Source organism: Nakamurella leprariae, assembly GCF_016918035.1.
Classification (GTDB): Bacteria; Actinomycetota; Actinomycetes; order Mycobacteriales; family Nakamurellaceae; genus Nakamurella; species Nakamurella leprariae.
This window is the reverse complement of record NZ_JAERWK010000001.1, coordinates 171456-223203: the sequence shown is the minus strand read 5'-3', so window position 1 is coordinate 223203 and position 51748 is coordinate 171456. Positions and strand designations below refer to the sequence as shown.

Genomic DNA, 51748 nt, shown 5'->3' with positions numbered 1-51748 from the left:
GGGCGGCGGTGGCCTGGGCGGGGCCGCGCCCCCGGGGGGGGCGGGGGGGGGGGGGGGGGCCGCGGGGGGGGGGGGGGCGCCCCCCCCGCCCCCCCCGGGACCACACCCGCGGTCAGCTGATGCCGGCGTCCGCGCACTTGGCCGCGTAGGCCCCCGTGCAGAGCTCGGCCGCGGTGACCCCGCCGCCGTCGACGACGTCCTTGACGTTGTCGATGGTGACGGCCTCGGGCTCGAGCAGGATGGCCGGGACCTCACGGTCACCCTCGGGATCCTGGGCCACACCGGTGGTCTGGCCCTCCTCACCCGAGGCCAGCGCGATGGCCAGTTCGGACAGCGCCGCCGACTCCTTGAGCGCCGACTTGAACACCGTCATGCACTGGGTGCCGTCCATGATGTTCTGCAGGCCCTGTACCGACGCGTCCTGGCCGGTGACCGGGATGGTCAGGCCGTTCTTCTTCAGGATGGCGATGGCGGCCTGGCCCAGCGTGTCGTTGGCAGCCAGGACGCCGTCGATGGCGCCGGCCTGCTGGGTGAACATCTGTTCGAAGATCGTGCTCGCCTCGTCCGGATCCCATTCCGGCACGGACTGTTCCGCGACCTGGGTGTACTGCGTCAGCGGATCGAGGACGTTGTGGGCGCCCTCGGCGAACAGGGTGGCGTTCGAGTCCGTCGGCGATCCGTTCAGGAACACGATGTTGGCCGGCTCGTCGCCCAGACAGTCGGCCAGGCCCTGGCCCTGCAGCTCGCCGACCTTGGTGTTGTCGTACGAGACGTAGTAGTCCGCCACGCCGCCCAGGGTGAGGCGGTCGTAGTCGATGGTCTTGACGCCCTGCTGCGCGGCCTTGCGCTCGATCGCGGCACCGGACTCGTTGTCCAGGTTGACGATGGCCAGCACCGTGACGCCGCTGGTGATCATCTGGTCCGCGATGGTCTGCATCTGGCCCTTGTCGCCGCCGGCGTTCTGGATGTCGTACTCGACACCGGCTTCCTGGAAAGCCTTCTCGAGTGCAGGGCGGTCGGCCGCCTCCCAGCGGGGGGAGGACTTGGTGTCCGGCAGGATGACCCCGATCTTGCCTTCGACGGCTCCCCCGCCACCGGCGCCGGCCGCGGTCGAGCCACCGGCCGAGGACGATCCCGGCGACGAGGCGGCCGACGAGGTCGTTCCCGCCGCGCCGCCTCCAGAGTCACCGCCGCAGGCCGCCAGCCAGAGCGAGGCCACGGCGAGCAGACCAACGACAGCGGTGGTCTTGAGACGCATACGACTTCCCCTTCCAGGGTGGACGAGCCCCACTCGTGGCGAGGCCTCGGAGAGGCCGGTCGGTACCGAGGGTCTCGGAGACCGACCGGAGGACTTCCCGCGGATGACGGGAAGCGACGGAGGGACGGCACCGCGGGGGGCACCGTCGCAGGCAGGCAACGCTGGACGGGACGACCGGTCCCGTGGTGGCCGACACGATCGACGCCGATCGACACCGATCAGGTCGGTGGCGCGGCGCCGGCGACCGGGCAGGCGATGAGCAGGGACGCAGGTTGCCGCACGCCGACCGCCTCCGCCCGTCCGTCACCGAGAGGTGCACCCGACGACGGGCGAGGTGCCGGCTCGTCGTCGAGGCCATGCTGCGCGAGCACCCACGGTCCTCGCCCGACCTCGGAGCCGGACCAAGTCGATGATCCGGACCACAGTAGGTCAGTGACTGCACAAAGTATTGACCGCCCCAGGACGTGTCAATATGGTCTCTCGATGAATCCGTTCAGTGCCTGAACGATCGCGGGTCGGATCTCTGGCCTCCGTCCGGCCCCCGCCGACTCCACTCCTCCGACCGAACGGACGGGCGACATGACCGACCACCGCGGTGTCCGGTTCGAGCTCGGCACCGGCATGCTCACGGTGACCGTCTCGAGCCGAGGCGCCCGGATCTGCCGGATCCGGTGCCCGGACGCCGACGGGCTCGTCGCGGATGTGGCCGTCGGCGCCGAGGATCCCGCTTGGGCCGGTCAGCCCGGGTTCTTCGGGGCCGTCGTCGGCCGGTGGGCCGGACGGATCGGCGGCGGCGGCTTCGTGTTGGACGGGATCCGGCACCGGCTGCCGGCGGACGACGGCGGAGCGACGCTGCACGGCGGGCCGGGCGGGTTCTCCGAGCGTGAGTGGGTGGTGCGTCCCGTGCTCGACGGTAGGACCGACCAGTCGGTCGACCTCGCTCTGGTGAGTCCGGACGGCGAGATGGGCTTCCCCGGTCGGCTGTCGGTGCGGGTGCGGTACCGGGTCCGCGGGGACACCCTCGACGTGGCGTTCACCGCGACCACCGACGCGCCGACCGTGGTGAACCTGACCAGCCACCCGTACTTCAACCTGGACGGGCGGCCCGGCTCCGTCGCCGATCACCGGGTCGAACTGGCCGCCGACGCCGTCCTGCCGGTGGACGCGACCGGCATCCCGACCGGCGCGCCGATCCCGGTGGCCGGCACTCCGTTCGACTTCCGCACCCCCGTCGCCCTGGGCGCCCGGTGGCGGCAGGACGACGACCAGCTGCGTGCGGCCGGCGGGTACGACCACTGCTTCCGGCTGGACCCGGACCGCCCGGCCGGCGCTGTCGCCGCCCGAGTGCACGCCCCGGCCAGCGGCCGGACCCTGGAGATCGTCACCGACCAGCCGGGACTGCAGCTGTACAGCGGCAACCACCTGGACGGCACGCAGCGCTCACGCCTGGGCCTGCTGCGGCAGGGCGACGGGGTCTGCTTGGAGCCGCAACGGTTTCCGGACGCCCCCAACCACCCGGAGCTGGGGGCGTCGGTGTTGCGGCCCGGTGAGATCTACCGGCACCGCACGTCGTACCGGTTCTCGGTCAGCCGGTGACCGGCTCAGTGACCCGCGGGTGTCCGGTCCGCACCAGGGTGACCAGTTCCCCGGCCACTTCGGCGAGCGGCAGTTCCCGCCGTTCCCCGGTGGCCCGGTCCCGCAGCTCCACCACCCCGTCGGCCACACCGCGGCCGACCACCACGATGGTGGGGATGCCGATGAGCTCGGCGTCGGCGAACTTGACCCCGGGCGAGGCGTTGCGGTCGTCGAGCAGCACCCGGACCCCGAACCCGTCCAACGCCTCGGCCAGATCCTCGGCCGCACCGGAGATCTGCTCACCCTTGCCAGCGATCACCAGATGCACGTCGGCGGGGGCGACAGCGCGCGGCCAGATGAGACCTCGCTCGTCGTGGGAGTTCTCGGCGATCGCGGCGACGGCCCGGGAGACACCGACCCCGTAGGAGCCCATGGTCACGGTGACCAGCTTGCCGTTCTGGTCCAGCACCTTGAGATCGAGGGCCTCGGCGTACTTGCGGCCGAGCTGGAAGATGTGCCCCATCTCGATGCCGCGGGCCAGGCTGAGCGGGCCGGAGCCGTCGGGAGCCGGGTCACCCTCGCGGATCTCAGCCGCGTCGATGACGCCGTCCGGGGTGAAGTCCCGCCCGGCCACCAGGTCGAAGACGTGCCGGCCGGGCTGGTCGGCGCCGGTGAGCCACCGGGTGCCGGGAATGACCCGGGGGTCGACGAGGTACCGGATGCCGCTGGCGTTCTCGGTGCCGAGCACGCCAGGCCCGATGTAGCCCTTGACCAGCGTGGGGTGCTTGGCGAACTGGGCCTCGTCGAAGGCCTCCACCTCGGCCGGGGTCACCTGTGCCTCGAGCCGCTTGAGGTCGACCTCGCGGTCACCCGGCACCCCGACGGCCAGCGGCTCGGTGGAGCCGTCCGGGTGGCGCAGCAGCACCAGCACGTTCTTCAGGGTGTCGGCCGCGGTGAACGGCCGGCCCAGTGCTGCCTCCGCGTACCGGTCGTCGGCCCGTTGATTGGCGTGCGCGACCAGGGTGTCGATGGTCGGGGTGTCCGGCGTGTCCTCGACGTGCGCGGCCGGGATGGCGGCGATCACGTCGTCGGCGATCGGATCGGGCACCGGCACGGTGACCGCCTCGACGTTGGCCGCGTAGCCTCCCGGCGAGCGGACGTAGGTGTCCTCGCCGATCTCGCAGTCGGCCAGGAACTCCTCGGACGCGCTGCCGCCCATCGCGCCGGAGGTGGCGGCCACGATGACGTACCGCAGACCCAGGCGGTCGAAGATGCGGATGTAGGCGTCCCGGTGCCGCTGGTAGGCCGCCTGCAGTCCCACGTCGTCGACGTCGAAGGAGTAGGAGTCCTTCATGACGAACTCGCGGCCGCGCAGCAGGCCGGCCCGCGGTCGGGCCTCGTCGCGGTACTTGGTCTGGATCTGGTACAGCGAGAGCGGCAGGCCCTTGTAGGACGAGACGATGTCCTTGACCAGCAGGGTGAACATCTCCTCGTGGGTCGGCCCCAGGAGGTAGTCACCGTTCTTGCGGTCCTTGAGCCGGAACAGGTTCTCGCCGTACTCGGTCCAGCGGCCGGTCGCCTGGTAGGGCTCCCGTGGCAGCAGGGCCGGGAAGTGCACCTCCTGGGCGCCGATGGCGTCCATCTCCTCACGGACGATGGCCTCGACGTTGCGCAACACCGTCCAGCCCAGCGGCATCCAGCTGTAGATGCCCGGGGCGGCGCGCCGGACGTACCCGGCGCGCACCAGCAGCTTGTGGCTGGCCACCTCGGCGTCGGCCGGGTCCTCCCGCAGGGTCCGCAGGAACATCGTGGACAGCCGGGTGATCACGGATGGCACTCCAGGGCAGACGGCAGGGCGGGGCTGGACAGTCAGTGCACGGCGACCGGGGCTGATCGCCGCGGGTCAGCCTAGTCGGCCCGCTCGCCCCGGGACGTGCCGCCGCCGGCGGCCGGAGCCGGTCCAGCCGGCGGCGGGCGTCCGGGGTCCCGGCACCCTCGGGCCATCCGGGACTGGTGCCGCGGGACCGTCAGGCCGTGGCGGGCTGCGGCGCCCCGGCCAGTTCGAAGTCGAGCAGCGGCACCACGTCGCGGAACCGGTCCAGGCCCTCGCGGTAGTCGTCGAAGCTGACCAGGATGCCGCCGGTGCCCTCGACCGCCGCCAGCTCGTTGAGCGTCGCGGCGACGGTGGCCGGGGAGCCGGCGATGAGGCCGTTGGTGAGTGAGGCCGCGTTGGCTGCCAGCAGCTGCTCGGCGGCCGCCTGGGAGGAGGTGCCGGTGCTGTCCACCTGGTAGTTGCCGGCCATGTTGCCGGCGGCGACCCGGTCGGTGCCCGCGTTGTAGTGCTCGACCTTGGCCCGGGCGCCCGCGTCGGTGTCGTCCAGCACCAGTTGGCGCAGCACGATCGAGGACACCGACCGGCCGGTGACCGCGGCGGCGGCCGCCAGTTCCTCGTTCGCGGTACGCAGGCCGTCGGGTCCGGCGGCGTCGGTGAAGTTGAAATCGGCGTACTCGGCGGCGAAGCGCCGGCCGCGGGGCGAGGAGCCGGCCGCCACGATGTCGATGTGATGCGCGGGTGTCGGCCCGAGCCGGCAGTCCTCCAGCGTGAAGAAGTCACCGCGGTGGTCGCTCTGCCCGGTCTCCCACAGCTCGCGCATGATCGAGACGTACTCGCCGGCGTAGTCGTACCGCCGCTGGAAGTAGTCGTCCCCGGGCCACAGCCCCATCTGGGAGTACTCGCTGCGGTTCCAGCCGGACACGATGTTGATGCCGAACCGGCCGGGTGCGATGTCGTCGATGGTGGCGGCCATCCGGGCCACCACCGCCGGGTGCAGGGTGAGGACCGCGACCGAGCAGTACAGCTTGATCCGCTCGGTCACCGGCGCCAGCGCCGACATCAGCGTGAACGTCTCGAGGGTGGTGTCCCAGAACTTGATCTGGCCGCCGAAGCCGCGGAACTTGACCATGCACAGTGCGAAGTCGAAGCCCATCGCCTCGGCGCGCTCGACGACGCTGCGGTTGAGCTCGTAGGTGGGCTGGTACTGCGGGGAGGTGGTCGACGGGATCCAGCCGTTGTTGCCGGTCGGGATGAAGACGCCGAGCTTCATGGGTTCTCCAGAGAGGCCGTGCCGCGCCGGGCGCCGAGCAGTTCCTCGACGCTCCGGCACGGCCGCGGTGGGATGGACTCAGGGTCAGCTGGACGGCTCGAGCGTCCAGTAGCGGATGCCGATCTCGGGCGAGTACGAGATGCCGGTGATGCCGTCGGCGACCACCACGGTGCGGCCGGTGATGACCAGCGGCAGGAAGGACGCGTCCTCAGCGGCGGTGGCCTGCAGGCCCACGTACGCCTGCTCGCGCTCGGCGGACGGCTCGGCGAACTGCTGGGCGTCGGCCACGGCGTCGAGCTCGGCGTCGCTGAAGCGCGGGTAGTTCAGCGCTCCACCGGTGCGGGAGTAGAAGCTCACCGGCGACTTCGGGTCGTCCAGGTAGATGCTCAGGTTGAACATCGCCATGGCGCCCTCGCTGACCGGCTCGCCCTCCGGTGTGGTGGCCCGGGTCAGGATGGTGTCGAACATCGCCGCCGGGGTCTGCGGCTGCAGGGTGACCGTGATCCCGATCTGCGCCAGTGAGGTCTGGATGAGCAGCGCCATGTCCTCGTAGGCCGGCTCGGCGTTGCTGTAGAGCAGGGGGACGCTGATCGCCGGGTTCCCCGCCTCGGCCATGAGCGCCTTGGCCTGGTCCAGGTCGGTGCGGTACGTGCCCCAGGCCTCGTCGTACCCGGGAGCCTTGAGGTTCACGTAGGACAGCGACCGCTGGGCCCGGTCGAAGAAGATCGAGGACACGATCTGGTCGTACGGGATGGCGTACGCGACGGCCTGGCGCACCCGCTCGTCGGTGAACGGCCCGGAGTCCTCCGCCATCTGCAGGTGGATGAAGTCGGGGGTCGCCTGGTGGTCGACGGTCAGGCCCGCCTCGTCGAGGTCGTTGAGGTCCTTCTGCGTCAGTCCGAACAGCGCCGCGTTGACCTGCCCGCCGCGCACCAGCGACGCGATGTTGCCGTTGCCGACGATCCGCACCGTGACGGTGTCGTAGGCCGGCGCCTCGGACCAGGAGTCCGGCACCGCCTTGAGCACCATCTGCTGGCCCGGCGACCGGCTGTCGATGAAGTACGGCCCGGTGCCGGCGGCGTTGGTCTTGAGCCACTCGGTGGCGTACGGGTCGGCGTCGGTGGCGTGCTCCTTGACCGTGACCGAGTCGACGATGCCGTAGTTCGGCATGCGGACCGTGGCCAGGGTCGTCTCCGAGGCCGGCACCGGATTGCCGGCGACGTCGGTGACGCTCATCTTGACGGTGTGGTCGTCCACCACGGTGATCTGCTCGGGGTCCTGGATGCCGCCGTTGGACAGGTCGATGGCGCCCGCCCCGGCCATGGCCCGCTCGTAGCTGTAGCGCACGTCCTCGGCAGTCAGCGGGTTGCCGCTCGGATGGAAGGTCACGTCGTCCCGTAGATGGAAGATCATGTCGCTGCCCTGCAGCTCGTACGACTCGGCCAGCGAGGGCGCGGCGTCCAGGCCCTTCCAGACCAGCGAACCGCTGTCGGTGGTGTCGAAGTCGTACTCCAGGAGCCGCTGGTAGATGTTCATCGTCAGCTCCTTGTCCTGGTCGGTCGAGACGTTGCCGGGATCCAGGGTGGCGACGTCGGACGGCCAGGCCGTGACGATGCCGGTCGCCGTGGCGCCGGAGGCGGACGTCCCGCCACCGGATCCGGACGTGCCGCCGCCGCAGGCGGTCACGGCGGTGCCGATGGCCAGGGCGCTCGCCAGGGCGACCAGGCGGGTGCGCAATCGCGTCATGAGGTGCTCCTTGGGTGTGCCGGGGTGGCTGGGTGATCGAGCGAGTCCGGCTCGAGCAGGCCGCGCCGGGAGACCTCCGGCGGGCAGGCGACGAAGCGGGACCCGGGGACGGGCAGCAGGGCGGGGCGGTGCTCGGAGCAGTCCGGCTCGGACACCGGGCAGCGCCCGGCCAGCCGGCAACCGGGCGGGACCCGCAACGGACTGGGGATCTCGCCGGCGAGTTCGAACCGTTCGGTGGTGACGCCCCACTCGGCCACCGGGGCGGCCGAGATCAGGGCCTTGGTGTAGGGGTGCACCGGGTCGCTGAACACCCGCTCGGTGGGGCCCTCCTCGACGATGCCGCCGAGGTACATGACCAGCACGCGGTCGGCGATGGACCGCACCACCTGCAGGTCGTGGGTGATGAACAGGTAGGCGACGTTGCGCTCGGCCTGGATGCGGGCGAGCAGTTCCAGCACCTGGCCGCGCACCGAGACGTCCAGTGACGCCGTCGGTTCGTCCAGCACGACGACCTTGGGGTCGACCGCCAGGGCCCGGGCGATCCCGATGCGCTGCCGCTGGCCGCCGGAGAGCTGGTGCGGGCGCCGGTCGGCGAAGTCCGCGGGCAACCCCACCTCGGTGAGCAGTTCGGCCACCCGGGTCCCCCGCTGCGGCGCCGACAGCGAGCCGAGCAGCCGCAGCGGCTCCTCCAGCATGGCGCCGACCGTCATCCGCGGGTTCAGTGACGAGCGCGGGTCCTGGAACACCATCTGGATGTCCCGGTAGGCCCGGGACAACTGCCGCCCGGAGAGCTGGCCGAGCGAGAGTCCGTCCAGTTCCACCGATCCGGACGTCGGGTCGACGAGCCGGGTCACGCAGCGGGCCAGGGTCGACTTGCCCGAGCCGCTCTCGCCGACCAGGGCGACGGTCTCCCCCGGCGCGATGGCCAGGTCGACGTCGTCGACCGCGGTGAGCTCGGCCGTCCGGCCGCCGTCGCGCACCTTGAACTGCTTGCGCAGTCCCACCACGTTCAGCACGGGGTGGGAGACGACCGCGGTGCTCGGTGCGGCGGTGTTCACGGCGCTGGTCATCGGGCCTCCACGAGTCGGCTGGCGGCCAGCAGGTCCCGGGTGTACTCGTCCCGCGGCGCGGTGAAGAGCTCTTCGCAGGTGGCGATCTCGCGGACGGTGCCCGACCGCATCACCACGACGTCCTGGCAGGTCTGGGCGACCACGCCGAGATCGTGGGTGATGAGGCAGGCGGTGAGTCCGGAGGAGCTGATGAGCTCGACCAGCAGGTCCATGATGTCGGCCTGGATGGTGACGTCGAGGCCGGTGGTCGGCTCGTCCAGCACGAGCAGTTCCGGCTCGCTCACCAGAGCCATGGCCAGCATGACCCGCTGGGCCATGCCGCCCGAGAACTCGTGCGGGTACTGGCGCATCCGCCGGAGCGGGTCCGGGATGCGGACGCGCTCGAGCATGTCGAGCACGACCTGCTCGGCCTCCTTGCGGCCCAGCCGGCGGTGCGCCCGGCACACGTCGATCAGCTGGTGGCCGACGGTGAACACCGGGTTCAGCGCCGCCCGTGCGTCCTGGAAGACCAGGCTGATCCGGTTGCCGCGCACCCGCTCGAAACTGCGCGGGCCGCCGGCGAAGAGGTCCTCGCCATCGAACAGCATCCGGCCGCCGGTGCGGACGAAGCCGCGGGGCTGGACACCCAGCACGGACAGTGCGGTGAGTGACTTCCCGCTCCCGGTCTCCCCGACGACCGCGGTGAGGGTCGAGCGTCGCAGGCCGAACGACACTCCGGCCAGGACCTCGGTCACCTCCCCGTCCGGACCGCGGAACCCGCCCCGGTAGTCGACGACGTCCAGCAGATTGCCCTCGGCCAGTGCGACGCTCATCGCTGCTCCCCCGACTCGGTCAACCCGTCTCCGATCAGGTAGAAGGCGGCCGAGAGCACCAGGATGGCGATCCCGGGGAAGGTCGAGATCCACCACTCACCGGACAGGATCGAGTCCTGGCCGCGGGAGATCATCGAGCCCCACTCGGCACTGCCCGGTTCGATGCCCAGGCCGATGAACCCGAGGCTGGCCACGATCACCGCGACCCAGCTGGCGTTCACCGACGAGAACCCGATGACCGGGGTCATGCTGTTGGGCAGCAGATGGCGGAACAGCACCCGGGACCGGGAGTTGCCCACCATCCGGGCGGCCTCGGCGAACTGCCAGTGCTTCTTGGACAGGATCTCGGCGCGGACCAGCCGGACGTAGTTCGGGATGCCGACGATCGAGACCACGACGATGACGTTGAGCGTGCCCGGGCCCACGGCGGCGACCATGAGCATGGCCAGCAGCAGCGCCGGGAACGCCTGCAGGATCTCCATGAACCGCATCACCACGGTGTCCACCGCGCCGCCCACGAAGCCGGACACCGCGCCGACGACGGTGCCGACGACCAGGGCGATGAGCACGGCGGCGAGCGTGATGCCGACGTCGGTGGCGGCGGCAGCCATGGTGCGGCTGAAGACGTCCGCACCGACCCGGTCGGTCCCGAACCAGTGCTCGGCGCTGGGGGGCTGGTACGGCAGTCCCACGCCGCTCGCGTCGGGGTCGTAGGGCGTCCAGAACATCGAGCCGACGGCCACCACCAGCAGCACGGTGACGATGACCAGGCCCACCGCCATCGACCCGCGCCGCGGCAGCCGGGTCAGCCGGCGCCGACGCGGAGCGTTCGCCGCGGTGTCCGGGCTCGCCGCGCTCTTGTTCGGAGTCAGGGTGAGGTTCACAGTCGCACCCTCGGATCCACTCGGGCGTACAGGAGGTCCAGCAGCAGGTAGACGACGACGTAGAGCACAGCGGCGTACAGCACGAAGCCCTGGATGGCGGCGAAGTCGGACTGCTGGATGGCATCCAGCGCGTACTGGCCGATGCCCGGCCAGGCGAAGACCCCTTCGACGAGCACTGCACCGGAGAAGGCGAAACCGATGACACCGGCCAGCATGGTCAGCACCGGCAGCAGCACGTTCTTCAGCGCGTACCGGTAGTGGATGGTCCGCTGCGGGAGGCCCATCGCGGTCGCGGTGCGCACGTAGTCGGCGTCCAGCGCCTCCAGCATCGCCGTGCGGACCGTCCGGGCGATCGGCGCGAAGATGGCGAACGCCAGGGTGATCAGCGGAAGCGCCAGCTGCTGCAGGGCGGCGCCGGCGACGGCCCACTGGCCCGACAGCAGCGCGTCGATGACCACGAAGCCGGTGGTCTGCGGTGGGTCCACCAGGCCGACGGGCAGCCGGCCGACCGGTCCGGGCGCGATGCCCAACACCACGAAGAAGATCCACAGCAGCATCAGGCCGACGAAGAACTGCGGCAGCGCGAGACCGGCCACCGTGACGAAGCGACCGGTGTGGTCGAGGATCCCGCCGCGGCGGACCGCGCCGACGATCCCCACCACGACACCGACCAGCGTGCCGATGATCAGGCTGTAGGTGGCCAGCTCCAGCGTGGCGGGCAACCGGCTGAGCAGGTCGTCCCGCACCGGCTGGCCGGTGGAGAACGACGTCCCCAGGTCACCGCGGACCAGCTGGCCGAGGTAGGTGACGTACTGCTCGAGCACCGGCTTGTCCAGGCCCATCATCGCCCGGACCTGGTCACGGGTGGCCTGGTCGGCCTGCGGCGAGACGTAGAGATTGGTCGGGTCCGGTGAGACGACGCGGGCCAGGAAGAAGGTCAGCGTCACGACGCCCAGCACGACGACCAGGGCGCCCACCAGCCGGCTCAGCACACTGCGGCTCCGGCCGAACAGTGCGGACATCGCTCCCCACCTCCTCCCGGGTGCCGTCGTCGGGGTGGCCATGTCAGACCGCCTTGCCCAGGGCGACGGCCGGATCGAGCCGGCGCAGCAGCAGCTGACCGTGCGTGCCCTCGTCGACCATCACGCCGTCGCGGACCACCACCCGACCGCCGAGGACCGTGTGTGCGGGCCAGGCCTCGACCACCCGGTCGTTCCACGGGGTGTAGTCGCCCTCGTGCAGCTCGGCCGGGTCCAGCACGCGGCGGGCGGTCGGGTCCAGCACGGCGAAGTCGGCGTCCGAGCCGACCAGGATGGCGCCCTTGCGCGGGTACAGGCCGAAGATCTTGGCCGCGTTCTCGGCGGTCAATTCGACGAGCTTCTTCAGGCCCATCCCGCGGCGGTGCACCATCTCGGTGTAGAACAGGGCCAGCTTCGGCTCGACACCCGTGACGCCGCCGAAGGTCCCGTCGATGGTGCGGGCCCGGTTCTTCTCCTCCCACAGGCAGCAGACCCCGTCGGTGCCCGAGGTGTGGATGGTCCCGTCGGCCACGCCGTCCCAGATCGCCTCGACGTCCTCGTCGAACTTCAGCGACGGGTAGATGTGGTACTTGTGCCCGTCCGGCTCGGCGTAGCGGTCGGCGGTGGCCATGCTCAGCACCGCGAGGGTCTCGCCGTACGCGGCCACTCCCTTGGCCCGGAACCAGCGCAGCGCGTCGACGCCGAGCTTGGCCGTGACGTGGTGCAGGTACACCGCCGAGCCGGGGATGTGCGAGGCCATCCGGAGCACGTGGTGGAAGGCCAGGTCCTCGGAGATGGTGGTGTGCACGTCGGGCATGTACACGATGTCGGTCTTGCCGGCCTCGAAGTGCTTGCGGTACTGGTGCATCACGAGTTCGTCGTCCTCGGCGTGGATGTCGACGATCCCGCCGGCCTTCGCGGTGGCCGCCATGATCTCCCAGAGGGTGCCGCCCGAGGTGCGGAAGCCCGGCATGTCGGTGGGCGTGATGTCGGTGGTGAAGATCTTGAAGCTGGGGAAGCCCTGCTCCACGATCTCGCCGATCTCCGCGATGGCCGCGTCGTCGGACTGGTCCGAGAGCACCACGTGGAACCCGTAGTTCGTGTAGGAGGTGCCCTCCCACTGCTGGACCATGTCCTGCACGGTGGCCAGCGGGGACTTGATGCCGGGCCACACGAAGTCGATGAAGGTGGTCATGCCGCCGTAGAGCGCGGCCTTGCCGATGATGTCGCGGCCCAGCACGTTGGGCATGCCGTACGGCGCGTTGGTGTGCACGTGCGGATCGACACCACCGGGCAGCACGAGCTTGCCGGTGCAGTCCAGGGTCTCGGTCGCCTCGGGCAGGGTGCCGGGCGCCGAGAGCATGGCGATGCGGCCGTCGGCGACCCCGACGTCCAGCAGGGCTGGGCCTTCCGGGGTGACGACGGTGCCGCCGATGAGGGCGAGGTCGAGCATGGGGTCCTCCTCCAAGAGAGCGTGGGGCATCGGCGCCGGGCGACGACCGGAGGTGATCGGGGCAGCACTGGGCGCGGGCAGCGGTGAGCGGGCTGGGGATGTGCGGCGTCGGCGACGCCGGCTGCGGCGGCAGGGGACGTGGGGTCGCCGGCCGGTGATGGCCGGAGACGCTCCCGGTCGTCACGACGCGGGAACCAGGTGAGGCGGCGCCACGGACCGCGACGGTCTGCGACGAGCGGTGGTGCCGGTGGGTCGGTCTGGGCTACTGCAGTGGGAGGTTCCGGGTACTGGGGCGTTCCTTGGCGAAGACGGTCCGTTCCAGCTCGACGAGATGCGCGCGCATCGCCTGCTCGGCGCGCGGCCCGTCGCCCGCCTCGATGGCGTCGAGGACGGTGCGGTGCTGTTGGATCTGTTCGAGGCGCATCTCCGGGGTGCGTAATGCGTGGTCGTTGATGAGCGTCCACAACGGGTGTCGCTCGACGTCGACCAGTTGGGCCACCACCTCGCCGAGGAGCTGGTTGCCGCAACAGGCGGCGAGCCGGGAGTGGAAGGCGAAGCCGAACTCGCGGAACTGCAGGGCGTTGCTCTCGTGCACGGCGGCCTCGGCGCGGTCGATGAGCTCGCGCAACTCGACCAACTGCTCCGCCGAGATCCGTTCCGCCGTCAGTCGTGTCGTCACCGGCTCGAGGAGCCCGCGGCTCTCGATGAGATCGCGGGGCTCGCCGTTGAGGATGACGTCGTGCTCGTCGATGGCCATCGGCTTGGTGGAGACGTAGACACCGTCGCCGTGCCGGATGTCGATGGCACCGATCAGTTCCAGGACCAGCAACGCCTCCCGCGCCGTGGAGCGCGAGACACCCAACATCGTGGCCAGGTCCCGATCGGCGGGCAGTTTGGAACCGCGCAGGAACCGCCCGTCGGCGATGCCGGCCAGGATGGACTGGGCGACCTCAGCGAACCGGCGCTGCGGAGCGGATTGGTCTGACCTGTCCATGTCCAGAGGTTAGACCGGTGCTTCCGCCGGTGTCACGCGACGGGGCGTGTGCGGAACTCCACCGGGCGCTGACCTGCGACGACACCCTCGTCACCACCGTGCATCGACTCCGTAACGCGGCTGGAACATGCAGGCGTTATCGCACGCGCGAGCACGGATCGACAGGCCGACCGCCACCGGCCCGCCCTGGATCGCCACACGGACCGGAAGGGAGGACACCGGGCCGAGCCTCCGGTGGCGGCGACCATCGCGATGGACGTGGCCACCGCCGCGGCCGCGGGTGCTGGGACCGCCGGGGACCTGGCGGCGGGGCGAGGGGGTGGTGGGGTGCTGTGCACCGCGGTGGCCGCCGTGGCCACCGGGCTGGTCTCGAGCGCCTCGTCGACCCGGTGCACCCACAGCTCGCGGATGGCGATGCCGGGGGCGCCGAACCGCTCGCCGGGCGTGGGGTGTTCGGCGAGCAACGCATCGGTCGCCGCCTGCTCGCGGATCAGTGGAACCGGAACGCCGCGCACGAGGTGGCCTCGACCCGAGTGGATCGGTGCCCGCGTGGCGGTGTGCGTCGCCGCGTGGGCGGCTCAGCGATGCCGGCGGTGGGCCACAGCAGCCCGGGCACGTCCCCGTCGGCCGGGAAGTGGAGGGAAACGGTGGTCGGGTCCGGGTCCGGACGGCGTCCATCGGGCATGGGAACTCCGATCGGGATCGGCCAGTCGGGTGACGAGAGCCTGCGCGCTGACCGCACGGGGGCTCGGGCAGAACCCTCCTGGCACCGTACCCGGTGGGCGATCACCGCGCCGGGCACCGATCGCGGGGTCGGTGCGGGGTCGGTGCGGGTCGGTGTTCAGCGTCTGACGGCCGGGCGAGCACCCCCGAGATCAATCATCGCGCGCGACCGCGCAGGATGGCGTCCGCCATCGCGACGACAGGAGTTCCCCGGTGTCCACTGCAGGTCCCAGCCCGACGCTCACTCTCAACAACGGCGTGCCGATGCCCGCCCTGGGACTGGGCGTCTTCCAGAGCACAGCCGAGCAGACGGCGGACGTCGTCACCACCGCCATCGCCGCCGGTTACCGGCTGATCGACACCGCCGCGGCGTACTTCAACGAGGAGCAGGTCGGCGAGGGCATCCGCCGGTCCGGCATCGACCGTGAGGACGTCTTCGTCACGACCAAGCTGTGGATGACCGACCACGGCCGGGACCGCACCCGGAAGGCGTTCGACGCCAGCCTGCGGCGGCTCGGACTCGATCGCCTGGACCTGTACTTGATCCACTGGCCGGAGCCCGCCAGCTGGTCGCAGACCGTCGAGTCCTGGCTGGTGTTGGAGGAGCTGCTGGCCGAGGGCCGGGTCCGGGCCATCGGCGTGTGCAACCACCACCCCCACCACCTGCGGGACCTCATCGACGCCGGCTCGGTGGTGCCGGCAGTCAACCAGGTGGAGCTCCATCCGTTCTTCAACCAGCCACGCGTGCGCCCGTTCAACGCCGCGCACGGCGTCATCACCCAGTCCTGGGCGCCGATCGGCGGCGGCCGGGTCTACAACGCCGGCCGCCCGGACGCGCCGCACAGCCCGCTCGAGCATCCGACGATCACCGGCGTGGCCGAGCGCTTCGGCAAGTCCTCCGCCCAGGTCGTCATCCGCTGGCACCTGCAGCACGGCCTGTCGGTCATTCCGAAGTCGGCGGACCCGCAGCGGATCGCGGAGAACATCGACGTCTTCGACTTCGAGCTCAGCGCCGACGACGTGGCCGCCATCGACGCGCTCGGCACCGCCAACCGGGCCGGTGGTGATCCCGAGGTCGTCGACCGCCGGCTGCACTCGGTGACCATCGACAACGACTGAGTCGGCGGCCCTCCACTCGAGGACGAGTCGATCAGCGCAGCGCCACGCCCGGTTCCGGTCAGTGATCATCACGGCAGCGACGTGGGCAGCGCCGGTCGGTGTCTCGCGCCGCCCCGTCCACTGCTACTGTCCGATTTGTCGTGATCGACTGCTGGTCTCGAAGAGAGGGCCCGACGATGAGCCTGGCCGATCGCTCGCAGGATCCCGAGCACCGGGTCCGCGGGATGCGCCGCCGGCGATCGATCGTCTTCGGGATCGGCATGATCGTCGCGCTCGCCCCACTGATCACCCTGCCGGCGACGACCACCGCGTCCCAACGATGGTGGGCGGTGGGCGTCACCGCACTCGCGGCGCTGTCGTGGGCCGCCGTCCAGGCGATGACCGGCCGCGGCCCGATCGACCAGGACGCGGGCCGACGACTGCCCGGCGGCGCGCTGGGCGCCATCCTCGGCGCGGTCCTCGTCGCGACCCTCGCGCCGTCGGCGTTCCCGACTCCGCTGTGGATGGCAGCCATCTGGATCTTCGTCGCAGCCTTCGCCGGCAGTTCGCTGGTGACGGTGGTGACCATCGTCCTGCGTCGCCGCCTGCTCGCCCGCGGCTGACCTGCCGAAAGGGCGCCCTGTCCGGCGCCGCGCTGCCGGAGCGGCGCCGGCGGCATCGGTCGGACGCCGAAGCTGCGAGGAACCTGATCACCACTCACCCTCGGCTCGGTGCCGCCCATGTTCCACGTCAGTTCCGTCCGGAACCGCGCGTCGATCCAGCGCCACGGTCTCGACTGGACGCGCATGCTCGACGCGCCGGGCATCGCGGGCAGTCGAGAGCCGGAGGCCACCGGCGTGTACCTCGTCCCGGACCGGTTCACGGCCCAGTTCTTCGTCCGCCTGAACAACACCGGTGGCCCCGTCGACGTCTGGACGGTCGACGACGTCCCGGCTGACGACCTCGTCGTCGACGACTGCACCGGCTTCGGCTACGTCCCGTACCGCATCGGCCGAGACCGGTTGACCCTGCACGACCGTGACCTGCCACCCCCACCACCGCCACCGGTCGTCATCGACGCCGCCACCGGTTCTGGCCGGGTGGTGGGCGCCCTGACCATCACGTCGGCAGACGGCATCGCGACCGAGCAGCCTCTGTACCTGTACCCCCGAGGTTCCGATGGATGACGCCCGGGCTCCCTCGTGTCTGCGGCGGGGATCGTCGTCCCCGTGAGTCACGTGTTCGGCGGTGTCTGGACGGCCGGCGTCGTCGCGCTCATCGTGCTCCACTGGTACTGGTACGCCCGGACTCCCGAGTGCGAGCGGCCGGGACGCGGCCGGGACGCGGCCGGCTCTCGCCCCGGCACCAGCGGATCCACCAGCGGCTGATCATGGCGTGGATGGCGGTGGCGGCGCCGTTCGTGGTCGTCGAGCTCGTGCGATCGTTCGGTTGACCCGGTTCGGGCACCGACCCGGCACGGGCGAACACTGATCGATCGCGATCGTGGTGGTGCCCGATCCGCGCACGAGGACCGCTGACAGCCGGGAGGACGCGTGACGCAACCGGTCGGTGGACGCACCATCCGTTCCCTCGCCCTGCAAGTCGTCTGGTGGGGCGTCGCGCTGGTGCTGCTCGTCGCGGCCACGGTCCTGGTCTGGTCGGTCTGGTTCGGTCTGGAGGAGCAGTCGTACGCCGGGCCCCCGGCCTGGCAGGTCTGGGGATTCGCCGGAACCCTGCCGGTCATCGCCGTCGCGGCGTCACTGCTGCGCGTTCCGGCGCTGATCACGGTGCCGGCCCTGTCGTTCACCACCGCCGGGGTCACGATGTCGGTCCTGCCGCCCGACCAGACTGGACTCTCGATGGCCGGGGTGTTCTTCGTCTGGCTCGGCACCCTGGTGTGGACCGGGATCGTCGTGACGCCGTTCGAGGTCCGCCGGCTCCGGCGGGCTCGCGGAGCCCTCGAGACCCTCCGGGATCCACCGTGGCCGTCCTCGCACCCGAGCTGATCAGGCGCAGCATCCGTCCGGAAGCCGTCGACGATCGAGCTCGGCCGACGGCGCGATCCGCCGTGGCGCACCGATCACCCGGGTCAATGCCTCGGGCGGCATCGCCGGACGGGACTGGAGATCGATCCGGCGGAGGCCGCACTGGTCGCAGCGGACGTACCGCAGCAGACCGGCCGACGTCCGGTGCTGCGACTCCGTCACCCACGCGTGCTCGTGCCTGTCCGCGCTCGGACCTGGTGGAAGGGCTCCGGGGTGGGTGAGGTCGGGGCTCGTCATGGTCATGCCACGACCATGCTGTAATGGCCTTGTGCATCTCAACCCTTACGGCGAGTACGCCGTGCGGTTGGCCGCCTCGCTGGCCAACGACTGGCCGGCCGATCGGGCGGGCATCGAAGCCAGGACACGAGAGTTCGGCATGACGATGGACTTCCCGGTCGGACCGGGCGATCACGAGCAGACCCGTCGCGTGATCGACGACTGGTTGACGGTCGTGGACGCGTCCTCGCCGGATGCACGCGCGGTCGTGCTCAACGCACACATGGCGGCGGTCACCGCGTACCCGCGACTCACCGATCACGACGGCGAAGGGTGGCACCTGCACTACCGGGACGACGGCCAGACGCTGCCGGCCACGCTCCAGGCCGTGATCAGCGTCGGGACCGCCCTGCACCTCGTCACGCGCGGCGTGCACCGGCTGCGGCGGTGCGAGGCCGCCCCGTGCCGGGCCGTCGTCGTCGACGTGACCCGCAACGGCCGGCAGCGCTACTGCTCGGTGCGCTGCGCCAACCGGGCCGGCGTGCAGCGGCACCGGGCCCGTACCGGCACGGGCACTCCGGGGGCGCCGAGCTGACCGGACGTCCCTACTCGGGCCCGCCCGGCCGCGCGCACCGGGGAACGCGCGCGTCGTCCGGACGGTGTGGTCCGAGCGACCGAAGGAGGGTGTCGAGCTCGACCATCAGGTGCGACAACCGACTCCGTCCGGTCGGAGCCTCCGGGTACCGGCGGAGCACCGCCGCGACCACCGGCGAGGCGCGGTCGCCCGTCGATCGGAGAAGTGCCGTCGCCACAGCGGCGTCGCCACCGGCCCGGAGCTCCGCCACCCTGGCCGCGCACGCCGCCGACCGCAGGATGTGCCCGACCTGGGTCGCCCGCGCGATGGGGTGCAGGAACGCGGCGGCCGCGGCATCTCCGCACGCCCGAGCGGACAGGCGCGCGACCTCATCGGCGACCTCCCGCGCGGCCCGGTGGGCGTCCAGGGCGGTGACGCGCTGCAGGACGGACCGCGGCGCGCCGTCGGCGAACACCTGGGCGGCATCGAGCGCTGCCCGTGGGCGCCGGTCCTCAGGTGCCACCCGCGTCGCGACATGACCCTCCGTCCCAGTCGTCCCGACAGCCAGGACGCGCGGCGACACCGCCGACCGTGCAACCCGGTTGCCGCACAGGTGCGGGACGGTCGCCGGCCGAGTGGATGTCGACGGGACCGGACCAGCTCGTCATCGGGGCACGCCGGGCTCACCGGTGAACAGCGCCACCGTCTCGCCGGACGCGGTGCGCATCCGCAGCCGGGGCCGGTGGTGCCGCGACGAGCGGAACAGCACGGCCACGAACCCGTCCTCGCCGACCTCGCAACTCTGCACGTCCAGGTCGCTCTCCACCGTCAGCAGCCGCCCGTCCAGCGCGGCCTGCCCCATGAACACCGCCCAGACGGCGGCGGATGGCTGCTCGACGACGTCCGGCAGGTCGGAGGAATGCAGGCAGTCCCACATGAGCTTCGGCGGCACCGCCGAGCGGGGCTGCCGCGGCACCGCCGGCTGCGAGGTTCCGGACACGAGCGACGGCACCACCCATCGACCGTCGCGGGCGGTCACGATGACCGGGTAGCGGGCGCGGGACGTCTCGGCGACCACCGCCGCGACCGTGCCACGTCGCTGGAAGAACCGGACTGACAACGGCTGCCCGTCCGGCGCCAGGACCGCGCGCACCGCGGCAACAGCGGGATGCTCATCGCCGGGCCAGTCCATCGTCGCAGGCTCGGCGACGGTGCGGCGCCGCACCTGCCAGTTGATCGACCTCCTCGGCCGGTCGGTGTGGTGCTCACGTCGTGGCGGCGTCCTCGTCCGCGAACTCCGCCTGCTGCGGTCCGATGACCGGGCCCGGGCGCCGTGGTTCTCGGACCCCGGCACCGCCCTCGTCATCAGGGCCGAGGTCGACGTCGCTCGAGTGGTACGCCAGGGTGCGGGCTCCCTTCGTGCGCTTGGGACGGCGTCGCACCCCGCGACTCGTCGGCGAGTCCGGTTCGATCATGACCAACCTCCCGTCGCCGCGGCACCGCCCTGCGACGAGGCTCGCAGCCGTTCGTCCTGACTGCTTCGACGGTAGCGGTGATCGACTCGGTGCCTCTCCCGGCATCTGGGGTGACCACCGGATGATCCGGCCCGACGCGACACTGCCCGACGTGACGCGGATGATCACCGACCTCTAGCGTCCCGCGGAACTCCCCGTGATCAGCGTCCCGCGCCGGGGGCCGGCCCCCGAGGAGAACCCCGATGCCGAGTCGGTCGCGTCGCTGCCTGGTCTCGCTGGTGCTGCCCGCCCTGCCGGTCGCCGGCTGCGGGGGCGAGGCGGCGGCCTCGCCGAGGTCCACCGCGTCCGGTCCGGCGGTCGAACTCGACGCCGCGACCGAGGCCCGGCTGCAGGCCGCGTTCGAGCATGCCTTCGCCACCACCTTCGCCGACGGGATCCCCAACGGCGACACGATCACCATCCGGCAGCTGCTGTCGACATCGGCCGGCGTCCGGAGCGACACCGCGGGCACCGACCTGATCGCGCGGTTCCAGGCCCACCCGATGACCCCGTGGACGATCGACCAGACCATCGAGCTCATCCGGACGCAACCGGCCGATCACCCGCTCGGCACCAAGCACGTCTCCAGCGACTCCAACGACGTCCTGCTCGGCCGGACCTTGGAACTGGTCACCGGACGAGGAGTCAGCGAGGTCATCCGGACCGCGGTCATCGAGCCACTCGGGCTGACCAGCACCCGCATGCCGGCCGACGACCAACCCGGTGTTCCCGGACCCTCGCTGGACAGCTCCATGCCGGTGGACGGCCGGCTGGTGGCGGTGCCCGAGCTCAACCCCGACGTCGCCTGGGCCGCCGGTGCCGTGACGTCCACCGCCCCGGGCCCGGCCCGCTGCGCGGAGGAGCTCACCGCCGGCGCGCTGATCGGTCAGCTGTCCCCAGAGCAGCTGCCGAGTCGATGATCGACCGGTTCGGCGACCACTGGCGGGCGGTCCCCCGTGTCGCGAAGGTGAGCTGGGCGTCGCTCGTGGTGCTGCTCGTGCTGAGCCTGGTGATCGGCGCCGTGGCGTTCCCCGACGGCGGGCGGGGCTTCGCCTTCGCCCTGGTCCCGGTCGGCCTCGACCTGGTGCTGGTCGGCGTACTCACGCTGACCAACCACCGCGGCACCGCAAACGCACTCCTCGGGATGCAACGCGCCGTGGCGCGCCGCGTGCCGTCGCTGCTGCCACCCAGTCGCGGGCTCAACGCGGTCATCGCCACGCTCTTCGTCGTCCTGGGCCTGGTCATCGCGATCGGCGGCCCGATCCTGACCTGACAGGGCGAGACCCGCAGCAGCCAGCGCAATACCGTGATCCGATGCCCGACCCCGCCGCAACGCCCACCTGGACCGTCGACCTCCGCACCCGCTTCGACGACCTGCTGGACGAGTACCGGCAGGCGCTCCAGGATGCGCTCGCCGACCTGACCGAGGACGAGGCCCGCGCCCGACTGGTGCCGTCGAGGACGACGCTGCTCGGCCTGGTCAAGCATGTGACCTACGTCGAGGCGGTCTGGTTCGACCATGCGATCACCGGCCGGTCGCTGCGGGAGATCGGGGTGGGGAGCACGCCGGACTCGTCCTTCGTGCTGGCGGAGGACGACACCATCGCCTCGGTGACCCAGGCGCACCGCCGTACCTGGGCACGGTCCCGCGCGCAGCTCGCGCCGCTGCAGCTGGGCGACGTGGTGCACGGCGGCAAGGGCGAGCGCACCGTCTGGGCGCTCGTCGTGCAGGTGCTGCGCGAACTGGCGCAGCACGCCGGTCACGCCGACATCCTGCGCGAGCAGGTCCTCGCCGCCCGTGCACCCTCCGGGTGAGGCCCGGCCACCGATGGCTGCGCCGCGTCGTAGCCTGACCGGGTGCGCCATTTCGACCTGGTCATCATCGGTACCGGCTCGGCCAACAGCATCCCTGGCCCGGAGTTCGACGATTGGAGCATCGCCGTCGTCGAGGCCGACAAGTTCGGCGGGACCTGCCTGAACGTCGGCTGCATCCCGACCAAGATGTATGTCCACCCGGCCGACGTGCTCACCGCTCTGCGCGACGTGGCCGACCTCGGCGTCCACGCCACGGTGCAGGACGCCGACTGGACGGCCATCCGCGACCGGGTCTTCGGCCGCATCGACGCCATCGAGGCGGCCGGCCGGGCCTACCGCACGGGCGACGAGACGCCCAACATCACCGTCTTCGAGGGCTTCGGCGCGTTCACCGGTCACAAGCAGCTGGAGATCCAGTTGAACGACGGCGGCGTCGAGACCATCACCGGCGACCGGTTCGTCATCGGCGCCGGCTCCCGCGCCGTCGTCCCCGACTACCCCGGCCTGGACGACATGCCGCTGGACGTCGTGCACACCTCGGACACGATCATGCGGATCGAGCAGCTGCCCCGGTCGCTGGTCGTGGTCGGCGGCGGCTACATCGCGGCCGAGTTCGCGCACGTCTTCGACGCCTACGGCACCACGGTCACCCAGCTCGTCCGAGGTCCGCGGGTGCTCAAGCACCACGACATCGACGTCTCCACCGCGTTCACCGAGCTGGTCGGCAAGCGGTACGACCTGCGCCTGCAGACCGAGGTCACCTCGGTGGAGCCCGGCCCGGACGGCGGCGTGCTCGTCCACCTCGACGGGCCTGACGGGCCGGGCCAGGTGCAGGCCGACCTGCTGCTCATCGCCACCGGCCGGGTGTCCAACGCCGACCGGCTCAACGTGGACGCGACGGGCGTCCCGGTCGCCCACGGCCGGGTGGTGGTCGACGAGCACCAGCGCACCCCGGTGGACGGCATCTTCGCGCTCGGCGACGTCAGCTCGCCGTACGCGCTCAAGCACGTGGCCAACCATGAGGCGCGGGTGGTCAAGCACAACCTGGCCCACCCGGACGAGCTGATGGTGACCAACCACAAGGCAGTCCCGGCCGGCGTCTTCACCCATCCGCAGATCGCCTCGGTGGGGTGCACGGAGGCCGAGGCCAGGGACAGCTGTGAGGACCCGGCCATCGCCATCCAGCGCTACGGCGACACCGCCAACGGCTGGGCCCGGGAGGACACCACGGGGTTCGTCAAGCTCATCGGCGACAGGTCCACCGGCCTCATCATCGGCGCGCACGTCATGGGCCCGGAGGCCGCCACGGTGATCCAGCCGATCATCCAGGCGATGGCGTTCGACCTGCCCGCGCACCAGATGGCGCGTGGCCAGTACTGGATCCATCCCGCGCTGCCCGAGGTGGTGGAGAACGCGCTGCTCCAGTTGCCGGTGCCGCCGGTGCGGGTGCAGCCGGAACGGGTCGGGGCGGCCGGCTGGGCGGACATGGAGTGAGCTGGGGATCGCGGGGCCGGGTGCAGGCCCCGCACCCTCAGGGCAGCGTCAGGATCTCCACGCCGTCGCCGGTGACCAGCAGGGTGTGTTCGAACTGGGCCGTCCACGACCGGTCCCGCGTGGTGACGGTCCACCCGTCGTCCCACTGGTCCCACTCGGTGCCGCCCAGGGTGATCATCGGCTCGATGGTGAAGGTCATGCCCGGCTCCAGCACGGTGGTGACCTCAGGTGCGTCGTAGTGCAGCACCACCAGCCCGGAGTGGAAGGTGCGGCCGATGCCGTGGCCGGTGTAGTCGCGGACCACGCCGTAGCCGAACCGCTTGGCGTACGACTCGATCACCCGGCCGATGACGTTCAACGCGCGGCCCGGCCGCACCGCGCGGATCGCCCGGGCCAGCGACTCCTGCGTCCGTTCCACCAGCAGCCTGACCTCGGGGTCGATGTCGCCGGCCGGGAAGGTCGCGTTGGTGTCGCCGTGGACGCCGTGGACATAGGCGGTGACGTCGACGTTCACGATGTCGCCGTCCTCGATCACCGTGGTGTCCGGGATGCCGTGGCAGATCACCTCGTTCAGCGAGGTGCAGCACGACTTGGGGAAGCCGCGGTAGCCGAGGGTGGACGGGTAGGCGCCGTGGTCGAGCAGGAACTCGTGCACCACCGCGTCGATCCGATCGGTGGTGACGCCGGGACGGACCGCGCGGCCGCCCTCGGCCAGCGCCTGCGCGGCGATCCGCCCGGCCACCCGCATCCGCTCGATCACCTCAGGTGGCTGCACCCACGGGTCGTCGCTCGGCGCCGGAGCCGGCTGGCCGACGTACTCCGGCCGCGGGATCGACGCGGGCACCGATCGGGACGGAGTCGGGCGGCCGGGTCGCAGCGGCGGGCGGGGGTGGATCGTCGTCACGGCCGTCCAGCCTACGACCGCCGCACCGGAGGCATCAGTCGAGCGGGATCGACGCCAGGAAGTCGGCGATCAGCTGGTTGGTCCGACCGGAGAGCTGGCCGTCCTCGATGAAGGCGACCACGGCCAGGTCGTGCCGGTACGCCACGGTCCAGGCGTGGGCCCGGATGGTCCCGTCGGCGGCCTGGTACTCGGCCGTCCCGGTCTTCGCGTGTACGTCGCCGAAGGGCAGCAGCACGGCGGCCGTGCCGTCCAGTGAGGCGACCGCGGCCATGAACGATCGCACCGCCTCGGTCACCGCCGGCTCCTGGGCCGGGGCCGGCCGGTCCACCGTCGTGGTCGTCCCGCGGATGACCGTCGGCGTGGGCATCGTCCCGGTGGCCGCCGTCGCCGCCATCAGCACCGCCGAGAACGGGGTCATCAGGACCTGCCCCTGACCGAACCCGTTCTCGGCCCGCTGCACGGGCGAGTCGCTCGGCGGGACCGACCCGGTGAGGGTGGTGATGCCCGGCACCACGAAGTCCAGACCCACCCCGTAGTGCTGGGCGGCGGCGGTCAACGTGTCGGTGTCCATGGCCGAGGCCAGGTCGGCGAACGTCGTGTTGCAGGAACGGGCGAACGCCTCGGTCACCGGCACGGCGCCCAGCGCGAAGGTCTGGTTGTTGTCGATGGCCCGCCCATCGATCACCGTGGTGCCCGGGCAGTCGACGGTGCTGGTCGGGGTGATCCGGCCGTCGTCCAGGGCGGCCGACGCCGTGACGATCTTGAAGATCGACCCTGGTGGGAAGCGGCCGGTCAGGGCCAGCGCGCCCTGGGCGTCAGCGGCCGCGTTCTGCGCCGAGACCACGATCTCGCCGGTCGAGGGCTGCATGACCATGAACACGGCCGGTTCGGGAACCGGAGCGAGCACGGCCTCGGCGGCCAGCTGCAGGTCGATGTCCAGCCCGAGCGTGACCTGGGCGCCGTCGACCGCGGGGGTGTCGCCGAGCACCTCGACGACCGACCCGGTGGTGTCCGTGCTGACCACGCGCACGCCGGGCGTGCCGGCCATCATCGGGTCGGTCACCTGGGTGACCTCGGCCAGCAGCGTGCGGGCGAACGTCCTGCTCGGCGGCAGGTTCCGCACCTGGGAGGGGAAGGCCAGACCGGGCAGCGCGTCGAGCTGGGCGGCGATCGGCCGGAAGTCCGCGTCCCGCAGGTTGACCACGGTGTAGGCGACCGGATCGGCCGGCGGGGTGGACCCGGACGTCGCCGGGGTCGACCCGGTGGTCGCCGTTGCCTCGCCGGTCGCGGTGGCGGTGTCCTGCGCCGCCTCGGCCTGGGCCCGGGCCACCCCGGCCTGGATCGTCTCCGCGGTGATCGAGGAATCGATCGGGGCGAGCAGACCGGCCAGTTGCTGGGCGGTGGCGGGCAGGTCGGGCACCTGATCCGGGAACAGCACCACGGACGTGACGGTGACCGGCCCGGTGATCCGCTGGCCGGTCCGGTCCAGCAGGGTCCCCGGCTCTGCCGCGGTGGTCTGCACGACCACCCGCTGCCGCGGGCCGAGTTGCGGGTGCACCGCGGCCGGCGACCAGTCCAGCTTCCAGTCCCCACTGCTGCGGTCCCACTGCCACGGCACGTCGTAGGTCCACGCCGCGCCGTCGGGCAGCGCCCACTGCACATGCGCGGTCGTGGTCGCGGTGTCACCGGTCACCACGGCCGGGTCGGTGGTGACCGTGACGGACTCGGCGCCGGTGCTCTGCACCACCTCGTCGATGAGCTGCTCAGCCTCTCCTGGAGCGTCGGTCGCGGCGGCCAGCGCCGCGAGGTCGAGCTGCTCCCATGCCTGGTCGAACGCGGTGATCGTCGCGTCCGGGCCGGGCGGCGGGGCGGGATCCGAGGTGCACCCGGTGACCACGACGGCCGCGGCCACCACCACCGGCCACCACCGCGCGCATCGGTGCCGCCGGCCCGCTCGCCCGTTCGTCACCGTCATCGGCCCGTGCCCGCATCCACCGGTGCAGTATCCGTGGCCGACCGCACCGCCCTCGCTCGGCGCGCCCCGCGCGTCGCCGCCCCCCCACCGCGCCGGCCGGTTGATCTGGTCAAATGCTGATCAGTGCGGTCTACTGCACAGCGGTCCGTGTCGGGGTGACTCGGGCCGTTCTGGGGCCGGCGACACGTGGGGGCACGGGATGTCGAGAAGTACTGGGGTGGGTCCAGCCGATCAGGGGTCGGTCGGAGCACGACCGGAGGGCGGTGGTCAGTCGAAGTGGCTGGCCCTGCTGGCCATGCTGTTCGCGGTGTCGATGACGTTCATCGACCAGACCATCGTCTCCATCGCCTCACCGGACATCCAGTCCGAGCTGGGCCTGAGTCGCGACGGCTCGCAATGGGTGATCAACGGCTACCTGCTGGCGCTGGCCGCCGGGTTCGCCCTCGGTGGCCGCATGGCCGACGTGCTCGGCTCCAAGCGGATGGTGCTGGTCGGCATCATCGGCTTCGCGCTGTCGTCGGCGCTGTGCGGGCTCAGCCCCAAGGGCTCGCTCGCCGAGACCTGGATCATCGTCTTCCGCATCACCCAGGGCCTGTCCGCGGCGGTCATGATCCCGGCCGCGCTGGCCGTCGTGGTGGCGGCCTTCCCGATCACCGAACGCGGCAAGGCGCTCGCCATCTTCTTCGGCGTCAGCGGTGGCCTGACCGCGGTCGGCCCGATCGCCGGCGGCTACCTCACCCAGTGGACGTGGCGGGCCATCTTCTGGGTCAACCTGCCGATCGCGGTCATCGCCATCGTGCTGGCCGTGCTCGCGCACATCGACCAGCGCGGCAACAAGCAGCGCATCGATTGGCGGGGCGCGGTCATCATCGCCGCCGGCATGGCGCTGAGCGTCCTCGGGTTCGAGCAGGCCAACTCCTGGGGCTGGGACAGCGTCTGGACCTGGGTGTGCATCGCGGCCGGTCTGGTGCTGATCGTGGTGTTCGTGCTGGTGCAACTGCGGACGCCGGTGCCGCTGATGAAGGTGCGCATCTTCCGCGACCGCGCGTTCCTGGTCGACAACGGCGTCTTGTTCTTCTCGATGATGGCGTTCGTCCCGGTGTTCTTCTTCGCCAGCGTGTACTCCCAGGTCTCGCTCGGCTTCAACGCCACCAACGCCGGCCTGTACCTGCTCGTCTTCTTCGCCGGCTTCGCCCCGGCGGCGCAGATCTCCGGACGCATGCTGGACGCCCGCGGCGCCAAGCTGCCGATGATCATCGGCGGCGTGCTGGGCACCGTCGGCTTCGCGCTCTGGGCGGTCAAGGCCACCGACCTGAGCCTGGGTGCCCAGTGGTGGTCGATCGTGCTGGCCGGCGCGGGCATCGGGTTCATCCTCGGCCCGTCCAGTACGGACGCGGTGAACCGGGCCATCGACGCCTCCTACGGCGAGGTCACCGGCATCTCGCAGACCGTGAGGAACTACGGCTCCGCCCTCGGCATCGCGGTGCTGGGCACCCTGCTGGGCAACGTGCTGTCCAACCGGCTGACCACCTCGTTCGAGTCACTGGGCATGTCCCCGGCGGACGCCAGCGCGGCCGCGCACGAGGCAGCGAACACCGGCATGGGCGGTGGCGGCGCCCACGGCACCGACATGTCGCAGCTGCCCGCCCAGATGCAGCAGGGCATCGAGACCGCCGTGGCCGACGACTTCGCCGTCGCCACCCAGGCCGTGCTGTGGGGCATGGCCGTCGCCCTGGCCATCACCCTGGTGGTGGCGCTGCTGCACCCGGGCGGCAAGGTCACCGGGGCCGCACCCGGCGGCGGCGCCTGAACCCACGGCCGCGGTCACCCCGCCCTGCCGGGGGGACACCACCGGCGGCAGGATGACGGGATGGATCGCAGGCTCGGCGGCGGCATCGCGTTGCTCGCGGCGCTGTTCGCGGTGGTCGTGGTCTCCGCCGTGGCGCAGACCGGGGCCGGCCACGCGGTCGCCGAACCGGTTCGCCCGGTCCCCCAGGTCGGCGACTGCCGACTCATCGGGCCGGATGACGGGACGCCCGGGTCCGTCGACGGGACCGCCGGCCGACTCGTCCCCTGCGACGGCGCGCGCTCGGGCGAGGTGGTCGCGATCGTCACCGGGACCGGGCCGGAGGTACCACCGGGGGCCCTGCGCCGCGACGACGGCTGCCGGCGCGATGCCGCGGCCTGGATGGGATGGCAGTCCGCGGACGCCGGCATCGGGACCTGGTATCCGGTGGCCACCTTCGACGGGATGCTGGCCGGCCCGGACGCCCGGCAGCGTGCGTCCGGCCAGCGATGGACCGCGTGCGTGCTGATCGCCGCGTCGCCGCTCGGTGGCACCGGCCGGCTCGACGGATCGGCCCGAGGAGCGTTCGCGCAGTCCGGTGCTGCCGTCGCCCCGTTCGCACTGTGCCGGGACCAACCCGATGGCGTCCCGGTCAGCTGCCTGGATGCCCATCGCGTCGAGGTCTTCGCGTCCGTGGACATCGCCCCGGGATCCACCGACGACTGGCTGCAGCAGACCTGCCGTGACCAGGTCAGCACCGCCACCGGCATGACCGACCCGACCGCCGGCGGCGCCCTGGTGGTGGCCGCCCACATCCCGACAGTCGCCGTCCCGGACGACGCCGCCGCCAACTTCTCGGCGGAGTGTGCCGTCACTGTGACCGCGGGCTCCGACCGGGTCCTGGTGTCGACGTTGCGCAACCTCGGGACGGCGCCGGTGCCCTTCGACGAGTGATCGCCTGGAGATCAGGACGCCAGGTCGGGCCGTGGTGGGTTCTGCTCCCCCGCCGTCACCGCGATCGGCAGCCGGTTGCCCGGCACCGGGGCCGGGCAGGTGCCGTACGCGGTGAACGCGAACGGCATGTTCACCGCGCGGTTGAAGTCGACGACGATCCGCCCGTCGGCGTCGGGGGCCGCGACCGACAGCGCCCGCCACCGCGCCGTGCTCACGCCGTTGGTCTCGTCGGAGAACTGCAGGGTCAGACCGCCGTCCGCACCCCCGGCCACCTGCAGCCGTTGCGGTGCCTCGACACCGGGCAGGTCGACCTCGATCTCGCCGACCAGGGAGGTGTGTTGTCGCAGATCGTCACGGGCGGTGGTGACCTCGACCCGGCGCGGCTCCGGGTACGGCAGGAACCGGCCGGGCCGGACCCACGCGAGATCGACGGGGAAGGCCGGGATGCCGGTGAACCCGGTGCGGGTGACGGCCTGCGGATCACGGGCCCGCACCGCGTAGCTGCCGCCCCGCAGGACCAGCTCGATGATCACCTCGCCGGCCCGGAGCCACGGCAGCGACCCGGCTTCCGGCACCTCGGCGCGCTCGCTGCCCGTCACCGGTCGGCCGTCGACGATGGCGGTCAGGCCGTCAGCGGCGGTCGCCGTGACCACCGCCGCGCCTCCCTCGGTCGACCACGCACCGGGCAGCCCGTCCAGCGCGGCCGGGGCCTCGGGCAGCCACCAGAAGCCGGTGATGCTCAGCCAACCGTGCTCGGCGGTCAGGTCGTGGTGGCGGGCAGCGTGCCAGGACGTCCACTGCTGCTCGAGCGCCTCACGATCGAGGTCCGTCGTGGTGCGCTCATCGGTGGTGCTCATCGTTCCTCCGTGGTCGTGGCAGGCGCGGTCAGGCGACCGAGGCGGCGGGCGTCGGAGCGGCGGCGTCGAGGCGCGCGACCTCCTGTCGGACCAGCGGGATGACCTGCCGACCGAACGCGACCGCGTCCTCGAGCAGGTCGTACCCGCGCGCGGACAGCAGCCGGATGCCCAGGGCGTGGTAGTCGAGCAGCGCGGCGGCCACCGTCTCCGGGGTGCCGACCAACGCGGTGGAGTTGCCGCCGCCGCCGGTCAACGCGGTCGGCGCCGTCCACAGCGCGCGGTCGTGGCGCTCGGCGCTGCCGGCCACGGCCAGCAGCCGCTGCGAGCCGGCGTTCTCCGGGCCGCCGGACCGCAGCTGGATCGCGCGCCCGGCCGCGGCGGTCCGGGCCGCCTGGGCCTGCTGGGCGGAGACGATCCGGCTCAGCACGCGTTCCGCCCGCTCCCAGGCCTGCTCCTCGGTGTCACCCAGGATGGGCCGGAAGGCGATCTGCAGCTCGGGCCGGGACCGGCCGGCCTCGGCCGAGGCCGCCTCGATGGCCGCGATCTGCTCGCTGGTCTCCGCCAGCGGTTCCCCCCACAGCGCGTAGACGTCGGACTCGGCCGCGCCCACCCGGTAGGCCGCCGCGGACGAGCCCCCGAAGGAGATCCGGGGACGGGGCCGCTGCACGGGGCGGACGCCGGACACGAAGTTGCGCAGCTGGTAATGCTGACCGTCGAAGTCGAACGGCTCGTCCGAGGTCCAGGCCCGCTTGACGATCTGCAGGTACTCCCGGGTGCGGTCGTACCGGGAGTCCTTGTCCAGGTGGTCACCCTCGGCGGCCTGGTCTGCGGTCGACCCGCCGGTGATGAAGTGCACCTCGACCCGCCCGCGGGACAGGTGGTCGACGGTGGCGAACGTCTTGGCCGCGAACGTCGGCGCCGACACATTCGGGCGGTGGGCCAGCACCAGCCTGAGACGTTCGGTGCGGCCGGCGATGTGGGCCGCCACCACGGACGGGTCCGGCGAGCCGGAGTGGTAGGCGAACAGGATCCGGTCCCACCCCGAGTCCTCGTGGGCGCGGGCCAGCGCCGCGGTGTAGTCGAGGTCGAGGATGCCGCCGGGGCGCAGCGTCACCTCGCTCCCGGCGTTGGTCGCGGCGATGCCGAGAAACTCGACGGGCATGGGGCTCCTTCCAGGGTGGGTGGGACGAAGGGCTCGGCGGGACGGTCAGCGGGCGGCGGTCAGGTCGCGGCGCAGCGACGGCAGACCGAGGTTGTCGCGCAACGTGGAGCCCGTGTACTCGGCCCGCAGCGAGCCGCGCTCCTGCAGCAGCGGCACGACCTGGTCGACGAAGTCGTCGAGCCCCCAGGGCACCAGGTGAGAGCCGATGATGAACCCGTCCGAGCCGTCCTGCTGCACGAAGTCGTCGATCTGCTGGGCGATCTCGCTCGCCGTGCCGACCAGTGGCCCGCGCTCGAACTGATCGATGACCAGCTCGCGCAGGTTCAGCCGCTTCGCCTCGGCCACCTCTCGGAAGTGCGCCACCGTCTTGAACCGGTCCTGCTCGATGAGGGCCCGGCCCTGGATGAAGTCCGGCGCCGTGGGGTCCGGATCGATGTCCGGGAGCGGCCCCTCCGGGTCGTACTGCGACAGGTCCCGGTTCCACACCTGTTCCAGCAGGATGAGTGCGGTCTTGCCGTTGACCTGCTGGTTGCGCACCTCGTGGTACTTGTCCACGGCCTCGGCGTGGGTGTCGCCGATGACGAAGCTGCCGGATGGCAGGATCTTGAGCTCGTCGGGCGACCGGCCGAACCTCTCGGCCCGGGCCTTGACGTCGCGGTAGAACTCGCGGGCCGCGATGATCTCCCCGAACGGCGAGAAGATGGCGTCGGAGTTGGCCGCGGCGAAGTCCCGACCCTGCGGCGAGACACCGGCCTGCAGCAGCACCGGGCGGCCTTGCGGGCTCCGCGGGACGGTGAACCGGCCACGGATGTCGAACTGCGGTCCGCGGTGCTCGAACCGGCCGACGTCACCGCGCCGGACGAACTGCCCGCTCTGCTTGTCGGCGACCAGGTCGTCGTCGTCCCATGCGTCGAACAGCGCCCGGGTCGCGGCGATCATCTCGGCGGCCCGCTCGTAGCGCAGCTCGCGCGGCAGGAACCCGCCGCGGCGGAAGTTCTGGCCGGTGAAGGCGTCGAACGAGGTGACCAGGTTCCACGCCGCCCGGCCGCCGGACAGGGCGTCCAGCGAGGCGAACTGGCGGGCCAGCTCGTACGGCTCGTTGAAGGTGGCGTTGATGGTGCCGGCCAGGCCGAGGTGCTCGGTCACGCCTGCCAGCGCGGCCAGCACCGGCAGGGTGTCGGGCCGGCCGACGATGTCCTGGTCGAAGACCCGGCCGTTGCGCTCGCGCAGCGCGAGACCCTCGGCCAGGAAGAAGAAGTCGAACTTGCCGCGCTCGGCCGTGCGCGCGGTGTGCTCGAACGAGCTGAAGTCGATCTGGCTGCCGGCCCGTTCGTCCCACCAGGCGGTGTGGTGGTTCACGCCGCCGAGGTAGGCGCCGAGGATGACCTGCTTGCGCGGTGTGTGCCCCATGGTGGCTGTCCTTCTGGGAATGGTTCGGTCGAGGGCTGATCGAGTGGTGGGACGGGGCTCAGACCGCGGCGTACCGGTTCGGCACGGTGGTGGGCAGGCCCAGGTGACCGCGCAGGGTGGCCTCCCGGTACCCGGAGCGGACCAGCCCGCGCCGCTGCAGTTCCGGCGCCAGGTCATCGACGATCCGCGGCAGGTCGTCGGTGGCCACCGCCGGACGCAGCCGCACTCCGGCGTAGCCGAGCCGATGCCACGTCTCGATCTGGTCCGCCAACGCCGCCGCCGACCCCACGGCGACGGCGGCGTCAGAGGTCAGCGGGCTCCCGGCCCGTTCGTCCAGCCGGGCGAGGCGGTCCACGGCCGACTCCCCCGGGCCGTCCAGGAGCACCACCAGGTCGGCCCACACCTGCAACGGGGCACCATCCCGCCCGACGGCCGCCTCGGCGGCCCGCACGTCGGCGAGCACCCCGACCGCATCGGCACCCAGCGGGGGTGTCACGAACACGAGATCGCCGCTGCGAGCGGCCAGCTCGTAGGGGACGCGCTGGTGGGCCAGGACGGCCACCACCGGTTGTCCCTGCGGCGAGCGCGGCACGATGCCGGGGCCGCGGACGCTGAACCAGCGCCCCTGGAAGTCGATGGTGTGCACCTTGTCCCGGTCGATGAACCGGCGGGTCGCGACGTCGCGGATCTCGGCGTCGTCCTCCCAGCTGTCCCACAGCCGCCGGACGACCTCGACCGCGTCGACGGCCTCGTCGAAACGCTCGGCGACCGAGTCGGGCAGCGTGCCGGCCGTGATGGCGGCCAGGTCGATCGGCTCGAACTGCCGGCGCCCGAACAGCGCTGCCTCCGCCCCGTGCCCGCCGACCCGCACCTGCCAGCCGCCGCGGCCGTGCGAGACGTGGTCCAGGGTGGCCACCGCTTTGGCGACGTGGAACGGCTCGGTGTGGGTGGTGGTGACCACCGGCACCAGGCCGATGTGCTCGGTCGCCGTCGCCAGCCGGGATGCGACCAGCGACGCGTCGAGTCGGCCACGGACCTGGTCGGTGCGCTCATCGGGCCCGGCCGGATCGATCGGGGACGTGCTGGACTGCAGGGTCAGGGTGTCCTCGATGGTGATCAGGTCCAGCCCGCCGCGCTCGGCGGTGCGGGCCAGGTCCGCCCAGTACCGGGCGTCGAAGAGCTCGTCGGGGCGGGCGCTGGGCTCGCGCCAGGCGGCGGGATGCCATCCCGCACCGTCCAGGGCGACGCCGAGGTGCAGGGCCGGGTCGGCTGCGTCAGTCATGTGGTGCTCCAGGGGAGGTCGGCGGGCGTCGGGTCGGGCAGGTCACCGGGTCCGGGGAGCCGCGTGGCGGCTCCCCGGACGGCGGCCTCACTCGGCGATGAAGGCGTCGGTCAACTGCGAGAGCCGGGAGTCGGCGCCGAGCACCACACCGTGCACCGACGGATCGGCGCCCAGCACGGTGGTCAGCTCGTGCACCGGGATGGTGTGGCCGCGGGTGACCAGCAGTTCCTGCGCGGTGGCCTGGAACTCGGCCCGCTTGTCCGGGTCGGCGGTGCTGGCCTGGCCGACCAGGGCGGCCTCGAGCTCCGGGTCGTCGATCTTGTAGTAGTTCGACGACGCGGTCGAGTACTGGGTGCGCAGCACGTCACCGTCGGCGCGTGACAGGTTGCCCCAGGCCAGGTCGATCTTCCCGTCCTTGATGGCGGCCAGGTAGTCCGGCACGGTGCCGGTCCACAGCTCCGCCTCGATGCCGACGTCGCGCAACTGCTGCTGGATCAGTTCCAGGGCGCCCTGGTTCGGGCCGAAGTTGCTGATGTAGCCGATGACCAGGTGCAGTGGCTGCCCGTCCTTGGTGCGGACGTCGCCGTCACCGCCGGTCCAGCCGGCCTCGTCCAGCAACGACGCGGCCTGCTCGGGGTCGAAGGCCAGGTCGGCGGACAGGTCCACCCAGCCGGGCGTGTTGGCCGCCAGGGGCGACGTCGCCACGGCGAAGTGGTCGTCCAGCACGGCGTCCCGCACGTCGGTGGCGTTGATGGCCCGGGCGATGGCCAGCCGGACCTGCTCGTCGGCCACGATCGGCTGGGTCTCGACCGCTGTCAGGCCGAACGAGATGCCAGGATTGGCGCGGACGACCAGGTTGTGCCCGGCCGCCTCCAGGCCGGCGTTGTCCTGCGGCGCGACCCCGCCGATGACCTGCACCTGACCGGAGTCGAGACTGCCGGTGCGGACTCCGGACTCGGGCACGATCTTGAACACGACCTCGTCGAGGTGGGCAGCGCCGGTGTTCTCGCGATCCCCCGGGCCCCAGTCGTAGTCGTCACGCTTGGTCAGCACGACCTCGGTGTTCTTCGTGTAGTGGTCGAGGACGAACGGTCCGGTGCCGATGACCCCCTCGCCGGTGGCCCGCTGGTCGAACGGGATGGCGAGCGTCGACGCGGCCACCGGAGCCAACGCGACCGACGACACGCCCTGCAGGAAGGAGCCGTTCGGCGCGGTGAAGTGGACGGTGAAGGTGCGGTCGTCGGTGACCTCGGTGCGGTCGTAGGCACCCAGGAACTGGGCTCCGGCCTGCGCGTTGGCCCCGGCCGCCTTGATGTCGTCGAAGGTGGCCTTGACCGACTCGGCGGTCAGCGGGGTGCCGTCGGAGAAGGTGACACCCTCGCGCAGCGTGAAGGTGAAGGAGGTCGCGTCGTCGGAAGCCCCGAAGGTCTCGGCCAGCCACGGAATGATCTCGCCCGTCTCCGGGTCCTGCTCGGTGAGCGAGTCGAACAACTGGCGGGTGACGTAGAGGGTGTCGTTGCCGCTGCCGATGCCGCTGGGATTCAGGCTGATCGGATCGTTGGCCACTGCGAAGCTGAGGCTGCCGCCCTCGGTCGGGGTGGCGTCGGCGGAGCTGGTCGCCGAGTTGGTCACGGCGCCGCCCGAACGGGTGCCGGCGGCGTCGCCGGAGTCGGCGGCATCGGATGATCCGCAGGCGGAGGTGAGCAGGACCAGCGCGAGAGCAGGGGCGGCGAGCAGGGCGCGTCGTCGCAGGTTCATGGGAGGGCTCCTGGAGGAGGGATGCGGACTCGTGGAGTCGGGTGGAGGTTCGGTCAGGCGGGTCGGGACGGTCCGTGGGGCCGACATCGGCGCCGACCGGGCGCGCCGGGCGCCACCATGTCCGGCATCAGACCCGCCCCCGTCCGGGGATGGCCTCGAGCAGCGTGCGGGTGTACGCGTGGTGCGGATCGGTGAAGACGGCTTCGGTGGACCCGGTCTCGACCACCCGGCCGCCGCGGAGCACGGCCACGTCGTCGGAGATCTGCCGGATGACGGCCAAGTCGTGCGAGATGAACAGATAGGCGACGCCCAGTTCGTCCTGCAGATCGACCAGCAGCTGCAGGATCTGCGCCTGCACCCGCACGTCCAGGGCCGAGACGGGCTCGTCGAGCACGACCACGTCGGGACGCAACGCCAAGGCACGCGCGATGGCGATGCGCTGCCGCTGCCCGCCGGACAGTTCGGCCGGGCGGCGGTGCTCGAAGTCTGTGGGCAGTCCCACCAGGTCCAGCAGCTCGACCGCGCGTTCCCGCGCCACCGTGGCCGACTCGCCGTACGAGCGGAGCGGCTCGCCGATCAGCTGGGCCACCGACCAGCGGGGGTTCAGCGAGGCGTACGGGTTCTGCTGCACCAATTGGAACCGGCGCCGCACCACCCGCAACCGGCCGGCGGACAGACCGGTGATGTCCTGCCCGTCGAACCGCACGGTGCCGCCGGTGGGCTCGACCAGCCGGAGCGCCAGCCGGGCCGAGGTCGACTTGCCGGAGCCGGACTCGCCGACCAGGCCCAGGGTGCGACCGGGGTGCAGCGCGAACGACACGTCGTCCACGGCCCGGATCCCGTGGTGCCCGACGCCCGGAGCCGGGAACGACTTGACCAGGTGCTCGGCGTGCAGGATCGGCGCGGTCGTGCTCGATCCGACGCGGCGTCGGATGGACCCGATCCCGCTGGTGCGCAGGCTGGGCGCCGCCTCCAGCAGCGACCGGGTGTACGGGTGCTCCGGCCGGGACAGGATCTGCCCGGTCGGACCCTGCTCGACGATGCGCCCGCCGGTCATCACCACCACCCGGTCGGCCCGGTCGGCGGCGACCCCGAGGTCGTGCGTCACCAGCAGCATGCCGGTGTGGTGCTCGGTGATGAGGTCGCTGATGCTGTCGAGGATCTGGCGTTGGACGGTGACGTCGAGGGCGCTGGTCGGCTCGTCGGCCACCAGCAGGGCCGGACGACCGACCAGGGCGATCGCGATGAGCACGCGCTGTCGCATGCCGCCCGAGAGCTCGTGCGGGAACTGCCGGGCGCGGACCTCGGGGTGGTCGATCCCGGCCGATCGCAGCGCCTCGACCGCGATCTCCCGCGCCTCGGCCTTGCGGGCGACCTTGTGGATGAGCAGCACCTCGGCGACCTGGTCGCCGATCCGCTTGACCGGGTTGAGCGAGACGGTCGGGTCCTGTGGCACCAGCCCGATCCCGATGCCGGAGACGGCCCGCCGGGCGCGGCGTCCCAGGGCCAGCAGGTCCTGCCCCTGCCAGTGGATGCTGCCCGCGGTGATCTCCGCGGTGGTGGCCAGCAGACCGGTCACCGCCAGTGCGGTGGTCGTCTTCCCGGATCCCGACTCGCCCACCAGCGCGACGGTCTCCCCCGCGGCGATGTCCAGGTCGACGTCCTGGATGGCCGGCACCGGACCACGGCGGGTCCGGTACTGCACGGTCAGGCCGCGGATCCGCAGCACCGGTCCGGAGGGACGGTCGCCGCTGCCGTCCACCGCCGGTGCGGTGGTGAGGTTCCTGGAAGCAGCCGTCGACGTCATCGCCGCACTCCGTCCTGACCGCCCAGCGCCCGGGACAGCCGTCCCGCCGCCAGCACGGTGATCGCGATGGTCAGACCCGGCATGGTGGTGAGCCACCATGCGGTGCTCAGGAAATCGCGGCCCTGCGCCACCAGCGAGCCCCATTCCGGCGCGGGTGGCACAGCGCCGTAACCGAGGAAGCTCAGCGCCGACACGGCCAGGATGGCGGTGCCGAACTCCAGGGTGGCCAGCACCAGCACCGGCCCAGCCGCGTTGGGCAGCACGTGCCGGAAGAGGATCCGGCTCCACCGCGCACCGCCGGCGCGGGCCGCCTCGATGTAGGCGCTCTCGCGCACCCGCAGCACCTCCGAGCGCATCACCCGGGCGCAGGCGGCGACGCTGGTGATGCCGACCGCGATGGCCACCTTCACGGTGCCGAAGCCGAGGGCGGTGACCAGGGCCAGCGACAGCAACAGCGCTGGGATGGCCAGCAGCACGTCGACGATGCGCATGAGCACCTCGTCGAACACGCCGCGCACGAAGCCGGCGACCAGGCCCAGCAGCGAGCCGACCACGATGCCGACCAGCACCGCGAGCAGCGCGGAGCCCAGCGACAGGGCGGCGCCGTGCACGACCCGGGCGAACAGGTCCCGGCCCAGCTGGTCGGTGCCGAACAGGTGCGCCCAGGACGGCTCCAGCAGCTTCTGCCGCGGCACCGCGCGCAGCGGGTCCACCGAGGTGAGCAGGGTCGGGATGAGCGCGGCCAGCACGACGATCACCAGCCAGACGACCGACAGCACCAGACCGGGCCGGCGGACCACCCCGCCCAGCCACTCGCCGAGGCCGGCGCGGCGCGACGGGCGAGGCGACCGGGTCGGGGTCACCGGGCCGTTCGGTCGTCGGTCGGTCGGCTCCTGGGTGTTCGTCGCCGCTTCGAGCAGCGGCACCTCGATCGTCATGTCAGCTCACCTCCACCGGCGCGGGCCGGGCCACGCGACGGGTCGAGCGCTGCAGGGTCCGGCGATCCAGCAGCGGGTACAGCAGGTCGACGGCCAGGTTGGTCAGGACGAAGACCAGGGCACCGAAGAGCACCAGCCCCTGCACCACCGGGGTGTCCTGGGCCGACACCGAGGTCGCGGTCAGCCGGCCCAGTCCGGTGCGGGAGAACACGGTCTCGGCGACCACGGCTCCGGACAGCAGCTGGCCCACCAGCAGGCCGGTGATGGTCAGCGTGGGCAGGGCGGCGTTGCGCAGGGCGTGCCGGAACAGCACCCGGACCGAACCGGCGCCCTTGGCCCGGGCGGTGTCCGACCAGGGCTCCCCCAGCGACGAGTGCAGGCTCTTGGCCAGGATCTGCGCGATGACCGCCGAGGTGGGGATGGCCAGGGTGATGGCCGGCAGCACCAGCGAGCTGAAGCCGTCGTTGCCGATGGCTGGGAAGAGCTCGATGCGGAACGAGAACAGCTGCAACAGCATCAGTCCGACCCAGAAGCCGGGCACGGCCACGCCGAGGGCGGGCAGGTTCAGCAGCGCCCGGGACAGCCAGCGGAAGCGCACGCCGTTGGCCAGCACGGCCAGCCCGCCGCCGAAGACCACCGCCAGGATCAGGGCCAGCCCGGCCAGCGCCGCGGTCGCCGGCAGGTTCTCCAGCAGCAGCGAGGTCACCGACTGGCCGTTCTCGAACGACCGGCCCAGGTCCCCGGTCAGCGCGTGGCCGAGCTGGGTGAGGTACTGCGTGAACCACGGCTGGTCCAACCCGTAGTCGGCCTGCAGCGCGGCGATCTGCTCGGGCGTAATGTCGCTGGCGGCCGCCCCGAGCCGCACCTCGACGGCGTCGCCGGGCAGCGCGTAGAGGATGACGAACGAGACGGTCCAGGCCGCCCACAGCACCAGGACGGCCTGGCCGAGGCGACCCAGCACGTAGCGCCCCATCACGCCCGCCAGGCCTGGGCCAGCAGCTGGTAGCTGCGAACCCGGTCGGCGTGCCCGGCGGTGATGGTGGTGATGAGCAGCTCGTCCGCCCCGGTCGCGACCTGCAGGGCCTGCAGCTGGGTGACCACGCTGTCCGGCGCCCCGACCAGCTGGGTGCGGACCCGATCGTCGACCAGGGCCAGCGCGGCCTCGTCCAGCGGTGCGGCCGATGCCTGCTCCGGGGTCGGGAACACGATCGCCCCGGCGCCGGAGCGGATGCTGTGCACCCAGTGCCCGTAGCCCGCGGCCAGCTCCCGGGCGGCCGCGTCCGTCTCACCCACGACCACGTCCGCGGACACCACCACGTACGGCTGTGCCAGGTCGGCCGACGGGCGGAACGCCGCGCGGTAGGCGGCGATCGAGTCCAGCACCCCGGCCGGGGCGACGTGGTAGTTGGCGGCGAACGGCAGGCCGTGGCGACCGGCCAGGTTGGCCGACGTCCCGGCGCTCGAGCCGAGCAGCCAGACCTCTGGCCCGGTGGCCGGCACCGGGCCTGGGACGTCGAAGGTGACGCCCTCGGCGTCGGTGTACTTGCCGGCCAGCACGGCCAGGATGGTGTCGACCTGGATCTCGAAGTCGGCCGGATCGGCACCCGGGAATTCCAGCAGGCGCCGGATGCCCGCGAAGCGCGGCGCGGCCAGCAGCGCACCCCAGCCGGTGAAGGGCGCCGGGATGAGCAGCCCCTCGGGCGTGATGCGTTCGGTCGGGTCGGACGGAGGTGGCGGCAGCGCCGGGCGGCCTCCGGACCGGCCCAGCCCGAGGTCGATCCGGCCCGGGTGGGCCAGGGCCAGCAGGGCGAACTCCTCGGCCACCGACAGCGCGGTGCGGTGCCCGAGTTGGACGGCGCCGGACCCGAGCCGGATCCGGCTGCTCACCGAAGCGGCCAGCGCGATGAGCACGGCCGGCGACGACCCGAGCACGCCCGGGTTGAGGTGGTGCTCGGCGAACCAGTAGCGGCGGTAGCCGGCAGCCTCGGTCGCGCGGACCAGGTCGAGACTCTGCTGGAGGGCCTGCTCCGGGCGGTCGGTGCCGGTGATCGGCACCAGGTCCAGCACGGACAGCGGAACCCGTGGCACGGCAGGAGCACTCATCGGAAGGCCTTCCGGTGCTGGATGTCCACGACCGGGGCCGGCCACGGCGGATCGGGGATGGTGCGGCGCAGCTCGGGTGCGACGCCGGCCTGGAACAGCTCGAGGCTGGCCCGGTGCTGGACCGGGGTGAGCCCGGCTGTGTCGGCCTGCACGTGCAGCGTGGTGTGGCCGAGCCGCTCGTGGTAGCGGCCGACCTTGTCGACGACCTCCTGCGGGCTGCCGATCAGCGCCGAGCTGCGCGCCAGATAGTCGTCGAAGTCGGCGAACGGCGACTCGATCCCGAACCGCGCGAACTGGGCGGACTGGGCCTGGAAGATCGGCCGGTACACCTCCCGGGCCTGCTGGGAGGTCGGCGCGGTGTAGTGCCCGGCGCTGCCGGCGCCCACCACGACGGCCTGCGGGTCACGGCCGTGGTGCACCCACCGCTCGCGGTAGTGGTCGATCAGTGCGGCGTACGGCTCGACCGGGTTGGTGACGTTGGCTGAGAACACCGGGTCGCCGTACTCCGCGGCCAGCTCCACCGACGCCTGCGAGGTGGCGCTGCCGTGCCAGATCCGGATCGGCTGCTGCAACGGCTTCGGCCACACGGTCGCGTCGGTCAGCGGCACCTGGCGGATGCCGTGTGCCGACGGCGTCCAGGTCACCCGCTGCTCGGTCCACAGCCGGCGCAGCAGCCGGAAGTTCTCGGTGATGGTGTCCCACTGCTGGTCACGGGTGATGCCGAACAGCTCCGCCTGCTCGGGTCCGTTGCCCTTGCCGATGATCAGCTCGAGCCGTCCGCCGGACAGGTGGTCCAGCGTGGCGTAGTCCTCGGCCACCCGGACCGGGTCCAGCACTGACAGCAGCGTGACCGCGGTGAACAGCCGGATCCTCGCGGTGACCGCCGCGATGTGGCTGAGCACCACCGGCGGCGCGGTGGAGATGAACGGCTCGTGGTGCCGCTCCCCCACCCCGAACCCGTCGAAGCCGAGTTCCTCGAACAGCACGGCGGTGTCGACGACGTCGGCCAGCCGTTCGGTCACCGACGGCAGGTGGCCGGTGAGTGGGTCCGGGGTGTGGTTGATGAGGGTGATGCCGATGAACTTCACGTCGGGCTCCAGGACTGGGCACGCGGACCCGGGCCACGACGGGCGGAGGGGTCGCACGGGGACGCCGGCGGACGCAGCCGGGAACGGCTGCGGGACGGGACCACTCGGAGCGTCCGCCAGGCGCGGACGGCTCAGGTCGAGCGGTCGGTCAGGCCGGACAGGCCGCGGTGCAGACCAGGGCGAGATCGATGTGCCGGCGGCGCACCAGCGCCGGGGCGGACGCCAGGTCGCGCACCCCTCGGGACTCCGTCATCGATGTCACTCCTGCTGGAGGGCCACTCCGGCGGGAGTGGCGAGTGCTTGCGGGGAGGGTCCTCCACGCCTGGTCTTCACCTGGGGCACCCCGCCACTGTGTGAGGGTTGCCGTCCGACGAGCCAGGGCTTGACGTCGGAACTCATGACCGCAGATCGGAAAGTAGTTCATGGGCGGAACGGAAGTCAACGGTCCCGGCCGCGGTGTGGCGCACACCGCAGCTCTGGGACACGGCCGGACCCGATGCCGCACAACGACTCTGACGGATCCGGCACGACGGTCAAACGGTGGTGACCAGCTCGGCCGGCTCGACGTCGGGCTCGTCGTCCAGGCAGGCGGAGGCGCCGGAGGCGAGGTCGCGCAGCACGCTGCCGCCCAGGAACGCCGGCAGCGTCCGGGTCTCCGGGAACGGGACGACCGCGCCGTCGGCGGTCGCGTACGTCCAGCGGGGACCGTCCGTCAGCAGCGCGGCCAGCGCGCCCAGCAGCCGGTCGATCGCCCGCTCGTCGGTGTCCAGCCCGACGCTCGCCCGGATGGCCGTGGCCGCCCCGGTCAGCCGGCGCAGCAACGGGTGGGCGCAGAACCGCCCGTCCCGCACCCCGATGCCGTGCTCGGCCGACAGGTAGGTCGCGACCTCCTCGGCCGTCCAGCCGGGCACCGTGAAGGTGACGATGGCGACGGTGTCCTCGGTCTCGCCGGCGGCTCCTCCTGTCTCGTCGTCCTCCTGCCCCCAGATGCGCAGCGGCTCGATGCCCAGCTCGGCCAGTCCGGTGCGCAGTCGTTGCAGCAGCGCCGCCTCGCGGGCCTCCTGCTGCGCCTCCGGCAGCGCGCCCAGCACCTGGCAGGCCTTGGCCAGCGCGGCCGCCCCGATCAGGTTCGGGCTGCCCGCCTCGTGCCTGGCCGGGGAGTCGGTCCAGGTCGCGCCGTCGACCGTCACCGCGCGGACGGCCCCGCCGCCGGCCAGGTGGGGCTCGGCGGCGTCCAGCCAGTCGCGGCGGCCGATGAGCGCTCCGGCCCCGTAGGGCGCGTAGAGCTTGTGCCCGGACACGGCCAGGTAGTCGATCCCGGTCGCCGCCAGGTCGACCCGGCGGTGCGGCAGCAGCTGGGCGCCGTCGACGGCCAGCCGGGCGCCGTGCCGGTGGGCGATCTCGGCCACCCGGCGCAACGGCAGCGACTCGCCGGTGACGTTCGATGCCCCGGTGACCGCGACCAGCGCGGCCGTCGTCCGCCGCAGCTCCGCCTCCAGCGCCGCGAGCGTCGCGCCGACGGTCGGCTCCGCGACAACCGTTCGCCCACCCCCAGTTCCGAGCCACGGCAGGAAGTTGGCGTGGTGCTCGATGTCGAGCACCACGGTATCGCCGGGCACCGACCGGGCCAGCAGGTTCAACGAGTCGGTGGTGTTGCGGGTGAAGATGACGACGTCGTCCGCACGGGCGCCGACGAACGCCGCGACGGTCGTCCGCGCCGCCTCGTACACCTCGGTGCAGACCTGGGACAGGTAGCCGGCGCCGCGGTGGATGCTCGAGTACAGCGGGAGCAGCGCCGCCACGTGCTCGGCGACCTCACGCAGCGCCGGGGCACTCGCGGCGTAGTCGAGGTTGACGTAGTCGGTGGAACCGCCCTGCACCAGGGGCACCTCGGTGCCGGTGCCGACGAGCAGTGACTGCGCAGCGTGCTGAGTTGAGACCTGGGACATGGAACGCCCTTCCGAACCAGGGCTCTCGTGCCGGGAGCCCGCGCTTGCCGCTGCGGGATCGCAGCCGGCCGTGTCCTCACCCGGGGCACCCCGCCGCGGTGGGAGGGTTGCCGGCCAGCAAGCCGGGGCTGTGCGCTGGCACTCGTGACAGCGGCGAAGCTAGCACAGGCGATGGGCCGCGAGCACGCACCGGACCCGGACGCGAAGTGCGCCCGGGGCTGGTCGACGGTTGCCCACTCGGGTTGGAAGGACACGGCAGCGCGTCAGAGCACCGGCTTCCCGCCGGTCACGCCGAGCGTCTCGCCGGTGACGTAGCTCGCCTCCTGGGAGGCGAAGAAGACGTAGGCGGGCGCGACCTCGGCGGGCTGCCCGGCCCGGCCCAGCGGGGTCGATTCGCCGTGCGACGCCGCCTTGTCCGACGGCATGGTGGCCGGAATCAGCGGTGTCCAGATCGGTCCCGGGGCAACGACATTCACCCGGATGCCCCGGTCGGCCAGGCCCCCGGCCAGTGCCTTGCTGAAGTTGACGATGGCCGCCTTGGTGGTGGCGTAGTCGAGCAGCTCCGGCGACGGCTCGGTCGCCTGGATGGACGCGGTGTTGATGATGGACGACCCCGGCTGCAGGTTCGGCACCGCCTTCTTGCACAGCCAGAACATCGCGGTCAGGTTGGTCGTCAGCACCCGGTTCCACTGCTCGGTGGTGATGTCCTCGATGCCGCCTGGCTGGACCATCTGGTACGCCGCGTTGTTGACCAGGATGTCGATGCCGCCGAGTTCGCGGACGGCGGTGTCGATGATCAGCTGGCAGTGCTCCTCGTCGCGGATGTCACCGGGGACGAGCACGGCGGAGCGGCCGGCCTCGCGGACCAGCCGGGCCGTCTCCTGGCCGTCCTGCTCCTCCTCGGGCAGGTAGGAGATCAGCACGTCCGCGCCTTCCCGGGCGAAGGCGATGGCCACCGCGCGGCCGATCCCGGAGTCGCCACCGGTGATGACCGCCCGCCGCCCGGTGAGCTTGCCGCTCCCTCGGTAGGTGTCCTCGCCGTGGTCGGGCCGGTCCGACATCTCGTCGGTCAGCCCGGGATGCGGGATGTTCCGGCCGTCGTCGGTGTCGGGCTGCGGGTACTGCTCGGTGGGATCGGCGGGAGTGTGCTGATCGTCGGCCACGGTCGCCTCCTGGTGTGCGCGGGGGGCGACGTCCGCGAGCGGACGCCCGCCGCCCCCCGATCGGTTGCAAGGGTCGAGCTGGTCAGTGCCCGATCCGGCTCGCCTCGAATCGACGGGTCGGGCCGACGGGCGCGCGCTGTCCTCAGCCGGAACCGTCCGCTGTCCGGCCCCGAGGCAGCGACGGGACGGACCGTCGATCTCCACACTGCGCCGGAGGCCTCCCGGCGTTCGATGGTGGCGATGCACTCGGCGCCCGCATCGGTGTCGTCCATGGCGTGGTCGTCCATGGCGTGGTCGTCCATGGCGTGGTCCGGCTGGCTCAACCGGCCGGCGCCGCTTCCCCGGTCGACCCGCTGGTCGTCCGGGCGGCGGGCGGAACGCGCGAGCGGACCACCAGCCCGAAGGCCAGCGCGATGAAGAACATCACGACGCCGTACACGCCACCGGGCAGCGACATCTCGACGCTGCCGATGACGGCCTGCGCGATGACCACGGCCAGAGTCGCGTTGTGGATGCCGATCTCGAATCCGCTGGCGATGGCCTGCCGCTGACCGATCCGCATCGTCCGCGGCACCAGGTAGCCCAGCGCCAGGCTGATCACGCAGAACAGGGCGGTGATGCCGGACAGCCGGCCGAAGTGCTCGGCCAGGATCTCACGGTTGGCGACCAGCGAGCCCCCGACCACCGCGACCAGGATGACCAGCGACAGGACGCGGACCGGCCGGTCCATCCGGTGGGCGAACGCGGGACGCAGGTGCCGGACCAGCATCCCCAGCAGCACCGGCAGCAGCACGATGGCGAAGACCTCGAGCGACTTGGTGAACTGCAGCCCGATGCCGGCCTCCCCGGGCAGGAACCGATTCATCGACAGGTTCACGATGACCGGCAGCGTGATGACGGCGATCACCGAATTGGCCGCCGTGAGGGTCACGTTGAGGGCGACGTCCCCGCGGAACAGATGGCTGTACAGGTTGGCCGTGGTCCCGCCGGGCGATGCCGCGAGCAGCATCATGCCGACGGCGAGCACCGGCGGCAGGTCGAAGGCCAGCACCAGCCCGAAACAGATCAGGGGTAGCAACACCACCTGGCAGAGCAACGCGACAGCGACCGCGGCGGGGCGGTGGGCGACCCGCCGGAAGTCGGCCACGGTCAGCGTCAGGCCCAGGCCGAGCATCACGATGCCCAGCGCCACAGGCAGTCCCACGGTGGTCAGCGTCGACCCCATGACCTGGGAGTGTGCTCCCCCGGTGGCGGGTCGGCCACCGGTGCCGGGGACCTGCGGAGCAGGACCGTCTAGAAGAGCACGGAGGCGAATGTGCCGACCTGGTGGAACCCGGCCCGCCGGTACGCCGCCCGGGCGGGCGCGTTGTGGTCGTTGACGTACAGCGAGGCCAACCGGCCGAAGTCGCGCTGCACGGCCCGGACGACCGCGGCGGTGCCCGCCGCGGCCAGACCCTTGCCGCGCCACTGCGGGTCGACCCAGACGCCCTGGATGAGGGCGACCGACCGGGACAGCGCGCCGATCTCGGCCTTGTACACCACCTTGCCCTCGTGGAACCGGGCGAAGGCACGACGCTGCCGGATCAGTTCGGCCACCCGCTCGCGGTAGGCATGGCCACCGTCGCCGGCCCGCGGGTCCACGCCGACCTCCTCGGTGAACATGGCCACCGCGGCCGGGAAGTATGGATCCAGCCGGTCGAGGTCGACCACCTCGACGAGCGGATCGGGGTCGACCAGCGGCGGGTCCGGGCACACCAGCAACGGCTGGTCGGCGCGCACCTCGCGGGCCGGGCCCCAGCGGGACTCGAGCCGTTCCCAGATCGGCAGCACCAGGGCGGCCGGGCCCAGGATGGTCGCGCAGCGCCGGCCGCGACGGCCGGCCATGGTGGCGAACGCCCGGAGCGCGGCGGCGTCGCCGGCGAGCGGCACCATGGTGCTGCCGGCGTAGCAGAGCCCGTCCCGGCCGCCGGCGATGCCCCAGAACTGACCGCCGAGGGCGACCGGGTCCATGCCGGCGATCTCGTACCGCGCGGCCACCAGGCACGCCGACACCGGGTCGGCCCGCAGCACCCGTGCGACCTGCTCGGCGTGCTGCGGACCCAGCACCCGTGGAACCCCGGTGGTCAGCACCGTTGCCTCGCCCCGGAGTTCAGACCAGCTGCACGGACGGTTCGCCGGAGGGCGTGCCCGCGGCGCGCATGTCCTCGGCCAGCCGCATCGCCTCGTCGATGAGGGTCTCGACGATCTGCGACTCGGGCACGGTGCGGATGACCTCGCCCTTGACGAAGATCTGCCCCTTGCCGTTGCCGGACGCCACCCCGAGGTCGGCCTCGCGGGCCTCTCCCGGGCCGTTCACCACGCACCCCATCACGGCCACCCGCAGCGGCACGTCGAGCCCTTCGAGCCCGGCGGTCACCTCGTTGGCCAGGCGGTACACGTCGACCTGGGCGCGACCGCAGGACGGGCACGACACGATCTCCAGGCCGCGTTCCCGCAGGTTCAGGGACTCCAGGATCTGCAGGCCGACCTTGACCTCCTCGGCCGGCGGCGCGGACAGCGACACCCGGATCGTGTCGCCGATGCCCTGGCTCAGCAGCGCGCCGAACGCGACGGCCGACTTGATGGTGCCCTGGAACGACGGGCCGGCCTCGGTCACGCCCAGGTGCAGGGGGTAGTCGCACTGCTGGGCCAGCAGCTCGTACGCCCGCACCATGACCACCGGGTCGTTGTGCTTCACCGAGATCTTGATGTCCCGGTAGTCGTGCTCCTCGAACAACGAGCACTCCCACAGGGCCGACTCGACGAGGGCCTCGGGGGTGGCCTTGCCGTACTTCTCCAGCAGCCGCTTGTCCAGGCTGCCGGCGTTGACGCCGATCCGGATGGGGATGCCGGCGTCCTTGGCCGCCTTGGCGATCTCGCCGACCTTGTCGTCGAACTTGCGGATGTTGCCCGGGTTGACCCGGACGGCGGCACAGCCCGCGTCGATGGCCGCGAACACGTACCGCGGCTGGAAGTGGATGTCGGCGATCACCGGGATCTGCGCCTTCCTGGCGATGATCGGCAGCGCCTCCGCGTCGTCGGTGTCCGGGACGGCGACGCGCACGATCTGACACCCGGAGGCGGTCAGCTCGGCGATCTGTTGCAGCGTCGCGTTGATGTCCGCGGTCTTGGTCGTCGTCATCGACTGCACGGACACCGGCGAGTCACTGCCGACGCCGACCCCGCCGACATCGAGCTGCCGGGTCTTGCGGCGCCGGGCCAGCACCGGCACCTCGCGCTGGGCCGGGGTGGTCGGCATCCCCAGCCCGACCGACGGGCGGCCCGGAGCTCCCGGACCGGACATGGAGATGGTGGTCGGTGCCATGAGCAGGTCTCGATCCTTCGTCAGCGGGAGATCGCACGGGCAAGGTGTCTGGAGGTGGAGCCGGTCAGCCGAACAACCGCACCGGATTGACGACGTCGGCCACGAACGTCAACGCGAAGAGCCCGATGAACAACAATGCCACCACGTACGCCACCGGCATGAGTTTGGCCACGTCGAACGGACCGGGGTCGGCCTTGCGGCGCACCCTGGCCCAGCCGCGGCGGATCCACTCGATGACCGCACCCAGGATGTGACCGCCGTCCAGGGGCAGCAGCGGCAGCAGGTTGAGCAGGAACAGGCTCATGTTGAACCCGGCGACCAGCTGCAGGAACAGCAATGCCGTGTCCTTGACCGGAAGTCCCTCGGCCAGGATCTCACCGCCGATGCGCCCGGCGCCGACGATGCCGATCGGGCTGTCCTGCCCGCGCTCCTCGCCCGAGAAGATCGACGCCCACAGCGGCGGGATGCGAGCCGGGAGGTTGACCACCGCCTCGGCCGCACGGCCGATGTAGTCGCCGGTCGCGCCCAGCGCCGCCCCGAAACTCTGCGGCTCGTAGTCGAAGACCGGGCTGAGTCCGAGGAAGCCGACCGTCTCGGTGCCGACGACCGTGCCGTCGTCATCGGTCGTCGCGACCTGGTTGGGCACCGGGGTGACCGCCAGGGACAGCGGCCGGCCGTCCCGGACGATCTCCAGGGGCACCGTGCGGTCGCTGGTCACCCGGATCAGCTCGCGGACCTGGTCCCAGTCCTGCACCGACACGCCGTCGTAGGCGACGAGTACGTCACCGGGCTGCAGCCCGGCGGCGGCGGCCGGAGACGCCGGCCGGCCGGCACACGGGTCGCTGCCCGACGCGGACGCCGGATCGGTGGCCGACACCACGCACTCGCTCACCGAGCCGACGGTGGTCGTCGGCGCCGAGACGCCGATGCCCATCAGCACGATCAGGAACACTCCGAACGCGATGAGCAGGTTCATGAACGGCCCGGCGAACATGATGACGATCCGCTTCGCCGGGTGCAGCTGGTAGAACTGCCGGCCGTCGTCGGTGGGCAGCACCTGCTCGCGGTCGTTCTTGCGGGTGTCCTCGACGATCTGTCGGAAGAAGCCGACCGGGCCCATCGCCGTGCTGGTGATGCGCTGCCGGCCGTGCTTGTCCGGCGGCACCATGCCGACCATCCGGATGTATCCACCGGCCGGGAGCAGCTTGAGCCCGTACTCGGTCTCGCCGCGGCGGCGGGACCAGATGGTCCGGCCGAAGCCGACCATGTACTGGGTGACCCGGACGCCGAAGAGCTTGGCGAACGTCAGGTGGCCGAGCTCGTGCAGCGCGACCGACAGCAGCAGGGCGATGGCGAAGAGCACCGCGCCCACCGCGTACCAGATCCAGGTCATGCTCGTCGATCGTCCTGCCTGCCGGGCCGCTGCCGGCCTGTGTCGTGGAAGTGCGTCGTGCCGGTCGGCCGGAAACGGCCGGTCAGCGGCGGGCGACCAGCTCGCGGGCCCGCGCCCGCGCCCATCGCTCGGTCTCCAGGACGTCGTCGAGGTCGCGCGGGTTGCCGGTCCATCGGTCGGCCTCGTCCAGGATGCCTGCCAGCACCTGCGGAATGCCGGTGAACGGCAGTGAACCGCAGGTGAACGCGGTCACCGCCTCCTCGTTGGCCGCGTTCCAGGCGGCCGGGACGGTGCCGCCGGCCGTGCCGGCCGCCCGGGCCAGCTGCAACGCCGGGAACGCCTCGTGGTCGACCGGCTCGAAGGTCCAGGCCGCGGCGGTGCCGAAGTCGCAGGCGGGCGCGACCCGGTCGAGCCGCTCCGGCCAGCTCAGACCGAGGGCGATGGGCAGGGCCATGTCCGGTGGGCTGGCCTGGGCCAGCGTCGACCCGTCGTGGAAGGTGACCATCGAGTGGATCACCGACTGCGGGTGCACCACCACCTGGATCCGCTCGTACGGCACTCCGAACAGCAGGTGCGCCTCGATGAGCTCCAGGCCCTTGTTGACCAGGGTGGCCGAGTTGATCGTCACGACCGGACCCATCGCCCAGGTGGGATGGGCCAACGCCTCGGCCACCGTGACGTCGGCCAACTGCTGCCGGGTGTGCCCGCGGAACGGTCCCCCGGAGGCGGTCAGCACCAACGCCGCGACCTCGGACCTCCGCCCACCACGCAGGCACTGAGCCAGCGCGCTGTGCTCGGAGTCGACCGGCACGATCTGCCCGGGCGCGGCCAGCCCGGTCACCAGCGACCCACCCGCGACCAGCGACTCCTTGTTGGCCAGGGCCAGGGTCCGGCCGGCGCGCAGCGCGGCGATGGTGGGCGCCAGACCCACCGAGCCGGTGATGCCGTTGAGCACCACGTCGGCCTCGACGATGCTCACCAGCTCGGCGGCCGCGCCCGGCCCGCGCAGCACGGTGCGGCCGGGCAGGTCGACCGGTTCGCCGCCGGAGACAGCGATCACGGCGTCCGGGTGCTCGGCCGCCTGTGCCTGCAGCAGGTCCGGTCGGCCGCCGCCCGCGGCCAGTCCGACGACCTGGAACCGGTCGGGATGGCGGGCGATCACCGCCAGGGCCTGGGTGCCGATCGATCCGGTGCTGCCCAGCAGCACGACCCGGCGGCGGGTCCCGGGAGCACGGTCGGCAGGGGTGGCGGGCGGCTCGGTGGACACGTCCAGGAGTCTGCCGCACCGGCCGGCCGCGGTCGTCGTGCGACGGGACGACGGTGCCGGGCGCCGGGCCGGCGGACGATACTGGCCACGTGGCGACCCTCGGCAGCGTGAGCCCCCGATGGGTGTGGATCGGGATCGTCGTCGCACTGGTGGCCTCGGTCGGCGTGGCCGTCGCCCTGGTCCACGTCACCGGGACCGGCGGGGCCGCAGACCCGGTGACCAGCACCACGTCCGGTGCGGCGGCGCCGTCGCCGGAGCCGTCGGGTCCGATCGCGCCCGACCCGGGCACGACGCCCCCGCCGAGCACCACCGGCGGATCCAGCACCGACGCCGGCGGCCCGCCCGACCCGACGGGCGCCGGCCCGACGACCGAGCCGGCCGTCACGTTGCCCGGATCCGACGTCGAGTTGCCGGCGCAGTACCGGGGCCGCGCCGATGTCACGGTCACCGTCCTCGGCGCCTGCGCCGACACCGGCGGCACCTCGACGTACTCGCTGCCGGTCGACCTGGCCCTGGACCGGCCGGCCCGGTGGGGATCCGAGCGGCCCATCGATCAGCTGCGGTTCAGTCTGGGCATCAATCCCACCGGAGTGCCCAACGTGGCGGCGTACTCGGTGGTGCCGGACGGCACGGGAGCCCCGCAGCGGTCCTGGTCCATCACCGTGGCGCCCGGTGACGCCGGCCGGACGACGCTGGACGGGCGGGTCTTCACCAACCGCCCGGTCGACGGCGTCATCCCCAACCTGCTCATCGACGCCGAGACGGACCTGCTGCCATGCGATGACGGGTCGGCGGTCAGGGCGCCGCGGGCGCTCGCGCCGGGCGCGACGGTGACCGGTTGGGTGGACGCCGGACGCGCCGAGCTCACCCTGCAGGCCGATACCGTGGACGGCGCCCGCCGGCTCACCGCGGTGATCCTGGCGGACCGGGTGCCGTTGGCCGAACCGACCGGCGCCGCGCAGGCCGGCTGACGGGGCCGGCCTGAGGACACCCGGTGGGACCTGTCCCGGCCCGGTCACCGGTCCGTGAGAACATGGGCGCCGTCTGTCGCGCCCGCGCGTGACGACGTCCGAGTACGGCATGCGAATCAGAAGAGGTGCCCGTGGCCAACACAGTCGAGCAGCCCACCGGCGGCGAAGAGGGTGCCGCCACGCACGTGGCCGGCAGCACGCTGGAGATCCCCGAGCACCCCGC

The 51748-nt window shown here is 72.1% G+C and carries 46 protein-coding genes, 1 pseudogene and 2 riboswitches (1 of these 49 running past the window's edge); of the genes and pseudogenes, 15 read left to right on the top strand and 32 right to left on the bottom strand.

All coding sequences use genetic code 11. The annotated features are described in order from the left end of the window. Window positions 1-112: 112 nt before the first annotated feature. Window positions 113-1258, bottom strand: a complete 1146-nt coding sequence (locus JL106_RS01070) for a sugar ABC transporter substrate-binding protein (RefSeq protein ID WP_205258810.1) — start codon at window positions 1256-1258, stop codon at window positions 113-115. Between the two features lie 579 nt (window positions 1259-1837). On the opposite strand from JL106_RS01070, the gene JL106_RS01065 reads away from it, so the two are divergent. Beyond that, window positions 1838-2854, top strand: coding sequence for an aldose epimerase family protein (locus JL106_RS01065; protein WP_205258809.1), 1017 nt, complete (start codon window positions 1838-1840; stop codon window positions 2852-2854). On the opposite strand, the gene JL106_RS01060 is transcribed toward JL106_RS01065, so the two are convergent. From JL106_RS01060 to JL106_RS01020, 9 genes are all read right to left on the bottom strand, one after another. Continuing rightward, on the bottom strand, window positions 2844-4661 hold the full coding sequence (locus JL106_RS01060; protein WP_205258808.1) for a proline--tRNA ligase: 1818 nt from the start codon (window positions 4659-4661) through the stop codon (window positions 2844-2846). The two genes, JL106_RS01065 and JL106_RS01060, sit on opposite strands and share 11 nt — an antisense overlap. Window positions 4662-4860: 199 nt before the next feature. Further along, entirely contained in the window at window positions 4861-5937 is a 1077-nt protein-coding gene (locus tag JL106_RS01055; protein ID WP_205258807.1) for an LLM class flavin-dependent oxidoreductase, read from the bottom strand. Between the two features lie 84 nt (window positions 5938-6021). Continuing rightward, on the bottom strand, window positions 6022-7683 hold the full coding sequence (locus JL106_RS01050) for an ABC transporter substrate-binding protein (RefSeq protein WP_205258806.1): 1662 nt from the start codon (window positions 7681-7683) through the stop codon (window positions 6022-6024). After that, window positions 7680-8753, bottom strand: a complete 1074-nt coding sequence (locus tag JL106_RS01045) for an ABC transporter ATP-binding protein (RefSeq protein ID WP_205258805.1) — start codon at window positions 8751-8753, stop codon at window positions 7680-7682. The genes JL106_RS01050 and JL106_RS01045 overlap by 4 nt, the downstream gene beginning before the upstream one ends. Beyond that, the gene (locus tag JL106_RS01040) at window positions 8750-9565 is read right to left on the bottom strand and encodes an ABC transporter ATP-binding protein (RefSeq protein ID WP_205258804.1); all 816 of its coding nucleotides are present in this window, start codon (window positions 9563-9565) and stop codon (window positions 8750-8752) included. Before JL106_RS01040 ends, JL106_RS01045 begins: the two co-directional genes overlap by 4 nt. Then, complete coding sequence (locus tag JL106_RS20515) at window positions 9562-10449, bottom strand: ABC transporter permease (RefSeq protein WP_205258803.1); 888 nt, start codon at window positions 10447-10449, stop codon at window positions 9562-9564. The genes JL106_RS01040 and JL106_RS20515 overlap by 4 nt, the downstream gene beginning before the upstream one ends. Then, window positions 10446-11471 (bottom strand): ABC transporter permease, encoded by a 1026-nt coding sequence (locus JL106_RS01030; RefSeq protein WP_205258802.1) that lies wholly within the window; start codon window positions 11469-11471, stop codon window positions 10446-10448. The genes JL106_RS20515 and JL106_RS01030 overlap by 4 nt, the downstream gene beginning before the upstream one ends. A 43-nt stretch (window positions 11472-11514) precedes the next feature. Further along, window positions 11515-12921 carry a dihydroorotase gene (locus tag JL106_RS01025; RefSeq protein WP_205258801.1) on the bottom strand — a complete coding sequence of 469 codons (1407 nt, stop codon included), beginning with the start codon at window positions 12919-12921 and terminating at the stop codon, window positions 11515-11517. 262 nt (window positions 12922-13183) lie between these two features. Then, window positions 13184-13915 (bottom strand): FadR/GntR family transcriptional regulator, encoded by a 732-nt coding sequence (locus tag JL106_RS01020; RefSeq protein ID WP_205258800.1) that lies wholly within the window; start codon window positions 13913-13915, stop codon window positions 13184-13186. Window positions 13916-14851: 936 nt separating this feature from the next. On the opposite strand from JL106_RS01020, the gene JL106_RS01015 reads away from it, so the two are divergent. From JL106_RS01015 to JL106_RS00990, 6 genes are all read left to right on the top strand, one after another. Continuing rightward, window positions 14852-15757, top strand: coding sequence for an aldo/keto reductase (locus tag JL106_RS01015; protein WP_328840911.1), 906 nt, complete (start codon window positions 14852-14854; stop codon window positions 15755-15757). A gap of 176 nt (window positions 15758-15933) precedes the next feature. Continuing rightward, complete coding sequence (locus JL106_RS01010) at window positions 15934-16359, top strand: hypothetical protein (RefSeq protein ID WP_205258799.1); 426 nt, start codon at window positions 15934-15936, stop codon at window positions 16357-16359. A gap of 108 nt (window positions 16360-16467) precedes the next feature. Then, a complete protein-coding gene (locus JL106_RS01005) occupies window positions 16468-16923 on the top strand; it encodes a hypothetical protein (protein WP_205258798.1) in 456 nt (151 codons plus the stop codon). 42 nt (window positions 16924-16965) lie between these two features. Beyond that, a complete protein-coding gene (locus tag JL106_RS01000; RefSeq protein WP_205258797.1) occupies window positions 16966-17124 on the top strand; it encodes a hypothetical protein in 159 nt (52 codons plus the stop codon). A 165-nt stretch (window positions 17125-17289) separates the two neighbouring features. After that, the gene (locus JL106_RS00995; protein ID WP_205258796.1) at window positions 17290-17742 is read left to right on the top strand and encodes a hypothetical protein; all 453 of its coding nucleotides are present in this window, start codon (window positions 17290-17292) and stop codon (window positions 17740-17742) included. Window positions 17743-18049: 307 nt separating this feature from the next. Beyond that, entirely contained in the window at window positions 18050-18592 is a 543-nt protein-coding gene (locus tag JL106_RS00990; protein WP_205258795.1) for a CGNR zinc finger domain-containing protein, read from the top strand. A 10-nt stretch (window positions 18593-18602) separates the two neighbouring features. Here the strand turns inward: JL106_RS00990 and JL106_RS21830 are convergent. The 3 genes and pseudogenes from JL106_RS21830 to JL106_RS00980 all read right to left on the bottom strand — a co-directional run. After that, window positions 18603-19088 (bottom strand): annotated as a pseudogene (locus tag JL106_RS21830) (putative immunity protein); the annotation flags it as partial. A gap of 147 nt (window positions 19089-19235) precedes the next feature. Further along, a complete protein-coding gene (locus JL106_RS00985) occupies window positions 19236-19763 on the bottom strand; it encodes a hypothetical protein (RefSeq protein WP_205258794.1) in 528 nt (175 codons plus the stop codon). A gap of 73 nt (window positions 19764-19836) precedes the next feature. Further along, window positions 19837-20046, bottom strand: coding sequence for a hypothetical protein (locus JL106_RS00980; protein WP_205258793.1), 210 nt, complete (start codon window positions 20044-20046; stop codon window positions 19837-19839). 242 nt (window positions 20047-20288) lie between these two features. Between JL106_RS00980 and JL106_RS00975 the strand changes: the two genes are divergently transcribed. Genes JL106_RS00975 through JL106_RS00960 form a run of 4 tightly spaced genes read left to right on the top strand, consistent with a single transcriptional unit; the run spans window position 20289 to window position 23394 of the window. After that, window positions 20289-21005 (top strand): serine hydrolase domain-containing protein, encoded by a 717-nt coding sequence (locus tag JL106_RS00975; protein ID WP_205258792.1) that lies wholly within the window; start codon window positions 20289-20291, stop codon window positions 21003-21005. Then, window positions 21002-21358: a hypothetical protein gene (locus JL106_RS00970; RefSeq protein WP_205258791.1), complete on the top strand. Its 357-nt coding sequence runs from the start codon at window positions 21002-21004 to the stop codon at window positions 21356-21358. The genes JL106_RS00975 and JL106_RS00970 overlap by 4 nt, the downstream gene beginning before the upstream one ends. 41 nt (window positions 21359-21399) lie before the next feature. Further along, a complete protein-coding gene (locus JL106_RS00965) occupies window positions 21400-21900 on the top strand; it encodes a DinB family protein (protein ID WP_205258790.1) in 501 nt (166 codons plus the stop codon). A 42-nt stretch (window positions 21901-21942) separates the two neighbouring features. Further along, window positions 21943-23394 (top strand): mycothione reductase, encoded by a 1452-nt coding sequence (locus JL106_RS00960; protein ID WP_205258789.1) that lies wholly within the window; start codon window positions 21943-21945, stop codon window positions 23392-23394. A 37-nt stretch (window positions 23395-23431) separates the two neighbouring features. On the opposite strand, the gene map is transcribed toward JL106_RS00960, so the two are convergent. Continuing rightward, on the bottom strand, window positions 23432-24289 hold the full coding sequence (map, locus tag JL106_RS00955) for a type I methionyl aminopeptidase (protein ID WP_205258826.1): 858 nt from the start codon (window positions 24287-24289) through the stop codon (window positions 23432-23434). Window positions 24290-24332: 43 nt separating this feature from the next. Beyond that, the gene (locus JL106_RS00950; protein WP_205258788.1) at window positions 24333-26216 is read right to left on the bottom strand and encodes a penicillin-binding transpeptidase domain-containing protein; all 1884 of its coding nucleotides are present in this window, start codon (window positions 26214-26216) and stop codon (window positions 24333-24335) included. A 256-nt stretch (window positions 26217-26472) separates the two neighbouring features. Between JL106_RS00950 and JL106_RS00945 the strand changes: the two genes are divergently transcribed. Then, on the top strand, window positions 26473-28083 hold the full coding sequence (locus JL106_RS00945; RefSeq protein WP_407940058.1) for an MFS transporter: 1611 nt from the start codon (window positions 26473-26475) through the stop codon (window positions 28081-28083). A 60-nt stretch (window positions 28084-28143) separates the two neighbouring features. Next, window positions 28144-29013, top strand: coding sequence for a septum formation family protein (locus JL106_RS00940; RefSeq protein ID WP_205258786.1), 870 nt, complete (start codon window positions 28144-28146; stop codon window positions 29011-29013). Window positions 29014-29024: 11 nt separating this feature from the next. Here JL106_RS00940 and JL106_RS00935 read toward each other — a convergent pair whose 3' ends face one another. The 17 genes from JL106_RS00935 to dxr form a co-directional block, all read right to left on the bottom strand. Beyond that, a complete protein-coding gene (locus JL106_RS00935; RefSeq protein WP_205258785.1) occupies window positions 29025-29870 on the bottom strand; it encodes a DUF1684 domain-containing protein in 846 nt (281 codons plus the stop codon). A gap of 28 nt (window positions 29871-29898) precedes the next feature. After that, window positions 29899-31032, bottom strand: coding sequence for an LLM class flavin-dependent oxidoreductase (locus JL106_RS00930; protein WP_205258784.1), 1134 nt, complete (start codon window positions 31030-31032; stop codon window positions 29899-29901). Window positions 31033-31077: 45 nt separating this feature from the next. Then, complete coding sequence (locus JL106_RS00925; RefSeq protein WP_205258783.1) at window positions 31078-32442, bottom strand: NtaA/DmoA family FMN-dependent monooxygenase; 1365 nt, start codon at window positions 32440-32442, stop codon at window positions 31078-31080. A gap of 58 nt (window positions 32443-32500) precedes the next feature. Beyond that, window positions 32501-33724: an LLM class flavin-dependent oxidoreductase gene (locus tag JL106_RS00920; protein WP_205258782.1), complete on the bottom strand. Its 1224-nt coding sequence runs from the start codon at window positions 33722-33724 to the stop codon at window positions 32501-32503. A gap of 87 nt (window positions 33725-33811) precedes the next feature. Further along, window positions 33812-35482, bottom strand: a complete 1671-nt coding sequence (locus tag JL106_RS00915; protein ID WP_205258781.1) for an ABC transporter substrate-binding protein — start codon at window positions 35480-35482, stop codon at window positions 33812-33814. Window positions 35483-35609: 127 nt separating this feature from the next. Further along, the gene (locus JL106_RS00910; protein WP_236006404.1) at window positions 35610-37289 is read right to left on the bottom strand and encodes a dipeptide ABC transporter ATP-binding protein; all 1680 of its coding nucleotides are present in this window, start codon (window positions 37287-37289) and stop codon (window positions 35610-35612) included. After that, the gene (locus tag JL106_RS00905) at window positions 37286-38227 is read right to left on the bottom strand and encodes an ABC transporter permease (protein WP_205258780.1); all 942 of its coding nucleotides are present in this window, start codon (window positions 38225-38227) and stop codon (window positions 37286-37288) included. Before JL106_RS00905 ends, JL106_RS00910 begins: the two co-directional genes overlap by 4 nt. A gap of 1 nt (window position 38228) precedes the next feature. After that, window positions 38229-39200: an ABC transporter permease gene (locus JL106_RS00900; RefSeq protein ID WP_236006403.1), complete on the bottom strand. Its 972-nt coding sequence runs from the start codon at window positions 39198-39200 to the stop codon at window positions 38229-38231. Continuing rightward, window positions 39200-40330 (bottom strand): LLM class flavin-dependent oxidoreductase, encoded by a 1131-nt coding sequence (locus tag JL106_RS00895; RefSeq protein ID WP_205258778.1) that lies wholly within the window; start codon window positions 40328-40330, stop codon window positions 39200-39202. Before JL106_RS00895 ends, JL106_RS00900 begins: the two co-directional genes overlap by 1 nt. After that, a complete protein-coding gene (locus tag JL106_RS00890) occupies window positions 40327-41418 on the bottom strand; it encodes an LLM class flavin-dependent oxidoreductase (protein ID WP_205258777.1) in 1092 nt (363 codons plus the stop codon). Before JL106_RS00890 ends, JL106_RS00895 begins: the two co-directional genes overlap by 4 nt. Before the next feature lie 291 nt (window positions 41419-41709). After that, window positions 41710-41821: riboswitch (SAM riboswitch) on the bottom strand. A 130-nt stretch (window positions 41822-41951) separates the two neighbouring features. Then, entirely contained in the window at window positions 41952-43367 is a 1416-nt protein-coding gene (locus tag JL106_RS00885) for an aminotransferase class V-fold PLP-dependent enzyme (protein ID WP_205258776.1), read from the bottom strand. Window positions 43368-43402: 35 nt separating this feature from the next. Beyond that, a riboswitch (SAM riboswitch) is annotated at window positions 43403-43517 on the bottom strand. Between the two features lie 113 nt (window positions 43518-43630). Beyond that, complete coding sequence (locus JL106_RS00880) at window positions 43631-44530, bottom strand: SDR family oxidoreductase (protein ID WP_328840897.1); 900 nt, start codon at window positions 44528-44530, stop codon at window positions 43631-43633. A 319-nt stretch (window positions 44531-44849) separates the two neighbouring features. Further along, window positions 44850-45845 carry a bile acid:sodium symporter family protein gene (locus JL106_RS00875; protein WP_328840920.1) on the bottom strand — a complete coding sequence of 332 codons (996 nt, stop codon included), beginning with the start codon at window positions 45843-45845 and terminating at the stop codon, window positions 44850-44852. Next, window positions 45824-46660, bottom strand: a complete 837-nt coding sequence (locus tag JL106_RS00870) for a GNAT family N-acetyltransferase (protein ID WP_407940057.1) — start codon at window positions 46658-46660, stop codon at window positions 45824-45826. The genes JL106_RS00875 and JL106_RS00870 overlap by 22 nt, the downstream gene beginning before the upstream one ends. Window positions 46661-46679: 19 nt before the next feature. Beyond that, window positions 46680-47873: a flavodoxin-dependent (E)-4-hydroxy-3-methylbut-2-enyl-diphosphate synthase gene (gene ispG / locus JL106_RS00865; protein WP_236006402.1), complete on the bottom strand. Its 1194-nt coding sequence runs from the start codon at window positions 47871-47873 to the stop codon at window positions 46680-46682. An 85-nt stretch (window positions 47874-47958) separates the two neighbouring features. Continuing rightward, window positions 47959-49287 carry a M50 family metallopeptidase gene (locus JL106_RS00860; protein ID WP_205258774.1) on the bottom strand — a complete coding sequence of 443 codons (1329 nt, stop codon included), beginning with the start codon at window positions 49285-49287 and terminating at the stop codon, window positions 47959-47961. Window positions 49288-49369: 82 nt separating this feature from the next. After that, window positions 49370-50554, bottom strand: a complete 1185-nt coding sequence (gene dxr / locus JL106_RS00855; protein WP_205258773.1) for a 1-deoxy-D-xylulose-5-phosphate reductoisomerase — start codon at window positions 50552-50554, stop codon at window positions 49370-49372. Between the two features lie 107 nt (window positions 50555-50661). Between dxr and JL106_RS00850 the strand changes: the two genes are divergently transcribed. Beyond that, a complete protein-coding gene (locus tag JL106_RS00850) occupies window positions 50662-51525 on the top strand; it encodes a hypothetical protein (protein ID WP_205258772.1) in 864 nt (287 codons plus the stop codon). 131 nt (window positions 51526-51656) lie between these two features. Continuing rightward, window positions 51657-51748: the 5' portion of a DUF2631 domain-containing protein gene (locus JL106_RS00845; RefSeq protein WP_205258771.1), read on the top strand. It continues 247 nt past the right edge of the window; only the first 92 of its 339 coding nucleotides appear in the window; it begins with the start codon at window positions 51657-51659; its stop codon lies off the right edge, out of view.

Bases quoted from the DNA above. Each gene is read 5' to 3' on its own strand.
- JL106_RS01070 (WP_205258810.1), bottom strand. From the start codon at position 1,258: ATGCGTCTCAAGACCACCGCTGTCGTTGGTCTGCTCGCCGTGGCCTCG.
- JL106_RS01065 (WP_205258809.1), top strand. From the start codon at position 1,838: ATGACCGACCACCGCGGTGTCCGGTTCGAGCTCGGCACCGGCATGCTC.
- JL106_RS01055 (WP_205258807.1), bottom strand. From the start codon at position 5,937: ATGAAGCTCGGCGTCTTCATCCCGACCGGCAACAACGGCTGGATCCCG.
- JL106_RS01050 (WP_205258806.1), bottom strand. From the start codon at position 7,683: ATGACGCGATTGCGCACCCGCCTGGTCGCCCTGGCGAGCGCCCTGGCC.
- JL106_RS01045 (WP_205258805.1), bottom strand. From the start codon at position 8,753: ATGACCAGCGCCGTGAACACCGCCGCACCGAGCACCGCGGTCGTCTCC.
- JL106_RS01040 (WP_205258804.1), bottom strand. From the start codon at position 9,565: ATGAGCGTCGCACTGGCCGAGGGCAATCTGCTGGACGTCGTCGACTAC.
- JL106_RS01030 (WP_205258802.1), bottom strand. From the start codon at position 11,471: ATGTCCGCACTGTTCGGCCGGAGCCGCAGTGTGCTGAGCCGGCTGGTG.
- JL106_RS01025 (WP_205258801.1), bottom strand. From the start codon at position 12,921: ATGCTCGACCTCGCCCTCATCGGCGGCACCGTCGTCACCCCGGAAGGC.
- JL106_RS01020 (WP_205258800.1), bottom strand. From the start codon at position 13,915: ATGGACAGGTCAGACCAATCCGCTCCGCAGCGCCGGTTCGCTGAGGTC.
- JL106_RS01010 (WP_205258799.1), top strand. From the start codon at position 15,934: ATGAGCCTGGCCGATCGCTCGCAGGATCCCGAGCACCGGGTCCGCGGG.
- JL106_RS00985 (WP_205258794.1), bottom strand. From the start codon at position 19,763: ATGGACTGGCCCGGCGATGAGCATCCCGCTGTTGCCGCGGTGCGCGCG.
- JL106_RS00980 (WP_205258793.1), bottom strand. From the start codon at position 20,046: ATGATCGAACCGGACTCGCCGACGAGTCGCGGGGTGCGACGCCGTCCC.
- JL106_RS00975 (WP_205258792.1), top strand. From the start codon at position 20,289: ATGCCGAGTCGGTCGCGTCGCTGCCTGGTCTCGCTGGTGCTGCCCGCC.
- JL106_RS00970 (WP_205258791.1), top strand. From the start codon at position 21,002: ATGATCGACCGGTTCGGCGACCACTGGCGGGCGGTCCCCCGTGTCGCG.
- JL106_RS00965 (WP_205258790.1), top strand. From the start codon at position 21,400: ATGCCCGACCCCGCCGCAACGCCCACCTGGACCGTCGACCTCCGCACC.
- JL106_RS00945 (WP_407940058.1), top strand. From the start codon at position 26,473: ATGTCGAGAAGTACTGGGGTGGGTCCAGCCGATCAGGGGTCGGTCGGA.
- JL106_RS00940 (WP_205258786.1), top strand. From the start codon at position 28,144: ATGGATCGCAGGCTCGGCGGCGGCATCGCGTTGCTCGCGGCGCTGTTC.
- JL106_RS00935 (WP_205258785.1), bottom strand. From the start codon at position 29,870: ATGAGCACCACCGATGAGCGCACCACGACGGACCTCGATCGTGAGGCG.
- JL106_RS00930 (WP_205258784.1), bottom strand. From the start codon at position 31,032: ATGCCCGTCGAGTTTCTCGGCATCGCCGCGACCAACGCCGGGAGCGAG.
- JL106_RS00925 (WP_205258783.1), bottom strand. From the start codon at position 32,442: ATGGGGCACACACCGCGCAAGCAGGTCATCCTCGGCGCCTACCTCGGC.
- JL106_RS00920 (WP_205258782.1), bottom strand. From the start codon at position 33,724: ATGACTGACGCAGCCGACCCGGCCCTGCACCTCGGCGTCGCCCTGGAC.
- JL106_RS00915 (WP_205258781.1), bottom strand. From the start codon at position 35,482: ATGAACCTGCGACGACGCGCCCTGCTCGCCGCCCCTGCTCTCGCGCTG.
- JL106_RS00910 (WP_236006404.1), bottom strand. From the start codon at position 37,289: ATGACGTCGACGGCTGCTTCCAGGAACCTCACCACCGCACCGGCGGTG.
- JL106_RS00905 (WP_205258780.1), bottom strand. From the start codon at position 38,227: ATGACGATCGAGGTGCCGCTGCTCGAAGCGGCGACGAACACCCAGGAG.
- JL106_RS00900 (WP_236006403.1), bottom strand. From the start codon at position 39,200: ATGGGGCGCTACGTGCTGGGTCGCCTCGGCCAGGCCGTCCTGGTGCTG.
- JL106_RS00895 (WP_205258778.1), bottom strand. From the start codon at position 40,330: ATGAGTGCTCCTGCCGTGCCACGGGTTCCGCTGTCCGTGCTGGACCTG.
- JL106_RS00885 (WP_205258776.1), bottom strand. From the start codon at position 43,367: ATGTCCCAGGTCTCAACTCAGCACGCTGCGCAGTCACTGCTCGTCGGC.
- ispG (WP_236006402.1), bottom strand. From the start codon at position 47,873: ATGTCCGGTCCGGGAGCTCCGGGCCGCCCGTCGGTCGGGCTGGGGATG.
- JL106_RS00860 (WP_205258774.1), bottom strand. From the start codon at position 49,287: ATGACCTGGATCTGGTACGCGGTGGGCGCGGTGCTCTTCGCCATCGCC.